We start from the raw sequence: 57,510 nt of genomic DNA, 5'->3' as shown, positions 1-57,510 counted from the left end.
ACCCACTTCGCGGTGCTCCCGTGATGGAGCCTCCGGCGTCAGTCACCATCGTGACACGTACCTGTGCCGAAGCGGATGCATGGGCAACAGCGCTAATGGTGCTTGGTTCGAAGACCGGCGCGGTACTGGCAAGGCGGTTAAGCTTCAATGTTCTGTTCTTATTGCGTGCTGCAGGAACGACAATTCGGTGCGAAGCTGTAGGTGACTTATTCACCAGTTCAAATTCTGGTGTACCACGACGCCCTTTAGCCGATCTTGGGGGAGATTCTCAACGCCCGAAGCGCATTGAGGATGACAGCGACGTCAATCAGCTCCTGGAGCAATGCACCCTGAACAGGTTTTAGATAACCGAACGCGGCTGCGATCATGGCGATTACAGAAAGACCAATCCCAACCACTACACTTTCGACAGCAATGCGCCTTGACCGCTTGGCAATTTCAATCCCGGCGCGGAGTCTATCTATTCTATCTACGAGGAGAACGACATCGGCCGCTTCTGCCGAGGCTGCCGCTCCCCTCGCACCCATGGCAACGCCAACATCAGCCGCTGCAAGTGCGGGCGCGTCGTTGACCCCGTCTCCGACCATCATCACGGGGCCGTTCTTACGCTCGCTGAGCACGGTCAGCACCTTTTGATCGGGTGAAAGCTCCGAGTAGACGGCATCGAGCCCCAAGCCCTTGGCGATGCGTTTGGCCACTGCAGCACGATCACCTGTCGCCAGCACTATTCGCTTTACGCCGTCCTTACGCAATCCCCGTAACGTATCGACAACTTCGCCGCGCAAGGGATCGGCCATGATGATATAGCCCGCAATCCTGGCGTCTATTGCGACTGCAACCAGGGCCGCTCCAGCTTCTCTATGGGGGATTTCACTCAGTTTTGCATTGACCTGTCTCTCAACGAAGCTATGTCCGCCGACAACGACGCTTTTGCGATCGACCCAGCCCGCCACGCCATCTCCGGCCAGTTCGCTTACATCGGTCGGCAATACAAGATCTATACCGCGCCGCTGAGCGGCCAGTACAAGAGCCTGCGCCATCGGATGTTTGGACACTTGGTCAAGGGAGGCGGCGAAACGCAGTAGATCATTTTCGCTCAATCCTGGCTGCGCATTGATTGAAGTAATTTGTGGGCGGCCATCTGTCAGTGTTCCAGTCTTGTCCAGCACTAACGTGTTGATACGAGCCATGTTCTCTAATGGACGAGCACCCTTTACCAGCACGCCGAAATGAGCGGCGCGCGATAGTCCCGCAACAAGAGCGACTGGCACCGCCAAGATGAGAGGACATGGTGTCGCCACGACGAGAACGGCGACCGACCTAATCGGGTCTCCCGTGAAAAACCACGCGCCGAAGGCGATTAAGACGGTCACTATCAGAAAGCCGATAGACCATTGGTCTGCTAGCCTAGACATCGGGGCTTTCGAATGCTGGGCCTCTTCCACGAGCCGAACAATGCCAGCGTAGGTGCTATCTTTTGCTTCGTGTCTGGCAACAATATCGAAGGCATCGCCAGCATTTACTGATCCGCTCAAAGCATCGGCTCCGGATGTAAGCGAAATCGGAAGTGACTCTCCCGTCAAAGCAGACATGTTTACGAAAGCTTTTACGGAAGTGATACTTCCGTCGACGGGGATGACGTCTCCCTGACGGATCAGAAGGCGGTCACCCGGACGAATAGTTTCGACGGCAATCTCTTCGAGATGGTCATCGATATAACGCATTGTCGTTCGCGGCGCACGGGACAGCAAAGCATGCATCTCACGGCGTGCTCGTCCCTCTGCAAAGCTCTCAAGAAAGGCTCCGCCAGTATACATGAGGGCGACAATCGAAGCCGCCAGCATTTCCCCAAATGCCAGTGCGGCCGACATAGACATCGCGGCGACGATATCTAGCCCAAACTCCTTTCGGCATAAACTCCGGAGAATCTCGACGAGCAAAGATCCCAGCACTGGCAAAGTGGCGATTGCCCAGATTATCCGTGCTCCCGAGAAGTAGCCGGAAAAGTGCAAGCCGAGCCCCATCACAAGTCCACACAAGGCAAAAATCAGCAGGATTGTTTTTAATCGATCTTCAACCGAGAACCGCATCTTCATAGTCTCCCCGACCTATAGAATGAGCAAATTATAGAGCCCTGCCTCTGACCGACTACAGTAATTCTTCTTTACATATGGATTCCCTATAAACTCAGATCGACGGTCAGACCGCTGTGCCGACTAGGGCCCCAATACCAGCCGTGATTGCCATGGCCAATGCGCCCCAAAAAGTGACGCGAACGGTTGCCTTAAGCATATTAGCTCCTCCCGCCTTGGCGCCGATTGCGCCTAGTAAAGCTAGAAACAGCAAGGAAGAGATAGCAACCGCATAAAGCAAGATCGAGGGAGGCGCGATGAACGCCATCAGCAAGGGTAGGGCGGCCCCAATCGAGAACGTGGCCGCTGAGGTCAGTGCTGCTTGCACAGGCCGTGCTTCCATGTGTTCGACAATTCCCAGTTCGTCACGGGCATGTGCCTCCAGAGCATCGCGTGAGGTCAGCTGTATTGCCACCTCCCGCGCCAATTCCGAAGTTAGGCCGCGATCAATATAGGCTTGCATCAATTCATCGAGCTCTGCTTCGGGCTGAGATTCGAGTTCCCTGCGTTCTCTGGCAAGATCTGCCAACTCCGTATCGGATTGAGAGCTGACGGAAACATACTCACCCGCCGCCATGGACATCGCGCCTGCGACAAGGCCCGCGATGCCAGCGACCATTATCTGTGTTGTTCCCGTTGAAGCAGATGCGACGCCCATAATGAGGCTCGCCGTTGAGACAATGCCATCATTGGCGCCGAGTACCGCTGCGCGAAGCCATCCGATCCGAGATACGAGGTGGTTTTCTGTATGCAATCGGCTCATTGAGCTACCTCCGGACGTTGGATTCATATCATCATACCTCTATCGAGACCCTTTGCCAGTGGACTGAACGTTTGAAGTTTTAGAATTCTTCTCCAGCGATTGGGCTTTTACCTTTTTCGTTAGAGTTTATGCGCAGGTTTTGAGGATCTGCCTGTTCGAGGGAGGCTTGAAAAGTTTAACATTATACATTATAGTATATTATATAATGTTAACGTCGGAGGCAAAGATGCCCATCACCAAAGTATCTGAGAAGCTGTCGGTATCTTCGCAGCCAAACGCGCAAGAACTCAGTGTACTCGATCGAAGCGGCTTCAAAACGCTGATCAACAACCGTCCCGATAATGAAAGCGCAGACCAGCCTGGAAACCAGGCTGAATGCGATGCAGCCCACCAATCCGATCTCTCTTATGCGTATATTCCGGTCACAATGAATACGATCACTGAAGCTGATGTGCGTGCGTTTCAGGCGGCGGTCAGAAACTCCGATGGCCCCGTGCTTGCGCATTGCAAAACAGGTACGCGTTCGCTCAGCCTTCATCTGATCGGTGAGGTGTTGGACGGACGCATGTCTGTTGAAGACGTCGTACCATTCGGACATCAGCTCGGCTTTGATACCAGTGTCGCAGCATCGTGGCTTCAACGGTTCGCTGACCGTCGCCCGCAGGTAAAAGGCTTTTTCGATAGGCGAACCTCCAGTGTTCAGTACGTGGTGTCCGATCCGACGACCGGTATTTGCGCCATTGTAGATCCCGTTCTCGACTTTGATGAAAAGTCGGGGGCCACAGCGACGATCAATGCAGACGCAATTCTCGATTACGTCCGCAATAGTGGCCTGACGGTCGAATGGATTCTCGACACTCATCCACACGCCGACCACTTTTCCGCAGCTCAGTATCTCAAGGAGAAAACGGGCGCAAAGACGGCGATAGGCGAGCATGTAATCGACGTCCAGAAGCTGTGGAAGGAAATCTACAACTGGCCCGAACTAGCTACAGATGGCTCGCAATGGGATCGGCTCTTTGCCGATGGTGAGGCGTTTAAGGTTGGTTCTATCGATGCCAGAGTTATGTTCTCGCCGGGACATACGCTCGCTTCAATCACTTACGTGATCGGCGATGCGGCATTTGTCCACGACACAATTTTTATGCCCGACAGCGGTACGGCACGGGCCGATTTTCCCGGTGGCGATGCGCGAGCCTTGTGGAAGTCAATCCAGGGCATTCTTGAACTTCCTGACGAGACGCGGATATTCACCGGGCATGATTATCAGCCGCGCGGCCGTGCGCCACGCTGGGAAAGCACTGTGGCGGACCAGAAAAAGCTCAACCCGCACCTTGCTGGCGTGACGGAAGAGGCCTTCGTTACCTTACGAACCAGGCGAGACAATACGCTGCCAATGCCAAAGCTCATCCTGCATGCGCTACAGGTAAACATACGCGGCGGGCGACTGCCTGAACCGGAAGCCAACGGCAAACGCTACCTGAAGTTTCCTCTGGATGCATTGGACGGAGCTGTATGGGGATGACAAGGGACATAACGGCAATGATGAAAGCTGGCCAATCTTCGGCAGAACTGTCCTTGCGGGCGGGCGAAGTGGCAGACTTACTAAAAACATTGTCCCATCCAGCCCGTCTGATGATCGTCTGCAGCTTGGTGGAAAGCGAATATTCCGTGGGAGAGCTTGAAGAAAAAGTCGATGTTCATCAACCGCATCTATCGCAGCATTTAACGGTGCTGCGCAGTTCCGCAGTGGTTGAGACGCGTCGGGAAGGAAAGCAGATATATTATCGGCTCACCGAAGACAAAGCGGCGCAACTGGTCGCTGCACTTTACGACATCTTCTGCGTGGAGAACGGAAAACCAGCGCTGACAGCGCGTGAAAATTAGGAACTTATGGTGCTGAGTAATTCCATCCTTGCGGCGGTTGGGTCAGGAGGTGTTGTTGGCTTTATGCTGGGGTTACTTGGCGGCGGCGGCTCCATCCTGGCTACACCGTTGCTCCTGTATGTCGTCGGTGTGAGCCAGCCCCATGTCGCCATCGGTACGGGTGCGCTTGCTGTTTCATTCAACGCGTTCGCGAACTTTACGAGCCATGCTTTGAAGGGGCACGTCTGGTGGCGTTGTGGTGTCGTCTTCTCCGCACTGGGCGTTATAGGGGCACTCATCGGTTCCAGTCTTGGAAAAGCTTTAGACGGTGATCGTCTCATCCATTTGTTCGGCCTTCTGATGATCGTCGTCGGGCTGTTCATGTTGAAGCCTAATAAGAGACTGGACGTCGAACGCCGCCCGATCGATTTAAGAATGTGCCTCGTAACAGCAGCTGTAGCTCTTGTTTCAGGTACGGCATCCGGATTCTTTGGTATCGGCGGCGGTTTCCTGATCGTGCCCGGTCTGATGTTGGCAACAGGTATGCCGATGATCAATGCAATCGGCACGTCCCTTCTCTCGGTGGGCGCATTCGGACTGGCCACGGCTTTGAACTATGCGAGTTCCGGGCTGGTGGATTGGTGGCTTGCTGCAGAATTTATCGGAGGTGGCGTATTAGGAGGGGTAATTGGAATGATGCTCGCCACGCAATTAAGCGCCTACAGGAACGTTCTGAATCGCATTTTCGCCGCGATAATCTTCATGGTTGCGTCATATATCCTGTATCGCAACTCTATTGGCGTCAGATAACTAACCAATTGGCAGCCTCCCACAGCAGTGACCAAGTGAAAACTGAATGGTCGCCCATCCGACAGCCTCCGCAATTCGGGCGTATTAAATGAACCGGCAGTCTCTAAACAGAACTTGATACAATTATCATAAAAGAAAAAAAGTTATAGTTGCCAGTGACATAAGCATTTGCTGCTTCGATTGTATCAATGCCGCTGGAGAAGCTATCCCAAGTGCATCATGCCGTTGATTAGGCTATCTGATTATGCTGCTTCCTGCAAAAGGGAGGCGAACACTTCAGCGGGTGTCTTGAATCCAAGACACTTGCGCGGGGTTGCGTTGAGATCATGGGCGAGGGCAGTCAACTGCGCCTGGTTGACCTGCGTCAGGTCAGTGTTGCTGGGTAAGTAACGTCGGATGCGCTTGTTGATGTTCTCAATAGCACCTTTTTGCCAAGGCGAGTTTGGATCACAAAACCAGCTTCTGGCCCCCATACCATCCTCCAAAGCCCTATACCCCATGAACTCGGAACCACGATCAAAGGTAAAACTGCGGCGTGCGTGATAAGGCAGTGCAGCAAAGGTCTGAATGATTTTGTTCATGATCGGCTTTGAGTGCCGGGTGTTGTTTTTGATGATGACGCAATAACGACTTTTGCGTTCGACAAGCGTCATGACATTGTCTTCTCCAAGGTCTCGTTCAAAGATAATCAAGTCGCCTTCCCAATTCCCGAATTGCAGACGACTGCCAATAAAATCAGGGCGTTGATGAATGCGAAACGCTTCTGGGATGCGGGAACTGCGCGATCGTCTGGTGCCGCGTGGGCAGCGTTTTGTTCGCATCTCGGCCAGATGTTCATACAGTTTCAGCGCGTATTCTTCCTTTGAATAGATGAAGCGATAGATGGTTTCTGCACACAGACGTATCGCGCTCAGGCCATGGCTAATCAGTCGGCCGCAAATCTGTTCCGGCGACCAATGGGCTTCCAATTGTTCAATGACAAACTTGCGCAGTTCTGGGTAACGTCTGAGCTTGCGCAACCGCGTTCTGCGTTCCTTACTGATGTTGTCGGCAACAACGCTATGATAGCCATTATAGTCTGGTATCTCCGTGTCCCGAAAGCTGTTGCGCTTAATCTCGCGATAGATCGTCGAGCGATGACGACCCATCAGCCGCGCTATATCGCCGAGCGGGACTTTGAGCTGTTTAAGTTCGAAAAGACGGCGACGTTCACGCAAAGTGATCTGTGAATAGCAATTCGACATCCAATTTCCTCCATGGCTAACCACATGAATTCATTGGCATGTTGCAGTTTAAAATAGAATGTACCCGGCTACATACTATGTTTTGGCAAGTTAGGGATGCGCCATCTCCAGCAAGATAGGGATGCGACAGGTGCTGACGTTCAGCCCCCATTCCGAGAGGCTGGTCAGAGTTGCAGGCGAGGAATGGGGGCGGGTCGATAGGTGCCCTTCGGCTTTAGCTTTGAGAGTGCTAAATGTCGTCGATCTCGCCATTTCACTCGGTCGCAGCCAACCGAGCCAACGCTTTTTCCCGGCGCGCAATAACGTCAGGATCGTTCATGTAAGCGGTGCGCGATTTGCGCTCACGCTTCTGATACCCGTTCCCGACACTGCCATCAGGCACGCCAAACAGATGGTTCTTCTGACCTGTGCGACGGGGACCGCTCTTGCTGCGTTGCAATTCCCGGCCCGCCTGCATCTCGGCCACAATCGAAAGCATGTCATCCAGTCGCTTGTTCTCGACAACAGGCGACCGGTGAACAGAACGAAGCTTGTCGAACGTTGTATAGGGCAGGGTGTCCGTACCATGCATGATCTCCAGACGACCATCGGGATAGTCGCAGACAATCAACTTTTGTCGAGCCAGCCGCGTTGCAAGCTCCGTCGGCTCCAGGATGAACAGCACCTTGTCGTAACGCAGCGTCAGTGTTTGCGACAGTGTCCGCACTTCCTTCCGGCACATCGCACCATCGATGTTCTCATGTGCGGCCAGCGGTCGGTGCATATCTTTGGGATTGCGCGGATCCTTGCCAAAACGGGCATTGAAGTCTGCAATATATTCCGGCGCATAAGCATTGCCTGCTTCGATCGTATCAATGCCGCGCAGTCGCAATTCCTTGACCAAACGATCCTGCAAAGTTCTGTTTGCCCGCTCGACACGGCCTTTGGCCTGCGGGGTATTGGCACAGATAATGTCGATGTTGAGTTCATAAAGCGCCCGGCCAAACTGGGTCAGACCGCTCGTGCGATCCTGCTGCGAACCATGGGTCGTGCGAAACACACCATGCTTGTCACTGTAAAAGGCCAGCGGCTTGCCCCATTGCTGCAGGTAGGCCTTCGTCGCATGAAAATAATCAAACGTGTTCTCTGATCCAGCGAAGCGCAAATGCAGGAGTTTGCCCGTGGCATCGTCAATATAAACGAGGAGGGCGCATTTGGGACCCCGCTCCTCAAACCACCAATGATGCGAACCATCGATCTGTACCAGTTCACCAAAGCAATCACGCCGACCGCGCGGCTGATGCAGTTGTCGCTTGCGTTCGCGCCGTGACGTCCACAAACCCGCCACCGTCATCCATTGCCGCAGCGTCTCCTTGCTGACCGAAAGCTGGTGGCGTTCGACAAGCTTCTCACAGGCCAGTGTCGGCCCAAAATCCCGATAATAAGCCCGGATCAAATCAAGCACCGCATTCCGGAAATCCTCGCTGTAACGACGATTGCTCGGGCGTCCGCGTCGTCCCGACATCAGACCCGAATGCCCAAGCTTGTCGTAAGCCTGTAAAAGACGATGAATCTGGCTGCGGCTGAGATCGAGCAATGCGGTGGCCTGTATAACGGTCAGGCGGCGATCCCGTATCTTCTGAATGACTTCCAATCGATTGAGTTCTCTCTGCGACATAGTAATCAAACAAGACATGGCAACTCTCTAAACTGATACACATCAATAGAGAGCCAGTCTTCCTTTCCTCGTTCGATCTGAACAGAGCACGCGACCTAAAAATGTCGCATCTCTATCTTGCCCATCTGTCGCATCTGTATATTGCTGTTATATACAAAAATCGCATAATACGCATTATGGAACTAAGTTATTGATATTGTTATATAATAATTGATCGGTTTGCTAAAGTCCATTCGTAAACCGCAAGTCTCATTTCGCATCCATCCACGCCAATCACCATGAACGATACGACTTTTCAGTTTGATAAACTTGATATCCGAGCCATAACGCCCCGCCAGTGGCGATGAGCAGGCCGAGGAAGAAACGCCCTACAATTGCGCCCACGACGAATTGCAACAGGAACATGAGGAAGCCGATAACTAAAGCCGTTTTCAGTGGAGAGCTCATTTTCCGCTCCTCTTCATTTGAACGATAACGGATGCCGTTTTTCCGCTCTGTGGCTTCGCCACAGCCAGGAAATTCGGTCCGGTTTGGGGGTAAGGATGGTACTTATCGTCGCTCATTTTCCAGTCTCCGGATAAGGAATCGACAAGAAGACGTCGTTGATGGAATCCTGGCAATCTGGATGCTGTTTCTTTAGAGCGATCAGGCATTGGCGGTAATAATCCTGATTGGATTTCAGAAGCCGAACCTCCTCTTCCAGATCGCCAATCCGCTCAAACATCGCTCGCGTCGCCGGCGACAGGTCTCGCGCATCACCAGTCCTGTAATCCCAAAGCGTCATCAAACGCCCGTTTTTGACGATAGCGACGACGAGCTGCACTGTCTCCGGATAATAGCGCGGCAAAGCCGCGGCCTTCAGAGCCGCTCCAGAAAGGCCACCTTCACAATATTCGCCACCTAACAGCCGCGGATTGTCGCCGCTATGCTCTGCCATGGCGGACATACACGCCATCCTCTGGATATCCGACCAGGCCTGTCGTCTCTTCATCAGTCAAAATGCGCACGATCCAGCTCCTATTGAATCATGTGCTTGAGGACTGTTCGATCAGGAGCCAGTTGTGCCAATTGCATGTGCTCAAGGCGCTCATTTCCGACAGCCAAAGGTAATCTCACTGTGACGACTTGCGCATCAGGCGCCAATGACCGCCGTCAATGCAGCAATAGCCATGCGCGAACGCTGGCGCATTCCAACTTCACTGCAGGTTCGACTGAGCATCTCGTCCGGCCCGCCGGACCAGAACACTCCCGCACAACATGCTTATGCCGATGGCGATGAACAAGGGACCGCCGAAGCTTGCGGGAAGGAGGCCTGAGGCCATCGAGACCGAAAGCAGCATGAGGCTGAATTCGCCTCCGTGAGCCAGGATGATACCGGTTCGCGCAGCCGCCGGAAGTGGTTCGCCAAACCCGCGAGCGACAGTGAGAAAGATCAGCACCTTGCCGAAGAAGAGGATCGCGAGCCAGGTCAACACAGCGGGCCATGATGACGCCAAGATCCCGAGCGGAAGTTGCGCCCCAATGCCGATGAAGAAGATGCCGACGAAGAGATCGCGAAAAGGCCGGATTTCATTTTCGACGGCATGACGCGCATCGCCTTCCCCTATCACCATCCCGGCGGCGAAGGCAGCGAGCGCCGGAGAGAGCCCGGCGGATGCTGCGGCGATAGCAGAGCCGAGTGCGATCGCGAGCGCGAGAAGCTGTGCAAGCTCTGGGTCGCCAGAGGCTGCAATCCACTTGGCGATCACCTGCAAAGGTCCCCGCGCGATGAAGAGAAGAGCGACCAGCGCCACGGCTCCAAGAATTACGGTAATCGCTCCGAATCCTTCGGCGGCGCCGTTCGATGCATCGTGCAACAACAGGAATGCCACTGCGGCAACATCCTGAAACAGAAGTACGGCGATCGCCATGCGCCCCTGCAGCGATCCAAGGGCGTTCACGCTCGCCAACACCTTGAGGCATAGCGCGGTGGATGACATCGCGACGGCTCCGCCGACGAGGATCGCGGGGATGATGTCAAGCCCGAACAGATAGATTGTCACCGCGGAAACGAGGATCGTCGTGACGGCAACCTGCCCCAGGCCGAGACCGAAAACGTGACGCTTGAGAGACGCGAGTTTCTCGAAGGAGAACTCCAAGCCGAGCGCAAACAACAACAGAATCACCCCAAGTTCCCCGATGGCGGTCAGGGCGGCGCTCTCTGAAATCAGACCGAAACTCGACGATCCGATCAATAGCCCCGTGAGAATGTAGCCCACAAGGCTTGGAATGCCAAAGCGTGCGCAGATCGTCACGAGCACAAATGCTGCGACAACAAGAAGAGCGCCACTTTCAAGAAAGCCGGTCGTGCCGTGCAAATCGATTACTTTCCACTTTTCTGCAAGCGATGGCCAAGGTCGACAATCAGCCTCGTGACTGAGAGCGCACCCAGGCCGCTATTTGCGAAGCCGTCGTTGCGCCGCTGGTTCTGCCAACCTCGCGGCCAGCCTTGAACAGGATCATGGTGGGAATGCTGCGGATTCCGTACCGACCCGCAATCTGTTGTTCCGCCTCCGTATCGAGCTTGCCGAGGCGGACATGCGGCTCCAGTGAACGTGCGGCGGCTTCGAACTGGGGCGCCATCATCTTGCATGGCCCGCACCATTCTGCCCAGAAATCAACGAGCAATGGCAGTTCGGCGCTGGCGTGACGGTCGAAATTGGATGTAGTGAGGATGACCGGCTTTCCCTGGAAGAGCTGAGCCCCACAGCGGCCGCACTTTGGATCGTCGGTCAGGCGCTCTTCGGGCACACGGTTGGTGGTGTTGCACTGCGGGCATGTAAGTGTCGGCATCGCTTTTCTCCAATTGAATTGCCGTCCTGAATGACGCGGCGCTTCTTTCTGCCCCGCAGTCATAGGAGCTATTGTCTGCGTGTTTCCCTCTGTCGTGGCTTTGGAAGGTATTCGACGCCGCCACCCTGGCGCCGCAGGGGCTGCGGATAGAGCGTCATGAGCTCCAGGATCTCGTTGGGCATGTCGGTGCTCACCGGCAGTCCCATGCTCTGCGCCTCTTCGGCGAAGATGGGGTAATCGTGGGTCCAGGTTCCGGTCGCAAGCTTTTCGGCCAGCGACCGGGCGCGGTCCTGGTCCGTGTTTTCCGCGAGCAGCTGCAAAGCCATGGTCTGAACCTGGGTGATCGCCTTGCGGCCGATGTCGGCCATGACCAGCGTCTGGTCATCGACCTCGGCGATCGGCTTCTCCTCGGCAACCTTGATGATTGAAGCCGCCGGCATGCCGCCGAGCTGGGGGTCGATCGGGCCGAGCACAGAATGGCGACACATCACGATCTCGTCGGCCGCAATGGCGATCAGGGTCCCGCCTGACATTGCATAATGCGGCACGAAGACCGTCACCTTGCCCTTGTGCCCCTGGATCGCTTGGGCGATCTGGGTCGCCGCCAGCACGAGGCCGCCAGGCGTATGGAGCACGATGTCGAGAGGAACCTCGTCGCCGGTCATCTGGATGGCGCGCAGGACCTCCTCCGAGTTGTTGACGTCGATGTAGCGCATGAGGGGAAAGCCCAAGAGGTTCATGGTCTCTTGGCGATGGATCAGCAGAATGACGCGGCTGCCGCGCTTCTTCTCGATCTGCGCGATCTTTCGCGTGCGCATCGCTTCGAGATACCGCCGCTGCAGCACGGGCTGTAGCGCCGACACGATGAAGAAAAGCCAGAAGACTTGCATCACGTCCATGGACCTTGTTCTCCTTTCCGGCGTCCATCCGGCAGGAAGCCGTAGACGCCTTCGTCCCGATAGTACTGGCGATAGGCTGCGCTCGGCCTGCGCAACAGTGGCGTGATGAGCCAGCCGGCGACGAAGCCGCCGATATGCGCCCACCAGGCGATCCCGCCCGATGCCTGGACACCCAATGAGAAGAAGCCCGGTACGAGCTGCATGAAGAACCAGATTAGGGCGAACGCGATTGCCCGCACTTCGAAGAACAACGGTATGAACACGATGGGCACCATCACGACCAGCCGGGCCGCCGGGAACATCCGCGCGTAACACCCGATCACGCCAGCGATTGCGCCGGATGCACCGAGCGCGGGCACGGCCGAGTCGGGATTGGCGAGCGCATGGGCCAGCCCGGCCGCCACGCCACAGAACAGGTAGAACAGGATGAACCGCCCGGGGCCGAGACGGTCCTCGACCGCGGGACCGAAAATCCAGAGTGTCCACATGTTGAGGATGAGGTGCAGCCACCCCCCGTGCAGGAACATATTCGTCAGGAAGGGAGTCCAATCAGAGGGGGCGACAAGACTGAGCTGCCCGAAGAAGCGCGATGGCACAAGCGCGAACTCGAACAGGAACCGATCCAGCAGGCGCTGGGGCAGGCTGATCTGGTAGAGGAACGCGAGGACGTTCACCCCTAAGAGTGCCCAGACGATGACGGGAGGATATCTCCGCGCGACGGTGTCGAGATAGGGAAACAAGTGCTCCGTGCCTGCTTCAGTTTAAAGTTCGAGTCACGGTTTCTTCGCCGCCACGGTAACACCTGTCCATGCCGGCGGATCGGATGCGGGGAAGGACTCGAGGCTCGCTTCGAGCACGGGATCGAGCTCTGTGTGCTCGGGTGCGGCGAGGTCCACTGCGCCGTCTCGTTCCACTGCGGGTTTCAGGCTGTGGCCCGACCTTCCCGGCCTCTGCCGAGCGTCGATACGAAACGCCCCCGGTGCGTCAGCGCCTTTATAGAGCTTATGTTTCTCGGCCCCCCGCCAGCGACTATTTTGCGCACGTCCCGGCGCCTCTTCGCGAACAATGTAGGTCCAATCGTTATGCTCTGCAAAGGCGATCGCGCTTTGCCGATCAGGAAATCGAAGCCGTATCGGGCGATAGGGATCGTCGCTGGACGTATAGCCCATCAGCGGTTCAATCCGAAGCGGCCGTGATGGTTCAAACTCGAGGATCCAGTGGTTCGGCCGGGGTGCGGAGGTCATCACAGAGCGCGCCGGCCGGTAGATAATGGCCGTGGGAACGTCCCACGACCACATGTTGGTCCCCGGCACCTTCGGTAGAAACGGAGGCCGATTATGTCCGCGCATTGGTGTTCTCCTTCTGATGTAGTTCCCTTTCGGAACCACCGGGTTCAATCCGGTCGAGATGTTGCATACGGTTCGAGTTTCGAAGAATGGCTTCGCGCGTTGTACGCACGTTCCCGGCAGCAATCTCTTCGAGAATATCTCTGCGCATAGCAGAGGTCATTTCTGCGACAGCTTTCATGATATTTGATCCGTCTTCTGAATTCAGTTTTCCGTCCCGCAGACCCGAAATGAGGGTGTCAAGGACATTCTCGAAAGAGGCGATGACGTCAGCACTACCCAATACTGCCAACTTGTGGCTGAGGACGCGCAATTCATTGATCAGGTCGTCGTTGTGCAGAGCGACTTCCACGATCTGGGCGACCGTCTCGATGCAGGCCATGTAAATATCATTTTTCTGCTGCAGGATGATGACCTGTCCTTCCTTGCGGAGCTCCAGCTCAGTTTGCCTGTTGAGCAAAACAGCTGTCAGATAGATTGTCGCAACTGCTCCGAGAAACACCAGCACTACTTCCCGGGCGAACGGTACAGGTTCGCTCTCGACGAACATCTCGCGAAAAGCGAGATATCCTGCTCCCACAAGGGCGATGGAGAAAAGCATATAAGCCAGGTCGTGAGCTCTATACATTGAACGCCTATGTACAAATTGTTTGCTGATGTTAGAGGGACTGCCATCATTCATCTCTGCAATCTCCCGTAGGTTGATTCGGGAGATTGTGCGCCGCCGTCACTTCTATTGGCATGTGCCGCAAGAAAACAGGCGTCGGCCCGGACCCGAAGGGATTGAAGCCGACGCGCAAACATCGCTCGAAGATCGTTTCATCCCAACGAGTGAGATCATCGTCTTCGTCGCCAACGGATCGGTCGTGTTCGGTCGCCACGCTCACGCTTCACTGGGTTTGTTCATCATGTCACCGGAGATGGGGCCATCGGATCTACGAGCCTTGCGAAGCCGGAGGCCGAGCAACACCATCGTCACGCCGAAGAAGGCAGCGTAGAAACCGAGAAGCCAACCAAGCGCAAGAAAGGTCTCGACCGGGCGGCTGAGCAACAGCCAGATTACCGCTACGCTCAGGGCAACGGAGAGAAGACCGCTGAGAATGAGCCAGATTTCGCCTTTGATTTCCTTGCGCAGTCGGATCGCAGCGACGATTTCGAAGATACCGGAGAACGCTGACCAGAAAGCGATGCTCGCCCAGAGGAAGGTGGCCAGTACCAGTGTGGCGACGAAGGGCGAGACCACCACAACGACACCGGTCGCAATTCCAAGGATGCCGCTGAACATCAGCCAGCCCCAACGTTCGCCCTTGCGGAGGTGCCGTACGGCGGCAATTAGTCCGAACACACCGTCGGCAAAAGAGAATGCGCCGAAGACGAGCGTCAAAGCAAGGAGCGACTCTGCCGGCATGATGAATGCCAGCACTGCAATCAAAAGCGCGAGAACGCCGCGCAGCACGAATGCCCACCAGTTCTCGGAGAGGCTGCAAAGAAAATCCGCGCGGCCATGCACACTTCGTTTCGCGTCAGTGTTCATTTCTTCTGTTCCTCCTTGAAATTTGAGAAGTTTTCTCGAGCCGAGTTGCGACGGCATTTTCTACACTCACTACCGAGCGCGCCGGCCGGTTGATGATAACCGTCGGCACGTCCCAGGACCTCATGTCGATCCCCGGCATCTTCGGTTGCAGGGGAGGACGATTATGTCCGCGCGTCATGACGCTTCTCCCTTCACGTCGCCCAGGAGACCCCTCTCGATCCGATCCCGGTGCTGGAGCGGCTGCGGAATGCGCGACGGCTCTCTGACCGTCCCGGCGATGTCAGCCGGGTATCCGGACGCATGCATCTTCTCACGAATTTGCGCGCGTGCAGATTCGGCAACACGTCGGACGTCTTCTTCCGGAATGCCGAGGATGTGGGAGATGTGTTCCGCCGTGTCTTTCTCCAGTTCGAGCCGCAGCAGCACCCTGCGCCAGAGCGACGGCAGCGCCGCGATGGCCCGGTGTAGCGCCAGTGCCTCTTCGCGCCGCGCCGCTTCGGCCTCAGGATCGGCGGCGGAGCTGTCGGCCACAAGGTCTTCCAGACGTGGGACATCATCGGGCTGATAAAACTCGAACATCTCCTGGTCGGCCTCAGTCGGATCTTGCGCCGGGGCCTCGGGCGCGGCGTCGAGAGAGGCGGCGCTGTCGGGCAGAGCATGGCTGGCCTCCCGTGCTGAAGCGTCGATGGTCTCGAAGGCCAGCCGCGTCAGCCAGTCGCCGGTCGAAAACTTTGCGGGCCGCTGCTCGAACCGCTCGAGGCCTTTCAGAATCGTCGTATCAACCAGATCGCCGACATTGAGAAGGCCTTCGCGAACCGACCCGTTGGCTTCCAAATAGATCAGCTCGCGCCTCACGGTGTCGTAGACCGCATCGAGATTATTTTCGATAAGGCCAAAATAGAGCGTGCGCCGTTCGGCCTCGGCTCTGTCCCGTGCGGGCGGCAGCAGCGCTTTGATCCGGGCGCGACGTGCGGGGCGCTTCCACTGCGGCTCGCCTTTCAGGAGCGCGACCTTGCGATCGACACGGCGGCGTAGATCGGCGAAAGCCTTGCGTAGAACAGGTTCGATCTCGAATCCATCTTCCTGCGCCGCGATCACCCCTGAGGGCAGTTGCAGGCGCAAGCTGACGTGGATGCGCTTCTTCCCGTTCGTCTGCGAGGCAACGATCTCAAGCCTGACCAGCCCGTCGCGGAAACGTACAAGATGCGGTTCAAGTTGTCGCACCTCTTCCTCGATAACTTCAGGCGCGCGCTGTTGCCCGTGCCGGTCAAGATTGCGAAATGCTCTGATGACTTTCATGCCGTGGATCCTTCCTGTAACCCTCCGACGAAATGGCCCGGCGCGACCGTCGTCGCGCCGGCCAGTCCTTCACGACGTCACCCGGTAGACTTATCGTCCTTAGACTGCTCCTTATCCTTGGCGTCGACCGGGACATCGGGCGTCGGAGCGTCCGCCTTGTTTTCGGCAACTTCGCTGGACTCGTCGATCCCGGCCTCGGCCTGATCGTCCGGGCTGTCGTCACCGGTTTGCTTTGCGATCTTTTCGAACACGACCTTCTGTTCGTCCGCTGACCAAGCGACGCGGACCTTGTCCCCATCCTCGATCCGCCCCGAGAGCATTTCGCGAGCCAACTCGGTCTCCAACTCCGACCGGATCAGCCGGCGCAGCTCGCGGGCGCCGAATTCGGGACGGAAGCCGACCGAGCCGAAGTGATCCACGACGCTCACATCGAATTCGAGTTCGACACCCTGAGTAAGGGCGGTCCGCTTCACCCGGTTGAGCTGCAACTCGACGATCTGGCGGATCTCCGACTGGTTCAGCGAATGAAAGACGATGATCTCGTCGATCCGATTGATGAACTCTGGCCGGAAATGACCGCGCAACACCTCCATCAGTTCGGATTTCTGCTTGGCCTCGTCGAACTCCCTGCTGCCGCGTTTCGTGAGGTTGCGCTGGATGATGTCCGAACCGAGGTTCGAGGTTGCGATGATGATGGTGTTGGTGAAGTCCACCACGCGGCCCTTGCCGTCGGTCAGGCGGCCGTCGTCGAATACCTGCAACAGGATGTTGTAGACATCCGGGTGTGCCTTCTCAATCTCGTCGAGCAGCACCACCGAATAGGGCCGGCGGCGGACCTTTTCGGTCAGCTGCCCCCCCTCGTCATAGCCGACGTAGCCCGGAGGCGCGCCGACGAGCCGTGCCACCGCGTGACGCTCTCCATATTCCGACATGTCGATACGGATCATCGCGTCCTGATCGCCGAAGATCACCTCGGCGAGCGTCTTGGCCAGTTCCGTCTTGCCAACCCCGGTCGGTCCGAGGAACAGGAAGGTCGCGGTCGGACCGGAACCTTCGCGCAGACCCGCACGCGCAAGGCGCACCGCATCGGCCACGGCGCGGATCGCTTCTTCCTGGCCGATGACGCGCTCGTGCAGCTTCTCCTCGAGCTTGAGGAGCTTGTCCTTCTCCTCGGCGGTCAGCTCCGTGACCGGAACACCGGTGATCTTGGAGACGATCTGCGCGACATGATCGGCGCGCACCTCGGCGGTCGCCGAAGCCTGGTCGCGCTTCCAGATCTCCAGAAGCTCGTCAAGCTCCTTCTGCTTCTGCTCGAGTTCCTTCTTCAGTTCCGCTGCCCGGTCGAATTGCTTGCGGGCTGCGGCATAGTCCTGCTCGCGCTTGATCTGCGCGGCTTCGGCCTCCAGCTCCTGGACGTCCACAGGGCGCGCCGTGGCGCTGATCTTCACCCGAGCGGCTGCCTGATCGATCAGGTCGATCGCCTTGTCGGGCATGAAGCGGCCAGTGATGTAGCGATCAGAAAGCTCGGCCGCCGCGACGATGGCCTCGTCGGTGATCGTCACCTTGTGGTGCGCCTCCAGCGTGTCGCGCAGGCCGCGCAGGATCATGATGACCTGAGCTACCGTGGGTTCCTCGACATAAACCGGCTGGAACCGTCGCTCGAGCGCCGCGTCCTTCTCGATGTATTTCTGGTACTCGTTGAGCGTCGTCGCACCGATCAGGTTCAGCTCGCCCCGCGCCAGCGCCGGCTTGAAGGTGTTGGCGATGTCGAGACCACCTTCGCCACCGCCCTGGCCGGCGCCGACGATGGTGTGGATCTCGTCGATGAACAGGATCAGGCTGTCCTTCTCCTCGGTGATCTCCTTGAGGATCTTCTGGACTCGCTCCTCGAACTCGCCGCGATACTTCGACCCGGCCACCATCGAGTTGATGTTGAGCTCGACCAGCCGCTTGTCGCGCAGCGCCTCGGGCACTTCGCCCGCGACGATCCGTTGTGCAAGTCCCTCGACGATGGCGGTCTTGCCCACGCCGGGCTCGCCGATCAGCACCGGGTTGTTCTTTTTCCGGCGGGCGAGCACTTCGATCGTCGTCTCGATCTCGCGGGCGCGGCCGATGACGGGGTCGAGCTTGCCCTCGCGGGCGAGCTTCGTCAGGTCACGGCTGAACTGGTCGAGATCGGGCGTGCTGGAAGGCGCCTCCACGCGGCCCTCCTCGGCACCCTTGCCCACGACCTTGGTCACCTGCTGGCGCAGCGCCTGCGGCGTCAATCCGTATTTGCGCAGGATCGACGCGGCCAGGCCTTCACCTTCCTCGGCAAGGCCGATCAGCAGGTGCTCGGGACCGACATAGGAATGGCCGAGTTCGTTCGAGGCGATGAAGGCCCGGTTCAGCGCGTCCTTCAGGCGAGGACTGACGCCGATTTCGCCCTCCGTCCTGGCCTCTCCACGCTTCGCTTCCTTCTCAACCTGGCGCCGCAGGTCGTCCACATCGACCTTGAACTGTTCCAGGATCGTTTTGACGACGTCGGACGAGGTCAGTGCCAGAAGCAGATGTTCGGTATCGACCTCGCTGCGCCCGAATTCTCCAGCCTTCTGTGCGGCATCCTGCAATAGTTTGTTGCCCTGTTCGCTCAGCCGATCGGCGATGGTGCGTCCGCCGCCGCGCCGCGATCCGCGGCGCGGCGCTTCCTCCCCGAAGGTGGCATCCACGACGTCGTCTTCACCCGCGCCCGTGGCGCCCAGTGCGCCACCCCGCAGCGGGCTGTCGCTGAACAGGCTGCCGAACCCGCTATCGCCGAAGAATTCGTCAAAAAGGGAATGTCGTCCGAACAGGGACTCCAGCGGCGATGCGCTGCGGCCCGACCGGCGCACCATTTCGCGGTAGTGCTGATCGCACAGCTCCATGTTCTGAACTTTGCCGTTCACCGAGGCGCGCACGCGCGCCGTCGCCGGGCGACCGCAAATATCGCAAGCTCCGTTTGCCATTTTTCCTCTCCGTTTCTTTATCCAGTCAGGGTTGTCCGCCGATCATCTGCGTCAGTGACGGTGTCACGCAGCGACCGCTTCCGTTCTTTTCACCTTGGCCCCAATTGCCACCAGATCGGGCTCGTCCAGTGTCTCCCGTTGCAGGAGATCCTGCGCCGATTGCTCGAGCAGCGCCCGGTTGGCTTCGAGAAGCGAGAGGGTGCGCTTGAACACGCCATCCACGATGTCGCGCACCTTCGCGTCCATCCGCTCGGCAGTGGCCTCGCCGTAGCGGCGGTTCAGCCACGACGACTGGTCACCGGTGCCGAGAAAGCCGGGCCGATCGGTGTCGTAGCTGACATGCCCGAGGTCTTCGTCCATCCCGTACCGCGCGACCATGGCGCGGGCGATATCGGTGGCCTTGACCAGATCGTCCGCCGCCCCGGTCGAGAGGTGGTCGTAGACGATCTTCTCGGCCGCGCGCCCGCCCAGCAGCACGGCGATCTTGTTCTCCAGCTCGTCGCGGGTCATCAGGAAGCGGTCCTCGGTCGGCCGCTGGATGGTGTAGCCGAGCGCGCCGATGCCGCGCGGTATGATCGAGACCTTGTGCACCGGATCCACCCCCGGCAGAGCCATCGCGACCAGCGCGTGCCCCATCTCGTGGTGCGCCACGATCTCGCGTTCGCGCGGATTGAGCACGCGGTTCTTCTTTTCCAACCCTGCGATGATGCGCTCGACGGCATTGTTGAAGTCGTCCATCGTCACCGCATCAGCCTTGCGGCGCGTGGCGAGCAATGCTGCCTCGTTGACGAGATTGGCGAGGTCCGCCCCGGAAAAGCCGGGAGTAAGCGCTGCGACCTTCTCGGCATCGACGTCCGGGGCGAGCTTCACCTTTTTCATGTGAACGCCGAGAATCTGCACACGTCCCTTCTTATCCGGCCGATCCACCAGCACCTGCCGGTCGAAGCGTCCCGCACGCAGCAGCGCGGGGTCGAGGATCTCTGGTCGGTTGGTGGCGGCCAGGAGCACGATGCCCACCGAAGGGTCGAAGCCGTCGAGCTCGGTCAGAAGCTGGTTCAGCGTCTGCTCACGCTCATCGTGGCCGCCAGCGATCTGGCCGGAGGAGCGCGCCCGCCCGAGAGCGTCGAGTTCGTCGATGAAGATGATCGCCGGCGCGGATTTCCGAGCCTGCTCGAAGAGGTCGCGCACCCGCGCGGCACCGACGCCCACGAACATCTCGACGAACTCGGAGCCCGAGATCGAAAAGAAGGTCACGCCGGCCTCGCCTGCCACTGCGCGCGCTAGAAGCGTCTTGCCGGTGCCCGGCGGCCCGACAAGCAATATGCCTTTGGGGATATGTGCGCCCAGCTTTCCGTATTCGGCGGGGTTCCTGAGGAACTCTACGACCTCCTCGAGCTCGGCCTTGGCCTCGTCCACACCGGCCACGTCGGCGAAGCTGACGCCGGTTTCTTTTTCCATGTAAACCTTGGCCTTGCTGCGGCCGACCTGCATGAACCCGCCGAAACCCTGTTTGGCGGCGAACTTACGGAACAGCAGCATCCAGATTCCGAAGAAGACAAGCGCTGGCGCCACCCAGGAAATCAGCGTGCCGAGAAAGGTGTTCTGAGGAACGCCCGTGATCTCGACGCCGGAGCGGTCGATCCGCTGCAGGATCGCGGGATCCACGACCGTGGTGACGAACTGGCTCTTGCCGTCGACGGGGTCGGTGAAGGTGCCGGTGATGGTGTCCGCGCCGACCGCGACGGACGCGACCCTGCCGTCCTCGAGATAAGTTTCGAATTGGCTGTAGCTGATGGGAGCCACGGATCGCCAGCCGGCGATCAGATCCTGGATGAAGATCACGGCTATGAAAGCCGCCACCCAGTACCAGATGTTGTATTCGGTCTTCTTTTCCATACCGCTTTCCCTAGCGCCCAAGCCGCGACTTGATCCGCTCGAGCAGCGCCAGCAGGATGCGCCTTTCGTCCGCCGACAGATCCTGCAGGATTTCATGTTGGAGCGCCGATTGCCGCGGTGCGAGTTCCTCCAGCATCGCGCTGGCCTTTGGCGTTGCCGTGACGATCTGCAGCCTTCGGTCGTCGGGTGATGCCCACCGCTCTACCCAACCGCCCGGTACCATGCGATCGACGAGCTGGCCCGGAGTGGCCCGGCCCACCTCCAGCCGGCCGGCCAGATCGCCGATGGTCAACCCGGACGATGCCGCCGCCATCCAAGACAACCGGGTCAGGCCGCTGTCGCCCATCTCGTTGTCGATCCGCTGCTGGATGAGCTGCGCGACCCGGTGGATCGTCGTCCCGAACAGGGTAAGATCAGAAGAAGACATGGGTATCTTTTCTCCGTCTCAATGAGAATCAGGATAGGCTCCGGTCCACCCAAAATGCAATACAAACAGCATACATGCTTGCATAATAATTGGAGCCGCCTATCTTGATGTCGGTTCGGGGTGTCGATCAGCAACAGGAGGCCAGCAATGCCCTATGTGACATATCTGCGCCGCAGCGATCCCTTTGCGCTGATGCGTTCCATGATGCGCGATCTCGACCGAGGTTTCTGGCCGTCGCCGTTTCGCGCGGCATTCCCGGCAGTGAATGTCTGGCAGGGTGCGGAAGTCGTCGCCGTTACTACCGAACTCCCTGGCATTGAGCCGGGCGATATCGAGATTGCGGTCAAGGACAACGTCCTGACGCTGTCGGGCGAAAGCAAGGCGCCCCAGGTTCTCGAAGGTGCGCGCTGGCACCGCAACGAACGCGGTTATGGCAAGTTTTCCCGCGCTATCCGCCTGCCATTCGCGGCCTCGGATGACAAGGTCGAGGCGAAGATGACGAACGGTGTATTGCGGATCGTCATCTCCCGGGCCGCGGCAGAAAAGCCAAAGAAAATCGAGATCAAGGCAGCCTGAGAGGAGCTGGAAAGATGAGCGCCGACATCACGCAAGCCACCGAAAAGACGCCGACCGACACGCCGAGACCATCGGTGGCGGGCGCATCTACCGCCGGCTGACCGATATCGTAGAGACCGATGAGGGTGTCTCCATGATGGCCGAAATGCCTGGGGTCGCCGCCGATGCGGTCGAAATCACACTCGAAAACCGCGTGCTGACGATCCGCGGCAAGGTTGAGCCGATGCGGCCAGAAAACCTGGAACTTGCCTATGCCGAATATGGCGAGGGCGATTTCGAGCGTACCTTCACGCTTTCCGAGGACTTCGACCCCGACAGGATCGAAGCCGAGATGCGTGGAGGTGTCCTCACCCTGACGCTCCCCCGAGCCCCTGAAGCGCAGCCGAAAAGGATCGCCGTCAAGGGCGCCTGAAAACCTAAGGAGACCATGTCATGCAGATTAAAGACCTCATTCCCTGGGCGCGCAAGGACGGCGCGCCAGACGCCAAAAGCAGCGAAGACAACCCGATCGCAACGCTTCAGCGCGAAATGAACCACGTGTTCGAGAATTTCTGGAATAGGGTCGGTCATTTCGAATGGCCCTGGGGCAGCGGCGAAGCCAAATCCGACATGGTCGAGACCGACGACGCGATCGAAGTGTCGATCGAGCTGCCGGGCATGGAGATGAAAGACATCGAGGTAACGGTCAACGATGACATGTTGACTGTGAAGGGGGAGAAGAAGATCGAGCGCCAGGAGAAGAAGACGGGATACTATCTCTCCGAGCGCAGCTACGGCGCGATCTACCGGACAATTCCGCTCCCCCCCGGTGTGGATGGCGAAAAGGCGCAAGCATCCTTCAAGAACGGGGTTCTGACGATCAAGCTGCCCCAGACTCCCGAGGCGCAGGCCAAGGTCAAGCGCATCGAGGTCAAGAACGGCTGATATGCCACATGGGGTGTCGCCGGTTTGCGGCGTCCCCTCCGCTCCGTGCGATATCGCACCGTCTGGCAAAGCCCCGGGGAGCTTGTCTCTCCAGGGCGGCTTTCGAGAGGCAATCATGAAAGACTTGCAACGATCTGGGCTGACCCGTGAACAATGGTCGGCGATGACGCTCTACGAGAAGTTCGAGCAAGTTGTCATCCTCGTCCTCAGCGTCATCATTGCGGCGATCGTCGTGGCGTCGGTCTGGGCGCTGATGCGCGAAGTCGTGAACCGCTTGGTTCTGGGGGCATTCGACCCTCTCGATTACGCCACCTTCCAGGTGGTGTTCGGCATGATCTTCACCGTGGTGATCGCGCTCGAGTTCAAGCGCTCCCTTCTTGTTGCGACCGAACGCAGCTTCGGGATCCTCCAGGTCCGCACGATCGTGCTGATCGCGCTCCTCGCCATCGCGCGCAAGTTCATCATCCTGGACCTCGGCGAGACGGAATCATCCAAGATTGCCGCACTCGCGGGCGCGGCGCTTGCGCTCGGCGCTGTCCACTGGCTGGTACGCGATCAGGACCGGCGCGAACTCGGAGGCTAAAAGACGCGATGACCGCGGCCTCCGCCAGCGACCGCCTGCTCAATTTCGTGCAATCGGCGCTGCTGCTCGGGCTCATGGCCGCGATCGCCTGGATCGCGGTGACAGCGATCGTCGGACCGGAGACCAATCTCCTCATGGCGCTCGCGATGGTCGGGGGGCTCCTGTTTGCGCCCGGGCACTGTTACTTTCACGAGAGTGCAGACGTAACGTATTCTTTGGCGCATCTGTCATGCGGATTTCAGGCACGTGATTTCGCGCCACATGTCAGTGGCGGCTTGTCGTAACTCACGATGATCGGCGGCATTGAATTGGTTTCGGGGGAAATAATTTAGGTTGTAGATCGGATTGTTGATTGCCACTGAGAACTGACCCAGCGTGGCCTGATATTTCCATTGAGAATTGACCCATGTTCCAACCTTCCCTTGCATGTTTTCAGCGAGGGCTATGGAGTGATCGACATGGCGTTATTGAGCGTGATCCGACGCTGGCATTTTCGAGACCATTTATCGATCCGGGAGATTTGCCGCAGGACCGGCTTATCCCGGAATACCATTCGCAAATACCTGCGCCTGGACGGTGTGGAGCCGAAGTTCAAGGTCCCGGAGCGGCCGAGCAAGCTCGATCCTTTTGCTGATCGGTTGTCTGCCTGGCTGAAGACGGAATCCAAGAAGAACCGCAAACAGAAGCGGACGATGAAGCAATTGCATGCTGACCTGATGAGCCTTGGCTACGAGGGCTCCTACAATCGGGTTGCGGCATTTGCCCGGGAATGGCGTGATGATCGCCAGAGAGAGTTGCAGACGACGGGCCGCGGGACATATGTACCTCTGGCGTTCGATCCCGGAGAAGCCTTCCAGTTCGACTGGTCGGAGGACTGGGCGATCATCGGCAATGAACGCACTAAGCTGCAGGTGGCGCACACGAAGCTGAGCTACAGCCGAGCCTTCATCGTTCGGGCCTATCTGCTACAGACGCATGAGATGCTGTTTGATGCCCACAATCATGCATTTCGCGTATTCGGCGGCATTCCGGGACGCGGCATTTACGACAACATGCGCACCGCGATCGACAAGGTTGGCCGCGGGAAAGAGCGTGACGTCAACGTGCGCTTCCAGGCGATGGCTAGCCACTACCTGTTCGAGCCTGAGTTTTGCAATCCGGCTTCAGGCTGGGAGAAGGGACAAGTCGAGAAGAATGTTCAGGATGCGCGTCATCGGTTCTTTCAGCCCGTTCCGCGCTTTCCATCGCTGGAAGCCCTGAACGACTGGCTCGAGCAACGCTGCAAGGAGTTCTGGGCACAGACCCCGCACGGTCAGATGCGTGGCACCATTGCTGACATTTGGGCGGAAGAAGCTCCCGCGCTCATGCCCATTACCCGGCCGTTCGATGGGTTTGTCGAATACACCAAGCGTGTCTCTCCGACCTGCCTCGTGCATCTGGAGCGCAATCGCTATAGCGTCCCGGCGTCCTTCGCCAATCGGCCGGTGAGCCTAAGGGTTTACCCAGACCGTGTTGTGGCCGCCGCAGAAGGACAGATCATTTGCGAGCATCGTCGCGTCATTGATCGCTCCCACGACAGGCCAGGACAGACGATCTACGACTGGCGGCACTACTTGGCGGTAGTGCAGCGCAAGCCAGGTGCGCTTCGCAACGGTGCACCATTCGTCGAACTTCCCGATGCATTCCGGGCCTTGCAGCAATACTTGCTCAAGAAGCCGGGCGGCGACCGGGAGATGGTCGATATCCTGGCGCTCGTCCTTCAACACGATGAACAGGCCGTCCTGTCGGCGGTCGACATGGCGTTGAAGTCCGGTGTTCCGACCAAGACGCATGTTCTGAACCTGCTGCATCGCCTTGTCGACGGCAAATCCTTCACGCCGCCGACCATCGATGCGCCACAAGCCCTGACGCTCGTCAACGAGCCCAAGGCCAATGTTGAACGATACGATGCCCTGAGAAAGACGGAGGCCCGCCATGCGTCATAATCCAGCAAGCGGTGCGATCGTCATCATGCTGCGGCAACTGAAGATGCACGGAATGGCACAAGCCGTCGGCGAACTAACCGAGCAAGGATCGCCGGCGTTCCAGGCTGCCATTCCGATCCTGTCGCAGCTTTTGAAAGCAGAGACCGCGGAACGTGAAGTTCGCTCGACTGCCTACCAGCTCAAGACGGCACGCTTCCCTGCCTATCGTGATCTGAATGGCTTCGACTTCGCCAGCAGCGAGATCAACGAGGCGCTCGTGCAGCAGCTTCATCGCTGCGACTTCCTGGACGACGCAAACAACATCGTTCTGGTCGGTGGCCCCGGCACGGGCAAGACACACATTGCTACCGCGATAGGTGTTCAGGCCATCGAGCATCACCACAAACGGGTCCGGTTCTTCTCAACGGTCGAGCTGGTCAACGCGCTGGAACAGGAAAAGGCGCAAGGACGGTCTGGGCAGATCGCCAATCGCCTTGTCCACTCTGATCTCGTGATCCTTGATGAGCTTGGATACCTGCCGTTCAGCGCGTCAGGCGGTGCGATGCTCTTCCACCTGCTCAGCAACGAGCGAACCAGCGTCATCATCACGACGAACCTCAGCTTCAGCGAATGGGCCAGCGTCTTCGGTGATGCCAAGATGACCACGGCATTGCTCGATCGGCTTACCCATCATTGCCACATCCTTGAAACCGGAAACGACAGCTTCCGCTTCAAGAACAGCTCTGCGCACGACACTAAAACGACAAAGGAGAAAACGAGGAACTTGACCACGACCGCAGACCCGAAACATACCTAACAGGCGGGTCAATTCTCGGTGGAAACGCTGGGTCAGTTCTCAGTGGCAATCAACACCATTCTGGCAGCGGCAAGCGCTGCGCGTCTGCCGCCTATGGTAACGCTAGTACTGTCGCTGACCTTTGGCATCATCCCAATGCTGCGCGAGGATTTCGAACGTATCGCGGATGCGCAGCGCGCCCGCGGCATGGAAATCGATGACGTCTCCTTCCCGATGCGCCTGCGTTTTGCGCTGGCGCGCGGTGTTCCGCTTCTGGTGCAGGCAATCCGCATGGCGCATGCCATTTCGCTTTCGCTCGCCATTTATGGCTTCGACACCAAGCGCAAGCGCACCACATGGCGCAACGTGGGCCTGCTGGTTGAATCACGGCTGAATACCAAGGACATAAAACGATGACTGAAGACAGCACGAAACTTTCCGGCAATGGACAGGTCTGGACCGTCGATGTGGCAGGCCGCAAGGTCGATCTGCCGATTGTGCCGATCAATCCGAACTTCGCCATTTCCCTGATGATGGTCATTGATCTCGGTGTTCGCTTCGGAGAACATGTGGGCAAAGCGCTGGCCGAAAAGCTGGCGCCGCTGAGGCCCGATGTGATCGTCGGTGCTGCAACGCTCGGCATTCCGGTAGCGATTGAAGTGTCGCGCGCGCTTGGTCTTGACGATTATGTCGTGTTGCAGAAGTCGCCGAAAATCCATCTCGGCGATGCACTGGTGCAGACGATTTCCTCCATCACCTCCAAGGGCGAGCAGCGTTTGCTTCTCGATCGTCAGGCAATCCCGCTTCTCGAGGGAAAACGCGTGGTCGTGGTGGACGACGTCGTGGCATCGGGTTCAAGTCTCAAGGGATCAGTCGAGTTGGTGCGCAAGGCAGGTGGCGAGGTCGTCGGCATCGGCGTCATCCTCACCGAAGCCAAGGACTGGCAGGCCACACTGGGCGAAGATGTGAAGCTACTTCATAACCTCGCGCATATTCCGCAGTTCGACAATCAGAATGGCGAGTGGACGCCGATTCTTGATAGCTTTCTGTGAAGACCAACGGAGCCCCGTAACCCTTCACTTTAGGACAGTCGCACCCGGCGACTGTCCTTTGCGGCCTTTGAACTTGGGGGTTCTAGAGCACGTCCGTTGTACGCGGAACCGCGATAAGGATTCCCTTGGGTTCTGTCGCGAATTTTTCACTTCTGCTGCGTTATTGTCGCTTCGGTGCGCATAATTGGGCGAGGTGACTGGGTATGGCGATCGATTTCAAAGGGTCTCATTTCCCCAAAAATGTCATCCTTTATGCGGTGTTCTTCTTTGTTCCTTATTCCGTTTCCTATCGTGACCTTCAAGAAATCATGGCCGAACGTGGCGTGAACGTTGACCATGCAACATTGAACCGCTGGGTTGTCCGTTACGCGCCACAGATTGCAGATCAGGCACAGAGACGTAAGCGTCGAACGCTTGGCTCATGGCGTGTTGACGAAACCTATCTAAAGGTCAAAGGCAAATGGACATATTTGTACCGGGCCGTTGATCGTGACGGACAAACGCTTGATTTCATGCTCTCCGAACGCCGAAATCTCGGTTCTGCACGACGTTTCTTCAAGAAAGCCATCGCAGCCAACGGTGTTCCAGACAAGATTGTCATTGATAAAAGCGGCGCCAATCTGGCGGGAGCACAAGCTGTAAATACAATCCTTAAAATCACAGGTTACAGCAAGATGATTGAAATCCGGCAGATCAAATATCTCAACAATATTCTTGAACAGGACCATCGTTTCATCAAGCGGATTACCAATCAGATGTTGGGGTTCAAGGCATTTCATTCAGCCGCAGCGACAATCGCGGGTATCGAAGTTGCGCATATGATCCGCAAGAGGCAATTCGCAAACGACAATTGTTCACCATTCATGGTCTTTGCGGAACTCGCAGCATAATTGCGCCCGGAGATACGCCTGCCTTTAACCCGCTGAAAATTTGCGACACAACCAGCTCGAGGAAGAACTGGCGCTTGCACAACTGCATCGTTTTGCACCGCGTAGCGAAAAGCATATGGATCGCGTCTTCAACGAAGCGGAGAGCGCTGCTCTTGAGGCCAACGCTGATGAGGGCCTGGCCGACTGTAACGAGACCGCCACCGCTGACCTTCCCGATACGGGATTACCGGAGATGGAAAAGCCCCATGGCCGGAAATGCGGACGCAAACCTCTTCCGGCAAATTTGCCACGTCAACGCGTTGAATATGACCTTGCCGACGATCAGAAGACCTGTCCATGCTGCCGGCACCCATTGCATCGCATGGTCGAACTCGTTACCGAGCAGTTGCATATCGAGGTGAAGGCCACGGTGCTGCAGAATGCCCGGGCCAAGTATGCCTGCCGCAATTGTGAACGCACCGATATCAGCACGCCCGTCATCATCGCGCCGATGCCCGCACAGCCCTTGCCGGGCAGTATTGCCACGGCCTCGACGCTGGCCTTTGCTCTTGTTCATAAATATGTCGACGGCACACCGCTCTATCGTCTGGCACAGGTCTTCGAGCGCGCTGGCGTTCCTGTCAGCCGGGGCGCTCTTGGCCATTGGGTGATCGGTTCGAGCGAAAAGCATCTCGTTCGCATCTACGATGCCCTGAAGCAGCGGCTCCTGTCGCAGAGCGTCATCCATGGTGATGAGACCACGGTGCAGGTGCTGAGGAAAAGGGCAGGAAAGCAACCGACGAATCCTACATCTGGGCCTATCGCAGCGGGCAGGACAGCCTTGAGCCAGTTGTACTGCTCGAATATCAGCCCGGTCGTGGGCAGGTGCATCCGCAGACTTTCCTTGGTGACTATCGCGGCATTCTGATGAGCGATGGCTATCAGGCCTGGCGCACCCTGAAGGGCGCAACACATGTCGGGTGTATGGCTCATGCCAGGCGACGCTTCGTCAACGCCTTCAAGGCCGGGAAGAAACAAAGCGGCCCGCCAGCGCAGGCATTGATGTTCTTCGACCAGCTCTACCGGATTGAAAGGCAGGTGCGCGACGAAAAGCCGGATGACGGCGAAACGCGGGCCGATTGCATCCGACGATCGCGCCAGAAACACAGCGTTCCGGTCCTCAATGCCCTGAAGGAGTGGCTCGACAGGACGGCCCCCAAGGTCGTGCCCGACACCAAGCTTGGCGATGCCATCTCCTATACCCGAAACCAGTGGGAGTATCTCTCCCGCTACACCGAGGACGGCAGGATGCCGATCGACAACAATTTATTGGAACGCGATATCAGAGTTTTTGCAACCGGAAGAAAATCCTGGCTCTTCTGTGACACCGTCGATGGGGCCAAGGCGAGCGCCGTCATCTACAGCCTTATGCTGACCTGTCGCGCCTGTGGCGTCGACCCATTCGCCTGGTTGCGGCACGTCTTCACCGAAATGCCGCAGCGTCCAGATCGTGCAGATATCAACGACCTCCTGCCATTCAACTTCGCAAAAGCCACACCTGCCTGATCAAGGCCCATAGGCAAAAGACGAGCACATCTCATAGCGGCGAAGTCAACGCGCAGGGAAATGCGCGCTTACCAATTATGCGCACCGAAGCGACAATAACGCAGCAGAAGTGAAAAACTCGCGACAGAACCATTCACTATTCATCAGAATACATACTCAAAGACCGGAGCGGTATGCACCACTCCGGTAAATGCCTGCAATCAGGCCTTGGATACGCGGCTATGCGGCCATTTCCAATCGTGTACTTCCGGCATGTCTTCGCCATGTTCACGGACATAGTCATGATGCTTTTGCAGCTTCTCATTGAGCGAAGTGATCAGAGGCTCGGCAATATCAGCGGCCAAAGGCAGGCGGTGGAGTGCTTCAATTGCCAGATGATAACGATCCAGTTCATTCATGACAGCCATATCAAACGGCGTTGTGGTTGTGCCTTTTTCGATAAAGCCACGCACATGGAAGTTCGGATGATTGGCGCGCTTATAAACCAGACGGTGAATGAGATATGGATAGCCGTGATAGGCGAAAATCACCGGACGGTCGGTGGTGAAAAGCGCATCAAATTCACTATCGGCAATACCATGCGGGTGATGCTGCGGTGATTGCAGCGCCATCAGGTCGACAATATTGACAACACGAATGCGCAAATGTGGCAATGCTTCACGCAGCATTGCGGTGGCGGCCAATGTTTCCATGGTCGGCACATCACCAGCACAAGCCATCACCAGATCTGGTTCCATGCCATCTTCGCTGCCTGCCCAGTCCCATTTGCCAAGACCGGCTTCACAATGTTTTTCTGCCTCATCCATGGTGAGCCATTGTGGTGATGGCTGCTTGCCAGCCACAATCACGTTCACGCGGTTCCATGTTTTGAGGCAGTGCTCACCCACCCAAAGCAGCGTATTGGCATCCGGCGGGAAATAAACACGGACAATATCAGCGCTCTTATTGGCAACCAGATCGACAAAGCCCGGATCCTGATGGGAGAAGCCGTTGTGATCTTGACGCCAGACATGAGACGTCAGCAGATAGTTAAGCGATGCAACCGGCTTGCGCCATGGCAGTTCGCGTGCCACTTGCAACCATTTAGCATGTTGGTTGAACATGGAATCCACAATATGGATAAAAGCTTCATAGCAGGAGAAGAAGCCATGGCGTCCGGTCAGCAAATAACCTTCCAGCCAACCTTGACACAGATGTTCACTCAGCACTTCCATCACGCGGCCATCAGCCGCCAGATGGTCGTCACTGCCTAAAGTTTCAGCCATCCAGACACGGTCGGTTGCTTCAAAAACACTGCCCAGACGATTGGAGGCGGTTTCATCAGGCCCGAAGACGCGGAAGTTTTTCTCTTCGTCATTGAGGCGGATGACATCGCGCAGATAGTCGCCGAGGATTTTGGTGGTCTGTTCTTCAACCGCGCCCGGTTCGGTGACATTGACCGCATATTTTCGGAAATCCGGTGTGTTCAGTTCCTTACGCAGCAAGCCACCATTGGAATGCGGAATGGCGCTCATGCGCTTTTCACCATCCGGTGCTATTGCGCGTAATTCCGGTTTGAGCTTACCGCTTTCGTCAAACAGGTCTTCCGGCTTATAGCTGCGCATCCAGTCTTCGAGGATTTTGCGGTGTGCATCATCAGCACGGCAATTGGCAACCGGCACCTGATGGGAACGCCAATGGTTCTCCACCATTTTACCATCAACCACTTTGGGTCCTGTCCAGCCTTTCGGGCTGCGCAGAATAATCATCGGCCAGCGCGGACGCTCCGGCGATTTAAGATCGGCCTGCTCTTTAATGGTTTTGATACGGTCAAAAGCCATGTCAAAAGTTGCTGCCATCAGCTGGTGCATTTTTTCCGGTTCATGGCCTTCAACGAAAAATGGCTCATAGCCATAGCCGGTGAAAAGACTGTGCAGGTCTTCATCCGACATACGGGCGAGCAGGGTCGGATTGGCGATTTTATAGCCGTTCAGATGAAGAATCGGCAGCACCGCGCCATCGCGCTTCGCGTTGAGGAATTTGTTGGAATGCCATGCTGCTGCCAACGGGCCGGTTTCGGCCTCACCATCACCTACGACACAGGCAACGACGAGATCGGGATTGTCAAAAGCTGCGCCGTAAGCATGCACAAGCGCATAGCCAAGCTCGCCGCCCTCATGGATGGAACCCGGAGTTTCGGGTGCCACATGGCTTGGAATACCGCCCGGAAACGAGAACTGGCGGAAGAGCTTTTGCATACCTTCAACATCTTCGGTAATGTCAGGATAGGTTTCAGTATAAGTGCCTTCCAGATAGGTGTTCGCTACCATGCCCGGGCCACCATGCCCGGGACCGCAAACATAGAGCACATCCTTGTTGCGTTCTTTAATAATGCGGTTGAGATGCACATAGATGAAGTTCAAGCCGGGTGTTGTCCCCCAATGGCCCAGCAAACGCGGTTTGACGTGGTCAGGCTTTAAAGGCTCGCGCAGCATCGGATTTTGCATCAGATAAATCTGGCCGACGGAGAGATAATTGGCTGCACGCCAATAGCGGTCGGTCAGTTTCAGCTGATCTGGAGTAAGCGGCTGGGCGCCAGTCTGATTATTCATTCCGGAATTCCTTAACCTATTAAGAGGATTAGTTTAAAACAGTGAGAGTTTCAGAAGCAATCACTTGCTCTTCATCAGTTGCGAGCATGAAGGCCGCGATTTTGCTTGATGGCGTGGTGATGCGGAAAGCATTGTTGTTGTTGGCCGTATCGTCCAGCTCAAGGCCGAGCCATTGTAATTTGCGAGCAATGCGGGCACGGATTTCCGGTTGGTGTTCACCAATGCCGGCGGTAAAAATAACGGCATCCACCCCGCCAAGGCTGGTCGCCTGTCGAGTGATTTCACCGGCAATACGGGTGGTGAAAAGATCAATCGCTTGCTTCGCCTCAGGTGCATCACTTGCCAGCAAGTCTCGGCAATCACCACTGATGCCTGAAACACCGAGCAGGCCGGAGCGATGATAAAGCATATCGGTCACCTCATCAGCGCTCATATTCTGCCGGCTCAACAGATGCAGCAGCACACCGGCATCAATATTGCCGCAGCGTGTTGCCATCGGAATACCGTCAAGCGTGGAGAAGCTCATGCTGGTATCAACACTTTTACCCTGATCGAGTGCACAAATGCTGGCACCGCTGCCAAGATGCGCAACAACAAGTTTCTTACGGCCCAAATCGGGCTGAAGCTCGTTAAACTGTTGCGCGATGGATTGGTAAGAAAGGCCATGAAAACCATAACGCTTGATGCCCTGATCGTGCATCGCCCGTGGAATGGCAAGGCGGCGGATCACATCCGGCATAGTGCGATGGAACGCTGTGTCAAAAGAAGCTGTTTGCAGAATATCAGGGAAAAGCTGACGGATTGCTTTAATCAGCGCCAGACTTTTAGGCTGGTGGAGCGGCGCATAGGCCGACAAATCGTCAATGGCCTGAATTGAGCGATCATCAATTAATGCAGGACCTGCAAAAATATCGCCGCCATGCACGACACGATGGCCAATTGCTTTGACACGGGAAAGTTCGATATAGGCTGAAAGCTTGTCAAAAACTTCGCTGAGAACAGCAACAATATCGGCTGACTCTTGCGTCTGCAGTTCAATATCCAGCCGTTCCTTGCCGCGTTCCATATGAAAATTCAACGGAGTCGCGGCAAAATCGATGTCTGCTTTTGCCGATTTTTGCAAAGACGAACCATCATATTCAAAACTGCCGATTTTGACGGTCGATGATCCTGTATTGAACGTCAGCAAGACGCTGTCCATAAAACCTCCATTATGAAATATAACCTCTTTGACTGATCGGCAAATGCGATGCATTGAGCGTAATCAACATTAGTGGCTTTATCCCTGGTTCAAGCTAAGGGCTCACTGTTTCAAAACACCACATTCTAGGGTCAGGACTTCGGTAACGGGGCCGTTCCAGTCAAGCAAAAAGTGACGACCGCAGCCGCGCCGTCATGGTGCCATTGCGGTAAATAATCCCGACAGATCCCCTTTCGCCGCTGCCTGACTTGCTTTGCCCTTCGTTTGAGGTCCGCCCGGGCTCATGCTTCGGTCCGTGGTCAGCGCGATAGCTGCCAACATGATGCTGGTCCAGTGCGGTAATTCCGATGTGCCCATCTCATTGGCGTGCTCGGCAGAGGCCGGCGACAGTCCTGACCACGGCATCATCGGAACCGCGTCCCGGTTGGGACCTCGAAGGTCTGCGGTCAGGCAGACGTCAACGATATGGTTCTGATGTGAAGGCTCAGGCCGACTTGGTGAGCAATCGGTCTGAAGAGAATTCGGTGCCATCCGTCCACATCCGGTGAAGGATGGTACCGATGCGCCTTGCCAAAGCCACCATCGCACGCTTTGCACCTCGGCGTTTGGCGACTTGTGCGGCCCAGCTTCTCAGCCATGTCGAGCGACCCCGATGTATCATAACGGTAGCCGCCTGACACAAGGCTCTTCGCAGATTGGCGTCGCCAGCTCGCGTAATACCGCCGATCACGTCGCGCTCACCGGACTGGTTGCGCGAAGGTGTAAGGCCGACCCATGGACCCACCTTCTTGGACGATGAGAACCGCGCGGGATCATCGACCGCGGATCGGAAAGTTAAGGCGACGACCGCCCCGATGCCAGGCATCGTCATCAATAGCCGGCACACCGCGTCGTCCTTCGCAAGCAGACGGACCTGACGTTCGAGTCCCGCCAGTTCATGGCGAAGGCTGGTGCGCGCGCGTAACATCGGTCCGGACGCTGCTTGCAACATGGAATTGCCTTCCACCAACTGTTTGATCCTGGCGTCGAACTGGCCGCGCGAGATGGCGCCGACCTTCAGGCCGAAGTTTCTCAGCAATCCGCGCAATGACAGTTCCAGCGCGATCATGCCTTGTTGGATCGCCTTGCGGGCAGACAGAAGTGCACGAACTTCCTGTGCCGACACGGATTTACAATGTACGGGCCTGAACCAGCCCAGATGAAGCAGTCGGGCAATCCCTTCCGCGTCGCGCCGATCCGTTTTGATCGGCATTGCCTTCAGAGCACCCTTCACCTGTCGGGTTTCCATCAGAACAACTTCCAGCCGGGCATCGGCCAAACCGCGATGCAGCCACTGGGACAGCGGCCCGGCTTCAAGCCCTATGATAGCGACCGATCCCTCCAGGGTGTTTGCAAAATCCACGATCGATTGGGGATCACTGAGAACCTGCGCTTCTTTTACGATCTTGCCGTGCTCATTGATTACACAGACCGCAGTCTTCGCCAGTGATACATCCAGTCCTATGAACAGCTTCATCCCATATTCCTCCGATTGAGACCGATACGGGAACAACGACAGCTTGCTGCGGGCAATTTCAAGATGCGTCAGCCGGTGGCGTGGCGCAGGCCCCGTTACAGCATCTCATTGATCACAGCCAGAAGATTACGGTAGCGGCGAGTGCGATGGCTGAGAGGAAGACTATAGGGCACCTGTCATAGCGTGTAGCGACGCGCCTCCAGTCCTTGATGCGGCCGAACATGATCTCGATGCGGTTGCGGCGTTTATAGCGGCGTTTGTCGTATTTAATGGTCTTGTTTCGGGATTTCCTGCCCGGGATGCAGGGAGTGATACCCTTTTCCTGTAGGGCGTCGCGAAACCAGTCGGCATCATAGCCACGGTTGGCCGGCAGCCATTGGGCCTCGGGAAGCTCGTCAAGCAAGGCGGCTGCACCGGTATAATCGCTGACCGGACCTGCTGTGATGAAGAAGCTGATCGGGCGACCGTTGGCATCCGTTACAGCATGAAGCTTGGTGTTCATGCCGCCTTTGGTGCGTCCATTCAGGCGTTCCGCGCCCCCTTTTTTACCCGCAGGCTGGAAGCCGTGCGGTGGGCCTTGAGATAGGTCGCATCGATCATGATCGTCTTGCGCTCTGGAGCTTGAGGCACTGCCAGACCTTCCATCATCCGCAGGAAGATGCCCTTGTCGCCCCAACGTTTCCAGCGATTATAAAGTGTCTTGGAGGGGCCATATTCCTTCGGCGCATCGCGCCATCTGAGCCCATTGCGATTGACGAAGATGATGCCGCTCAGAACGCGCCGATCATCAACGCGAGGACGGCCGTGGCTATTAGGGAAATACGGCTGAAGACGTGCCATTTGCTCGTCTGTCAGCCAAAAGAGATCACTCATCATTCAGGCTCCTTCGAGCCCGTCTGAATCACAATCAGCGTGACAAATCAATGGGTCCTGACCCTAGCGTCAGTCTCGCTTCATAATTTTTGGCACATACCAAACAAGCAACGCCGCAATAACTAGCATGAGGAGTGAGACGGCCATCTGATAGACGGGATAATTTGCTTCATCTCTTGACACAAAGAATGCAACAATAACCCCTGCCGCCGAAAGAATGACTTGAGCGATGATCCGAACCATGAAGTTTATTGCCCCTTTTATTTTAATGTAGAACTTCTATCACTATCTCAGGAAATCGCGGAAGCGACGCAGCGCAAAGAAGAAAAGAACGCTTCCGATTACAATCATGGCCAGCAATTGCGGCCACACGACGCTGAGTCCTGCCCCCCGGAACAACACCGATTGCGCGAGCATCACGAAATGTGTGTTGGGTGCTGCCAGCATGATGTTCTGGATAATATCAGGCATACTCTCACGCGGCGTTATACCGCCTGAGAGAACCTGAAGCGGCAGCAAAACCAGCATTAGCAGAAGGCCAAACTGCGGCATCGAACCGGCAATCGTTGCGAGAAAAATGCCAAGGCTGGTGGTTGCAAAGAGCTGCAATGCAGCTCCTGCCAGAAACAGTGTCAGTGAACCGTTGATCGGCACCGCCAGAACGCCCTGCACCACCACGATCAGCGAAAAGGCCGTAGCGACCAGAACCACCATACCCATAGACCAGACCTTGGAAATCATGATCTCAAGCGGCGTTACCGGCATCACCAAAAGGTGCTCGATGGTGCCATGCTCGCGCTCACGGATAAGGGCTGCACCCGTCAGAATAATTGAGAGCATCGTCACCGACGAGATGACATTGGTGATCGCGCCGAACCACCCCTTGTTCAGATCCTGATTGAACCTTGCACGCAAATTGAGGCCAACCGGCGTTTGCGTGTCCCCGCGATAGCGATTGAGAAACTCAGAAACTTCGCTCGAGACAATCGACTGCACATAACCACCACCCGTAAAGGCCTGGCTCATGCGTGTTGCATCAACATTCAGCTGGATTGTTGGCGAACGCCCGGCGAGAAGATCACGCTGGAAATTCGGCGGAATATCGAGTGAGAATGTATCAAGACCTGCATCCATGCGCTTGTCCATCTCATGAGACGAGATGAGTTTGGGCGGCACGAAATATGGCGGATAAAACGCGGTCGTAATCCGACCCGAAACCGGCGACTGATCCTCATCGACAATGGCGATAGCCGCATTGTTGAGGTTTTCAGGCATAGCCTTCGCCGCCGTATAGATCGCGAGCGTGAAGGCATAGACAATGAGCAGCAGAAGCATCGGATCGCGCGCCAGTCCGCGCAGTTCCTTGATACCAAGCTGGAGTATATTGGAAATCCGCATCTCAGCCCGCCTGTTTCTTGAGGAGAACAATGCCGAGAACGGCAAGCACCGGGATTGCAATCAGCAGAGGCAGAAACGACCCCGCCAGATCGGTAAAATCGAGCGCCTTAGAGAAAGTCCCGCGCGAGATCGTCACGAAATAGGTTGTCGGATAAATTTTCCCGATAAAGGCACCCGCTCCCTGCAAGGATGAGACAGGATCAATAATGCCGGAATATTGCACAGCAGGAATGAGCGTCAGCAATGCTGTGCCGAAAATCGCTGCAATCTGGCTGTTGATAAAGGTCGATATCACTAAGCCCATGCCAGTCGTGATGATGACATAGAGAAGCGCTGCTGTGGCATAGGTCAGGAAGCTTCCGGTAAATGGCACGCGGAATATGAAAACCGCAAAGGCTGTCAGCATCAAAAAATTGAGGAAGGCCAGCGCAATATAGGGCAACTGCTTACCAAGCAGAAACTCGAATTTCGTAACCGGCGTCACGTAGAAATTGATGATCGAGCCAAGTTCCTTCTCGCGCACCACGCTCAGCACAGCGAGCATGGCCGGGATCATCAAAAGCAAAAGCGGGATGACTGCTGGAACCATAGCCACAAGGCTCTGCACGTCCGGATTATACCGATAGCGGATTTCGAGATTGAAAATGCCGACGGTAGCAGCATCTCCATAAAGCTCACGCGCCTTCTGCGTCAACCAATTGGCATGCATCCCCTGCACATAACCACGCACGGTTTCCGCTCGCGTCGGCATGGCGCCGTCGATCCAGGCAGCCACCTCAACAGGGCGACCATGCGCGACATTGCTGCCAAAATTCGGTGGAATTTCAATCGCAAGACTTATCTCACCCTCACGCATCCGTCGGTCGAGATCGTCATAGTCGGTAATTGGGGGCTTTTCAGTGAAATAGCGCGAACCGGCAAGCTGCTGTGTATAATCCCGGCTGATCGTAGTGTCATCGCGATCAAGAACCGCAAATGTCAGGTCTTCGACGTCAAGATTAATACCATAGCCGATGACGAACATAAGAATGACAGTACCAAGAATAGCTAGTGTCGCACGGATCGGATCGCGCTTGAGCTCCAGCGCTTCGCGACGTGAAAAAGCCAGCATCCGTCGTGGGTTTGGCAACCAGCTCGATGAAGGCGTTATTCTCTTCTCCGGCTTCTTTTCCGGTATCGGATCGACCTTTTCCTGATTGCTTTTCTGTGGCGTGGTCTCACCTATCGCTTCTTCGAGATAGGCAATAAACGCATCTTCAAGCGTTGCTGCATTGCGGCTTGCAGTAATGGCTTTTGGCGTGTCGCTGATCAGCACCTTACCCGCATGCATAAGGGAAATGCGATCACAAAGCTCGGCCTCATTCATGAAATGGGTCGAGACAAAGATCGTCACATTATCCTTGCGCGAAAGATCGGCAAGTATCTGCCAGAATGCATCGCGCGCAACCGGATCGACGCCCGATGTCGGCTCATCGAGAATGAGAATGTCCGGTGAATGGATCAATGCCACAGCCAGCGACAAACGCTGGCGAATGCCAAGCGGCATCGAGTCCGGCAAATCATCCATAACACCAGCCAAATCAAACCTTTGGGCCAGTTCCTTGATTCTGCGTTTGGTATCGTCCTCTGCCATACCAAACAGCTTGGCATGAAGCTCAAGATTCTGATGAACTGTGAGCTCGGAATAGAGCGAGAAAGCCTGTGACATGTAGCCGACATGACGACGTATATCGATATCCTTTGGATCGACCTCACGTCCGAACAGCCGCGCCGTGCCTTCGCTCGCTGGCAAAAGCCCGGTCAGCACTTTCATGGTCGTGGACTTGCCGCAGCCATTCGATCCGAGAAAGCCGAAAATCTCGCCGCGCGGAATACGGAAACTCACATTATCGACGGCAGTAAAATTGCCAAACCGCACCGTGACATGCTCTGCCTCGATAGCGATGCCGCTATCTGCCTGCGCATTGCGCGGCGGCATGACAACTTCACTATGCCCCCGACGAAGTTCTTCCGGCAAAAGTGCAATGAAGGCCGCGTCAAGATTGGGCGTTTTGGTTTTCTCAAGCAGTTCCTGTGGCGTGCCGGTCGCAAGAATCTGGCCATCATTCATTGCAACCAGCCAGTCGAAGCGCTCCGCTTCTTCCATATAGGCCGTCGCAACAATGACGCTCATCCCCGGACGATCCTTGCGGATATCGTCGATCAGCTCCCAGAACTGACGACGCGACAAGGGATCAACACCCGTTGTCGGCTCATCGAGGATCAACAAATCGGGATCATGGATCAGCGAACAGCAGAGACTCGTCTTCTGCTTCATGCCGCCCGAAAGCTTACCTGCCGGGCGATCCGCAAAGGGCGACATCCCCGTTCGAGCCAGAAGATCGGCGATGCGGCGCTCACGTTCGTGCTTGTCATGACCAAACAGCCGTCCAAAGAACTCAATGTTCTCGAAGACAGAGAGCGTTGGATAGAGATTCTTTCCCAGCCCTTGCGGCATATAGGCAATTCGCGGAAAAGCCGACTGGCGATGGCGCTTATCGGCAATATCGCCGCCCAGCACTTCGATCCTGCCCTTCTGCATAACGCGTGCGCCAGCAATCAGCGACAGAAGGCTCGACTTGCCAACACCGTCAGGACCGATCAGCCCCACCATGCAACCGGCAGGCACGTTGAGCGAAATATCGCGCAACGCTTCCGTCAATCCATAAGACAGCTTCACGCTCTCAGCGCGAACGACAAAGCTGCCGTCGCCCACGCCAGCCTTTATCGAAGCCGCACTCATTTTACGGTGTCCGCGAGGTTCTTCGGCCATTCAGCATTGGGATCGAGTTTCACATAAGCCATTCCCGGAAGTCCGGTTTTGACTTGCTGAATATATTTCTGAAGCAAATCCTGCGGGATCTTTGCCTTGACGCGGAACATGAGCTTCTGGCGCTCTTCTTCCGTTTCAACCGACTTTGGCGTGAACTGCGCCACATCGGCCACGAAGCTGATCGTCGCCGGGATCACATATTGAGGTGCCGCATCGAGCACGATGCGCGCATCTGCCCCAATAGCTACGCGGCCAGCCTGCGCAGTCGGCAGGAAGAAGGTCATATAGACATCGCTGACATCGACCAGATTAAGCACGCGACCACCGGCTGACAGCACCTCGCCCGGTTGCGCAACGCGATATTGCACGCGGCCAGGCTTTGGCGAACGCAAGGTGGCATCGTTGATATCCGTGTCGATGGTGGCAATTGCGGCCTTTGCCGCTTCAACGGCAGCTTCTGCATCGACAACCTGTGCCTTGGCCGCACTGATCGCAGCGGCGGTCGCCGCCAGCTGCGCCTTCGCCGCCCCTACGGCTGCTTCAGCGCCTTGCGCGGTTGCCCGGTCATCATCGAGGACCTGCTGAGAAACCGTGCGTGACTCTGACAGCTGCTGCGAACGAGCCAGACGACGATTGGCGGCATCCAGCTGTGCCTCGCGCTGCGCAACGGTCGCTTCAGCAGCAGTTTGTTCGGCTTCACGCTGTGCGACGAGGCTTTTCGCTGTATCGATGCTTATTTCGGCCCGCCGCAATTGTGCTTCTGCCTGTTTGCGCTGGCTTTCGAGCTGAGCCGTATCCATGCGTGCCAGAACGGCATTCGCTTCAACGAATTGCCCCTCATCGGCCAGAATTTCGCGGATACGTCCGGGGCTCTTGGTAGAAACATCGATCTCGACGGCTTCGATGCGGCCATTTCCGCCAGCAATGCCTTCCGGTAATCCGGGCGCGCTCAGTGCTTTCCAGGCATAGTAGCCTGCCGCAGCAAGCACTACTATGATAAGGGCCGGGAGCCAGCGGCCGAAAGAATTCTTCATGTTTTCGTTCTCCACATTCTTACAGGCTCGATCGTAATGTCGTTCACCAACGAGCTACTATTGTCCAACTGCCGCACCAAGCGTGTTCCCTGCCGCACGACCAAATCTGCTAATCTGCTGATCATAGTTGCGTCGCGTGCTCTGGTCGAACACTGCGACGGGGGTGCTGACAACAATACTTGCCGCGCCTCCCACTGTCTGCGCCGTTCCCATCGCTACAGCACCAATACGATCTCCAATTCCAACCGTTGAATCGGTGATTGTCTGCCCGGCAACAAGCCGCTGTCCAATCAATTGCACGACCTCGGGACTTTCGGCAAACTTTCCATGGTTGAGCGAATCTCCCGCCTTAACGGCGCTGAGATCAATTACGGTAATACCAGCAGTTTCCAATCCGCTTCGATAAGGCTCACTTGCTGGGTCGATCTGTCCAAGCCGGTCAATGTTCCCGGAAATTCGGCGCGACAGTTTGAGTGCGCGATCATCTTTCGATGTAAAGATTGTCGTATTCGGTCGCTCTTTACCCATAGCCATCCATTGCTGGCGGAAGACGTCTACATCGAGATCGGGGGAAGCCAGTATAAGGTTTTTTATTTTAGGCGCGATACGACCGTCGCGAATTGCCATCTGCCGCAAAGCCTCGACAGTCAACCAGGACCCCATCGAATGCGCCATGACTGTAATTTCACTAACATTAGGATCAGATGCGCCCTGCTTTAATATCTGTTCGAGAGCATCACGCGAATAATTAGTACTCTCCTTGTCGTAATTGTAGTCAAAAACACTGGCACGCGACGGCCAGGTGAAAATGATGGGCGCTACATCGGTTTTGGAATCATGAATGATCTGAGCAAAGCGATAAACGGAATCTTCGTAACGATTATTGAAACCATGTACGAAAACCATGACACGTCGGCTGGGCGGTAGATGTCCCTTCAGCCAATCAAGAGCAGCGGCTCTGTTCTCAACTGACTTAACGCTCATAGTCGTGAATTCTTTTTGAGGGTCGGCTGGCAACCGTCGAGGCCATTGGATCTGCCCCGCCTTACGGTTGCTATCTGGTGGAATTGAAACGGTGATTTCTGTCAGAGACAATTGATCTCCTCGTTCACCTGAAAAAAGTTCGCCGGGAGTGGTTGTCGGTTTTCGAGTCGTAGCGACCAGCATAGCGACCTTGCTGGTTCCTTCCACGACACGCGCATCTGGTACCAGAACGCCTTCGGGCCGCCGGCGCAACCCGTTAACAGGAGACAGCAATAAACCAGACCGAGACATCCAGACTTGTTTAAAGGAAGCCTCATTTCTGGTCCATCACACCCTTGACGAAAATATCAACTGTTCGCTCAAGGAATACCTTGTCTACTCCCTTGATCCCCGGGGAGGTCCGTTCAAGAACCGCCCTACGCAACTGTGGCAGAATCGTTATGGAAAGAAAGATATCGGCCAGGAGAACAACCTCTCCTTCGCGCACGCCATTACCGCGCAATACGCGCACGACCAAGTCGATCAGCGTAGGAAGGCTATATTGATCAATATATTCCGCCAGTTGAGGGAATTGATGCAATTCCCCGACGACGGCCCGTTCGAGATGAATGATCATGGGATCGGTCGCGACTGCGAGAATCCGGAGAGACAAGGACAACAGGTCATCCCTAAGCGAGCCGACTGGAGCACTATCAAGCACAATTTCCGATACGCAGGTGTTCACAATATCAATGATGACCGCTTCGAAAAGAGCCGCCTTGCTCGGATGACGGACGTAAAGTGTCCGCTTCGAGATGCCGATCTCTCCCGCAATCGCGTCCATGCTGGTGGTCGCATAACCATTACGCAAAAAAAGCGCTTTAGCGCTGTTCATGATCCGGTGAGAAATCTCCTCCGACTCGGCAACAGTCGGTCGCCCTCCGTGATTCATCGCATTTTGTTGCGCCCACACCTTCGATTACCTTCCCGGTATAATTCTCAGATTCCGACCCACGACCTGCGAAACCCAAGAGCCTGAGCGGCATGTTGCAGCCGTTATATCAACGAACACGCGTCCGTCGTTGTAAAACAATAAACGCCACCGGACCGTTTATTTAAATTCAGGCCTTTGTCAATCCTTGACATAGCGTTGTTGCATGGAACGGATTACACGAGGATCCCAGTCTTTGATGCTAGGTGTCTGGTTGTGAGATCTCATTTGCATATAAGATGACGTTATCGACTTTTTCCATGATGTCATCCTGCTTTGTCGGCCTATAGTTCGGATTGGCCAGTTTCGATGAATGCGTCGATGTCAGCTTCCAGTTCTGCGGTGGAGCGAGCGGTGTACGCCGCGTTGCAATTGCTTACGTGTCAGCTCGCTGCCGCGCCCAGCGCACAGCCAGCCGAGCCGATCGCTGACCGGACCCCAGAGCAACTGACCGAGGCTGAAGCCGATCAGATACCCGGCATAATGTAAGCCGTCTTGGCACCGACAAGCGTAATCCATTCCCTCAAAGCCTTGGCGATAAATTCCGGGCCATAACACTTTCGTAATAACGCCAGTTTTTAGGCTGTGGCCAAGCTGCGACGCCTTTCAAATTGCGTAAGCAGGTTGGTCATAGCCGGTCTCAGGTCTCAAAGTGGTTTTGCGAAGCCACACTGCAAAGAAGACTGGCTATGATCGAGTGCAATATTACAGCGTCTACCCCTGTACTGGTAACGATTGATATATCGAAAGAGCGCCATGAGGTGCTTTTCGAAGTGCCCGATAAGAAACGCCTTTGTCGGGTCAGCATCCTCAACATTCTTGATGAGTTTGAGCGCCTGATCAATCTGCTGCGTAGTTTTCAACGTCCCGTCCGTGTCGCATTTGAAGCAACAGGCAACTATCATCGCGCATTGGTGTTTCAGCTCGGCGCAGTAGGCTTCGACATCAAGCTGACTTCATCAGTCGCACTGGCGCGGACCAGAGAGGCATTGCATAATTCCTGGAATAAGAATGATCCGAAGGATGCTCAGGCTATCTTGCATACGATGAGCTTGGCGCGGAACAATTCTATCACGATCCATTGTTGCATGGCACGAATGACATTCAGGAACTGTCGAAGACACACGACATGATATCAAGGGCGAAGACCGAACTATGGCATCTTATCCTGACACATTATCAGCTCCCTCAAGCCGATCGCTTTCATCGAAGTGGCGTGGGATGTGATTGGCTGGAAAATTGGTAAAGAGCGTTTGTTGTCAGACATTTATGCAACTTCTATACATTCGATTACTCTTCCTGTCACACCTGACCCCGGCGCCATCGCGATGTTTCGAATGGTTCTGGCTGAGGGCAGAAGCCTTATATCCCAACGCAATCTGATCGAAACGCGTGCAGTGGAGATGCTCAAAGACAACGCTGGTACAAGCTGCTGACAACTATCCCCGGTATTGGTCCGATCAATGCTTTGACGATCCTGGCAGAAGCCGGCGACTTGCGGCGTTTCAATCATCATCGTCAGTTCCTGAAGTTCGGTGGTATGGATCTGGCAACCATCCAATCAGGCATGTTTCGCGTTCAGACTGTGAATAAGCACGGAAGCTAAACCTCGCTAAAAATGGGTTCAGTACATTGAAATAACTGGAGATCTCGAATTACCCCTGCATTCGAGATCGGTTGTGCGTCCTGATACGTATCGGCGACTTTTGCCTTCGATTTCATGCTGGATTTCGTGGTGTTCCTGCCGCCTTGGCGGCGGCCTTCTGCCGCGCGAACACATGCTCGACCGCGGACCTGACCTTGGATCGTCGCCCATTGGCCTTGGACATCGCCTCTGGCATAGACCGCTCCTTCGGCTTGCGCTGGTGGATGTCCGACTTCAGGCCGTTCTTGGCCAGCCATTCCTCGTTCGACTTTGACCGATAGGCACTGTCAGCCCAGACGGTAGAGGCGGTGTTGTCCTTGGTGACGACATTGCGGAGCTGGGCGCCATCATGGGCGGCGGCGCTTGTGACCGTCCACCCCCGGATGAAGCCGCGCGCCCGGTCGATGCCGGCATGGTTCTTGTAGCCGAACATCGGAATGGCGATGTCATGCTGCCTGGTCGCGGCTGAAGATAGTGTTTCCGTCGGCTGCTTCGCCTTGGAATACTTCACCGTCCAACGCGCATCACGATCCTTCTGCGCCAGCATGGCGGGCTTGTCCTTCCATTCCGCGGGGATCTCTCCGGCCTTGATCGCGTCCTTCTCATCCTGACTGTTATGCTGACGGGGAGCCTGGATGATCGTCGCGTCGATGATCTGACCGCCCTTGGCAAGATAGCCCGATCGCGAGAGATGCTTGTCGAACCGGGCGAACAGGTTGTCGATGGCGCCGGCCCGCACCAGGCATTCCCGGAACAGCCAGATCGTCTTGGCATCCGGAACCTTGTCGGAGAGGCCAAGCCCCAGAAACCGCATGAATGAAAGGCGATCCTGGATGACGAACTCCGCCTGATCATCGGAGAGATTATACAGCGCCTGCAGAACTCCGAACGCTTCAGGGCCTTCGCAAGCGGCTTCTCGAACACCAGCCACGGAATGATGCTGTTGAGCTTTTCCAGAGGGTCGCCAACGGCGCTCAGCCGCTCGTAACGCTCATCCAAATCCCAAAAACCCGGTTGTCCCCGCATCGTCAAACCCATTGAATCACGATAATCCCAAAAGGGGGAGGTTTTTCGAGGTGTCCAACTGTAAAATCTTAATATAGACTCGGTCCCGTTTCGGCGCTTATTCACAACCACGAACTCTGAGCCGCTCACGTCAATCGTAAAGCTGCTGGCGACTGTCGTCGGCTTCATCTGCCAACCTGCTGACACTCTCGGCCGCTTCCATGCGTCGAACGAAATCCAGCTTTCGTTCTTCATGGATAATTCGTTGCCTTGTCGCCATGCTCAGTTCCCTTTCCTTATGGGAAAACTGTCCGCGACCCTTCTGTCTAAGTCCAGGGTGTACTCCAAGCGCCGGGACGCTAGCCGACCTTATATTTTTATCACTGTGCCAGCCCGACCGAAAAGGAGCGCTGCCGCATCTTCGAGCCGTCCTATCCCCGCGATGCGGCCGGGATGGGAAGCAAAAGCGCAGGCCGCTTCGACTTTGGGGCCCATTGAACCGGAAGCAAACTTATGCGTTGAGAGTTCTGCTGGCGTCGCCCTGCTGATCGGATGCTGGGCCGGCGTTCCCCAGTTACTATAGACAGCGTCCACGTCTGTGAGCATCAGGAAAGCGTCGGCATTGAGTTCTTCTGCGAGAAGCCCTGCTGCCCGGTCCTTATCAATCACCGCTTCTACGCCCTCGATTTCCTCCTGCTCGTTACGTATAATCGGAATACCGCCACCGCCCGCGCAGATGACGACAACGCCAGATTCAACCAGCAGTCGGATGACTTCGATCTGAGTGATCCGTTGCGGACGCGGCGACGGCACGACGCGCCGCCATTTTCCCTCACTCTCTTCGATGAGCGCCCAGTCATGTTCCGCCCGTACATGATCGGCATCTGCTTTGTCGTAGACGGGACCAATGGGTTTTTCCGGATGGGAAAAGGCCGGGTCGTCACTATTCACCTCAATCTGGGTCAAGAGCGTGGCGAGCCGCGTTTGCGTGGGCAAGGCATTGGTCAGTTCTTGCTCTACCAGATAGCCGATCATACCGACGCTTTCTGCCCCCAGAATATCGAGCGGATAAGCGGGGACATCCGCATAAGCGGAAGCCTGGAGTGCCAGAAGCCCGACTTGCGGACCGTTGCCATGCGCAACCACGATGTTGTGGTTACGTGCAAGCTCGGCCAGCGCTTTTGCGGCTTTCCGTACATTGGCGCGCTGGACCTCGGCGGTCATTGGCTCTCCACGTTTTAAAAGCGCATTACCTCCCAGAGCCACAACGATCCGCATGTCAACTTCCCAACGTTGCTACGAGTATTGCCTTGATAGTGTGCATGCGGTTTTCCGCCTGATCGAAAACGATAGAAGCGTTTGATTCAAAGACCGCCTCGCTCACCTCCATGCAGTCGATGCCGAATTTCTCGAATATCTTCTCTCCGATCTCCGTCTCGCGATTATGGAAGGCTGGAAGACAATGCATGAACTTCGCATGCGGATTGCCAGCCGCCGCCATGATCTCCGGCGTCACACGGTAGGGCGTGAGCAGTTCAATACGTTCTGCCCACACCGAATCCGGCTCGCCCATCGATACCCAGACATCCGTATAGATAAAATCACATCCCTTGACGGCCGCTACGGGGTCTTCGGTGAGTGTAATGCGCGCACCGGTCTGAAGCGCGATTTCCCGACAGCGATCGATCAGTTCCTGTTCTGGCCAACAGGCTTTCGGTGCGGCAAGGCGCACATCCATGCCGATCTGTGCCGCCCCTGTCAGGAGTGAATTGCCCATATTGTTGCCGGCATCGCCGAGGAAGGCGAAGGTGACTTGCGACAGGTGTTTGCGGGTATATTCGCGCATGGTAAGAAAGTCGGCGAGAATCTGGGTCGGATGAAATTCATCTGTCAGACCATTATAAACCGGCACACCCGACCATTTCGCCAGAATCTCCGCCTGTTCCTGCCCGAAGCCGCGATATTCGATAGCGTCGTAGACACGACCAAGCACGCGGGCTGTGTCTTTCATGGATTCCTTCTTACCTATCTGGGTACCGGTGGGCCCCAGATAGGTAACATGTGCACCCTGGTCATAGGCGGCGACCTCGAACCCGGTACGCGTGCGAGTGGAGTCTTTTTCAAAGATCAGCGCAATGTTCTTGCCTTTCAGCCTTTGATCTTCATAACCGCCATATTTGGCCTGTTTCAATGAGGCCGAGAGCTTTAGCAGGAACCGGATGTCATCCGGCGTGAAATCGAGCAACTTCAGGACGCTACGGCCCTTGATATTGACTGGCATTTTCGTCTCCTCAAACTGGATCGCGTATTAATGGACAGGTCATGCAGTGGCCGCCGCCTCGCCCGCGCCCGAGTTCTGCACCGGGCACGGTGATGACCTCGACGCCTGCCTTGCGCAATTGTGTATTGGTGTAGGTATTGCGGTCATAGGCAATGACCACACCCGGCTCCAGTGCAACGACATTGTTACCGTCATCCCACTGCTCGCGCTCGGCGACGTAAGCATCACCACCCGTTTCAACAACGCGCAACTTCTTCAGTCCCAGCGCTTCAGCAACGACCTCGGTAAGCTTGCGTCCTTCCGCCCTGACGTCTATTTCATCTTTTGTCTTGCCCGGACGGATCGAATAGGGCTCGATCTTTTCTGCAACATCGGCAAAGAGCGTCACGAGATCACGATCGCAAAAGCTGAACACAGTATCCAGGTGCATGGATGAACGCTCTACAGGCAGCTTGCAGGCGATCACATGCTCAGCCCCCCCCTTCTGAAACAATGCGCGCGCCAGTTGCCCCACCGCCTGCGGTGTGCTCCTCTCGCCCATGCCAACAAGAACAATACCGTTTCCAAGTGGCATGACATCCCCACCCTCCAATGTGGCAAGCCCATAATCCGTATCGGGATCACCCCACCAGACCGGGAAGCCCGCGTCGCGAAAATCCGGATGGAAACGATAGATGGCCGTGATATTGACGGTTTCCAGCTTGCGTGCATTCCAACGCATCGGGTTGAGCGTGACACCACCACCGATCCAGCAGGTTGTATCGCGAGTAAACAAATGATTAGGCAGAGGTGGCAGGACGAAATCCTCCGGTCGCAATGTTGGCGCGAAAAGCCCACGTCCCTTGATTGGCAATTCGGCTTTACTCAAGCCGCCCATCAGGATCAGCGACAAGGCATCGGCGTCAATCTCCATGAGGTGGGCTCGCAAATCGTCAGCCAGACCAACGCCTACGGTATTCTCGTTGACACGACGCTCCAGAAGCCAGCGGCGGGCCTCGGCATCCTGCATCGTCTCTGCCAGCATCTCTCGCAGAAAGACGACATCCACGCCACGATGTCGCATGGCGTCGACAAAGGTGAGATGTTCGACACGGGCCTGCTTGACCCAGATGACATCATCGAAAAGCAACTCATGACAGTTCGACGGCGTTAAGCGGGCAAGTGCCGAGCCCGGACGATGGACGAGGACACGGCGCAGTTTGCCAACTTCGGAATGAACACCATAGGTCAAGCTCATATCGTAATCTCCTTCAAGCAAGCAGAACAGCGGCGCTCAGGCACGCCATGATGATAATGGTCAGGATCAAAAGCAGCGGCCACATGAAGCGCAACCAGCGTTCATAGGGGACGCGACCAATTGCCAGTGCACCCATTACGACCGCAAAAGTCGGATTGATCAGGTTCACGAGCCCGTTTGCAGACTGATAGGCGGTGACCACAAACTGGCGGCCAACGCCGGCGAAATCTGCCACAGGTGCCATGATCGGCATGGAAAGGACCGCCAGACCGGACGAAGACGGCACGAAGAAGGACATAAGTACCTGAAGCCAGTACATCACGTTGATGAAGGCCACCTTACCCAACCCGGAGACGGAAAGCTCCGCCCAGTGCAGGATGGTATCTGTGATCTTGCCAGCGTCCATGACCACGACGATGCCGCGCGCCAGGCCAATGATCAGCGCCACGCCAAGCAGGTCGCGTGCACCGTTGACGAAACTGTCGACAAAACTTGCCTCACCAGGGCGTGTGATAAAGCCGATCAGGATGGCTGAAGCGAGGAACAACCCGCTCATTTCCCCCATCCACCAGCCGCCTTTCAACACGCCCCAGATCATGACGACAAAGGTGACACCAAAAACCGTGAGTACGATCTTGTGCAAAAGTGTAAAGTTAGCCTTTTCACCTTCATGCGCACTCAGAAAGTGCTTTTCGTTAGCCGCCTTCATGTCATAGACAAGCGATTTTGTAGGATCTTGCCGCACCCGTTCGGCATAGCGCATCACGTAGATTACGCAGGCCAGCCAGCAAAGTCCCAATATGATGCAGCGCAACACGAGGCCGTTAGTGAAAGGTACGCCCGCAGCATCCGAGGCAATGACCGTAGCGAATGCATTGACTGTCGAACCAAGAACGCCGACGCCTGCACCAAGCAAAATGACAGCGACCGCAGTTACTGCATCGAAACGCGCCGCTATCATGATTGGAAGCAAAAGCATATAGAAGGCAAGCGTTTCCTCTGCCATGCCATAGGTTGTACCGCCGAAGGCGAACAGTGCCATAAGCACAGGGATTAGCCATTTCTCTCGCCCCTTGAGCGCAACCATGGCGCTGCCAATGCCAGCATCAATCGCGCCAGTGGAGGTGACGACACCAATAAAACCACCAATAATGAGAACGAACACCGCCACATCAATGGCGTTGGCCTGATTGGTCGAAGGATTATAAAGCCCTCCGATCGGTGCCATGAATATATCTGTAATACCTTGCGGATTGGATTCAGCGACCTTGTAAGTCCCAGCAATAGGAACTTCCTTGTTCAAAGCCGCATTCATGGTTCGCTCGTACTGGCCAGCTGGAATGATCCAGGTCAGCGCCGCGACAATGACAATGAGGCCAAAAAGAATGGTGAATGCGGTAGGAAAACGAAATCGTTTTCCATCGCCGTCTTGTGCGATGTCACTCATGCATTAATCCCGCTCTCTTTCAATGCAACCGACCTGAGTTTATGGGTTGCAAGATAAGCCGCATTGATTTCAATCAAGAAGCATCAAGTATAGAAAAATAGTAAGCGGGTAGGCTATCCCACGTATCTTTCGTCGGTGAGATGGGCGATTTTCTGCATGAATCATGCGGAGAATCCTATGAGCGACGGTGTGAATCAGACCCGGACATTCGAGGTTTTGACGGCGGAGCCTGTGCGAAGCCGACGGCGGCCGCGAGACTGGTCGGATGACGAGAAGGCGCGGATTGTGGCTGCGTCGTTGCAGCCCGGGGCCAACGTCTCGGCGGTTGCACGGTCTGAAGGTCTGGATCCCTCGCAGCTTTATGGATGGCGTCGTAAGGCGCTTGCGTCTGGTGTTGTTTCACCAGTAACAGCGGGACCGGCCAGTCCGGCCAGATTTGCACGTGTTGAAACGACGTGTAGCGCTTCGATCGATATTGTTGTCGCCGACATGGTAGTTCGCGTCGGTTCAGCCTTCGATCCGGATCACCTGGTGAAGGTTCTGAGGGCGGCTCGCAAGGCATGATTTCCAGCGGTGTGGTGGTTTATGTGTCCTGTCAGCCCGTCGACTTCCGCAAGGGAGCCGCTTCCCTGATGGCAGTTGTCCGTGATGGCGGTCTCGACCCGTTCAATGGTGCGCTTTATGTCTTCCGGTCAAAACGTGCCGACCGGGTCCGGATTGTGTGGTGGGATGGCAGTGGCGTTTGCCTTTATTCGAAAACGCTTGAGGACCGTGGCTTTTGCTGGCCGGGCCTGTCAGTTGCGAGGATACGTCTGGATCATTCCCAGCTCATGGCTTTGTTGGCTGGAATGGACTGGAAAAAGATCCGCCCGAACAGGACAAGACGCCCTTTGCTGACAGGATGACAACGCCTGCGGCAAGATGATTCATGATGCTGTAATGGTTGGGAAAACGGCCGCTTTTATGCTCTACTCAGCCTCATGGATTTACCGCTTCACGATCTGCCGGATGACGTTGACGCACTGAAAGCTATGGTGCTCGCAATGGCACGTGAGCAGGCTGAAAAGGAAGCCCGGTTGAAGGCTGCTGAAGCTGAGATTGCCCGGCTGGAGGCAGTGGAGAAGAGCGCCAACGAACGGATTGCCAACCTGACATCCATCATGAAGGTTTTGCAGCGCGCCCAGCACGGCCGGCGCTCCGAACGATTACACCTTGGTGTTAGCGATGAACAGGTATCGTTTGCTTTCGAGGAAGTGGAAACCGGTCTCTCGGCGATCCAGAGCGAACTTGACGATGCGGCCAGGGGCAAGCCGAAACGGGCATCACGTCCGCGCAAGGGCTTTGCCGCTCATCTCGAACGCATTGAGGAAGTCATCGAACCGGAGATTCCGGCTCGTTGCGAGGGTCTGGAAAAGGTCCTGATCGGCGAGGATCGCTCGGAACGCCTGGACGTCGTGCCCCCGAAGTTCCGGGTTGTCGTGACACGCCGCCCCAAATATGCATTCCGGAACCATGATGGTGTGGTTCAGGCGCTCGCGCCTGCACATATTATCGAGAGCGGTTTGCCGACAGAGCGCCTGCTCGCCTATATAGCCGTTTCCAAGTATGCCGATGGCCTTCCACTTTACCGTCAGGAGGCAATCTATTTGCGCGATGGCGTCGAGATCAGCCGGAGTTTGATGGCGCAATGGATGGGGCATCTGGGCTTCGAGCTTCAGATATGCGCCGATTATATCCTGGAGCGGGTCAAGGAAGGTGAAAGGGTCTTCGCCGATGAGACGACCTTGCCCACTCTGGCTCCCGGTTCGGGAAAAGCCACCAAGGCATGGCTTTGGGCCTATGCACGCGATGATCGTCCCTATGGTGGGAGCAGTCCACCAATGGTGGCCTATCGTTTTGAAGACAGTCGGGGCGCAGAATGCGTGGCGCGGCATCTTGCCGGGTTCAACGGAATCCTGCAGGTGGACGGATATGGCGCCTATACGAGCATGATCAAGGCGCAAGCCAAGGCTGGGCGCAATGAACAGATACAGCTCGCAGGCTGCTGGGCACATCTGCGCCGCAAATTTTACGATCTGCACGTCAGCGGGATCTCGCAGGCTGCAACAGATACGGTCACCGCCATGACCAAATTGTGGAAGATCGAGGATGAGGTTCGCGGCAAGAATGCCGACATCCGCGCCGCGTTCCGTCAGGAACAGTCTGAAACCATTGTCGCCCGCCTCTTCGACCGGTGGGAAAAGGAACTGGGTAAAGTCTCGGGCAAGTCCAAAACCGCCGAGGCGATCCGCTACGCGTTCACCCGGCGCGAGGCCCTGGAGCGCTTCCTCACCGATGGCCGGGTCGAAATCGATAGCAACATTGTCGAGCGTGCGATCAGACCACAGACAATCACGAGGAAAAACAGCCTGTTTGCCGGAAGCGAAGGCGGCGGACGGACCTGGGCTACACTGGCCACGCTTCTCCAGACATGCAAAATGAACAGCGTCGATCCGCTTGACTGGCTATCCCAAACACTAAGCCGCATTGCTCAAGGCTGGCCTGTAACTGAAATCGAAGCCCTTATGCCTTGGAACGTCAAGTCTAACGCCATCGGCTGACCGCTTACGAAAAATATCACTCGGTGGAGTGCTCCCCGTTTCGCCGGACAAGTCGGCTAGTTTGATTTAGCCCTGATGAACTGCCGAGGGGAAGCCATCTTGAGCGCGGAATGTGGATGGATTTCATTATAGTCCTCGATCCATCCGTCGATGAACTGGAGCGCTGTTTCTGCGTCCGGTAGTGCTGCGATGCGAATATAATCCCGCTTCAGGGTTTTGACGAAGGCCTCCGACATGCCGTTCGACTGCGGGCTGGCGACCGGCGTGAAGCAGGGTGTCAGATTGAGTGCTTGCGCAAACAGCCTCGTGTCCCTCGCGGTGTAAGCAGAGCCGTTGTCCGAGAGATGCTCGATTGCATGTGGGGCTCGGGTTGCTGCGAACCGCTTCTCGACTGCCTCCAGCATCATGTCGCGCACGTCCGAGCCGGAGATGCCCGCGTTGACGACTGCCGTCCAGGCGATGATCTCCCGGTCGAAAGCGTCGATGATGAAGGCGAGACGGATGACCTCGCCGTTCCAGCAAGTGAACTCCAGCCCATCCGAGCACCAGCGCAAGTTCGAGCGCATGACCATGACCTTGCCGTCATGGATGCGGCCCTTGCGAACGGCCGTATGCTTCTCCAGCAACATGGCGTGGTTGCCCATGATGCGGTGAACCCGTTTTGCGTTGACGACAGGCTTATCGGCGGCTCGCCTTTCGCGATTGAGGAGCGCGGCGATCCGCCGATAGCCATAGGTTGGCCTTTGATCTACCAGCCTGCGAATGATGGGCAAAAGCTCTGCATCCTCGGCCTTGTGATAGGAGCCGCGCGGCTTCGATCTGCCTTTCAGCCGCTCGATGAGGTTGGAACGGGATACGCCCAGCGTATCTGCGACGGCCTTCATCGCGAACCGTCCTTCGGCAACAAGATCGGCCGCGATATCCGTTTATGGAATGGCCCCCCCCCTATCCCCAGCGTCTGTTATGATGCTGTGGTGCGAAAAAAGAAAGGAACGGGCCTATGAGCATCATGATCCTTGGAATTGATCTGGGCAAGAACTCTTGCAGCGTCGTTGGTGTCGACGCTACCGGTGCAATAGTTACACGTCGAACGATGCGTCGCCAGACACTGATTGATTACGTAACGAAACTCCCCGCCTGCATAGTTGCTATGGAAGCTTGCTGCGGAGCTCATCATCTGGGCCGCTTGTTTAAGGGACGAGGTCACGAGGTCCGGCTGATGTCGCCGGAATATGTTCGCCCGTATATCAAAGTCCAGAAGAATGATGATCGGGATGCTGAGGGTATTGCCGAAGCTGCATCTCGACCGACGATGCGTTTCGTCGATCTGAAGAGCCAGGAGCAACTGGACATCCAGACACTGCATCGGGTGCGTTCTCGCCTTGTGGCAGAGCGAACAAACCTCATCAATCAGCTTCGCGCAATTCTGCTGGAACGCGGGGTGATCTTTCCTGCCGGACGGCGGAAACTGGAACTCGGCGTGGACAGCATGCTAGCCGAAGATGTGAAGTTATTATCGTTGCGAGTACAACAACTGGTTCGTGAATTACGCGCCGAGTGGCAAGAGCTCGACACAAAGATCGGAGCATTGAATACTGAGCTTATCCAGTTGGCACGCAATGATGCGGCCACGCGTAGACTGACGACTATCCCCGGTATAGGCGTACTCAATGCCACGGCTTTGGTCGCCGCTGTAGGTAATGCAAGCAGCTTTGCCAAAGCGCGCGATCTGGGTGCCTGGCTCGGACTGGTACCTCGACAGTACAGCACCGGCGGTAAACCCCGACTGCTTGGGATATCGAAACGTGGCAATACCTATTTACGCACTTTGCTCATCCATGGCGCTCGAGCGTCACTGCCATCGCTCTCAAAGAGTGATACGCCAACGGGCCGTTGGCTCAAGGCAATGATGGAGCGTGGTGTTCACCGCAACGTCATGGTTGTAGCGCTAGCAAACAAATTGGCGCGGATAGCATGGGCCGTTTTGCGTAAGGAAACAGGCTTTGATCGCAGTTGCCCTGCGGTAGCGTAATCAGACCGGCTAGGCAATGAGAACGCGTAGCCTATGAGGTTTGCAGGAAGGATCGTGAAGATGGCCTGACAGTCGAACGGCGTTTGGAAAGCCCGGTCAAAAAAATGGCATTAACTGCCGATCCGTTTATGGGGCTCTGAACGTGCGGATGTCCATCTTGGCCATGGGGGTGCTCATGAGACCGTATACGTTGACGCAGACTGATCAGAACATCGTAAAAATCCTATTGCAAACGGGGCGGGCCATACGTTTTTTGAGTCTGCTTTGGACAAGGCTTCCCGAAGGATTTCGACCTCCATCGTCTTGCGGCCGAGCATGCGCTCCAGCTCGCGGACGCGATCTTCCAGCTTCTTCACTTCCGAAGTGCCGACCACCGGCTCGTCAGAATCCACAGCTGCAGCACCTCCCTCGCTCAAGAGCCTGCGCCACCGATAAAGTAAATTGGGCGCGACGCCATGGCGGCGAGCGGTGGACGATACCGTCTCGCCTGGTTCGAAGCTCTGCTCAATGATCGTCAGCTTTTGCTCGGTTGTCCACCGCCTGCGGCGAACATCACCCGTCAGCAATTCAACGTGTCGATACTCGTTAGACATAAGCCTATACCCAAGCCTGTGCTTGAGCCTTTCTGCTTATGCCGACTGTCCGGTCGAAATGGGGGGCAGTTCACTCGGATAGTTCTGGTTCCAGATGCTGTCGAAGTCTTGTGTGAGGTGTTCGCCGAAGCGAAAAACCGGAGCCTGCCTCGAAAGTTATACCCCATCACATCAAAACCCGATATACTTCACCAGTCTGATCTTCTCATCTCTACCCCAAATGGATAGTGGGGTTTCGCACGATGTTAGTGATTAGATTTATGGAGCCATCCACTTTGAGAATAAGACACAATATTAACTCTTCAGGTCATCGAAATGAGTTCTGAAAAAACGAATGTTATAAGCCTTGACGCGTCGACTGTGGTCAGGAAAACACTATTCAATGAACTCTTTGGAGCGATCGCATTCTCGCAATGCAATCGTGTTGATAAAACCATTCCCCAGAACGTTACCATAGCTCGAGAGGGTGACAAAATCGGTCGGATTTACATGGTGAATGAGGGCTTATTAAGAGCTTTCAGAGTCTTGCCCGACGGTCGACGGCAGATAACACACTTCATATTCCCAAGAGAACTAATAGGGATTATCGACGATGAACACTATTCATCGACAATTGAAACCATCGTAACAAGCAATATTACCTCCCTATCTAAAATTAAATTCCAGGAGTGTATCGTTAGAGATGAAAGAATTAAGCAATATTCTCACGCCGAGACAAAGGATTCGTTAAGGAAGGCGAACTTTATTCAACTCATACTGGGTCGGCTGGCACCAGTCGAAAAATTATCATGCTTTATCATTCTTCTCGCTCAACGGTCCCCCAACAGAGGCTTCGTTCATATTCCTATGCCAAGACAGGATATCGCCGACTTCTTAGGTTTGACTGTTGAAACCGTGAGTAGAAGTTTCACGAGACTGCGCAATCTTGGCCTCATCACCTCGCGGGATCATAGCTGCATAGAGATACCCTCGCTATCTGCGCTACATCAGGTGGCAGGTGTGAATTTGTCTTGATCAGATAGTTTGGTTTGAAAACTTGGAAAAAGCTATTGCCTTTCAGGATTCCCAATGGGTTTGAAGTATAAACAGAATGTATCTTTTAATGAGATGTCAAGGCAGATAAATTGTTGGCCTGACCCCATAGGGTGGTCCGGTTTCAATCTTAGTTCATGTTCGGCCTTGGGGCTATTGCCTGGGCAGATGACGGTGCTGCTCCGCTTGCTGGCGCAGGCCAGATGATGGCCTCGGGTGCCGGTGGCTTGTATCCAAGCG

The 57,510-nt window shown here is 56.1% G+C and carries 50 protein-coding genes and 6 pseudogenes (1 of these 56 only partly in view); 21 read left to right on the top strand and 35 right to left on the bottom strand.

Annotated features, from left to right (window positions below; genetic code table 11):
* Nucleotides 1–212 (top strand): annotated as a pseudogene (locus FJQ48_RS09530) (FAD:protein FMN transferase) (its annotated part extends 733 nt beyond the left edge of the window); the annotation flags it as partial.
* A gap of 33 nt (nt 213–245) precedes the next feature.
* On the opposite strand, the gene FJQ48_RS09525 reads toward FJQ48_RS09530, so the two are convergent.
* Nucleotides 246–2,090 carry a heavy metal translocating P-type ATPase gene (locus FJQ48_RS09525; RefSeq protein ID WP_180350166.1) on the bottom strand — a complete coding sequence of 615 codons (1,845 nt, stop codon included), beginning with the start codon at nt 2,088–2,090 and terminating at the stop codon, nt 246–248.
* A 109-nt stretch (nt 2,091–2,199) separates the two neighbouring features.
* Complete coding sequence (locus FJQ48_RS09520; protein ID WP_011983041.1) at nt 2,200–2,895, bottom strand: VIT family protein; 696 nt, start codon at nt 2,893–2,895, stop codon at nt 2,200–2,202.
* 226 nt (nt 2,896–3,121) lie between these two features.
* Between FJQ48_RS09520 and blh the strand changes: the two genes are divergently transcribed.
* From blh to FJQ48_RS09505, 3 genes are read left to right on the top strand one after another with little or no spacing between them, the layout of a single operon-like run.
* Nucleotides 3,122–4,420 (top strand): bifunctional sulfur transferase/dioxygenase Blh, encoded by a 1,299-nt coding sequence (gene blh, locus FJQ48_RS09515; protein WP_100651610.1) that lies wholly within the window; start codon nt 3,122–3,124, stop codon nt 4,418–4,420.
* Nucleotides 4,411–4,782, top strand: a complete 372-nt coding sequence (gene bigR, locus FJQ48_RS09510; RefSeq protein WP_100651559.1) for a sulfite-sensing transcriptional repressor BigR — start codon at nt 4,411–4,413, stop codon at nt 4,780–4,782. Before blh ends, bigR begins: the two co-directional genes overlap by 10 nt.
* Nucleotides 4,783–4,788: 6 nt before the next feature.
* Complete coding sequence (locus FJQ48_RS09505; protein ID WP_100651557.1) at nt 4,789–5,571, top strand: sulfite exporter TauE/SafE family protein; 783 nt, start codon at nt 4,789–4,791, stop codon at nt 5,569–5,571.
* A gap of 242 nt (nt 5,572–5,813) precedes the next feature.
* On the opposite strand, the gene FJQ48_RS09500 is transcribed toward FJQ48_RS09505, so the two are convergent.
* From FJQ48_RS09500 to FJQ48_RS09430, 15 genes are all read right to left on the bottom strand, one after another.
* Nucleotides 5,814–6,815, bottom strand: coding sequence for an IS30 family transposase (locus tag FJQ48_RS09500; RefSeq protein WP_100651555.1), 1,002 nt, complete (start codon nt 6,813–6,815; stop codon nt 5,814–5,816).
* 253 nt (nt 6,816–7,068) lie between these two features.
* Complete coding sequence (locus FJQ48_RS09495; RefSeq protein WP_100651553.1) at nt 7,069–8,490, bottom strand: ISNCY family transposase; 1,422 nt, start codon at nt 8,488–8,490, stop codon at nt 7,069–7,071.
* 255 nt (nt 8,491–8,745) lie between these two features.
* The gene (locus FJQ48_RS22345; RefSeq protein WP_157808408.1) at nt 8,746–8,919 is read right to left on the bottom strand and encodes a hypothetical protein; all 174 of its coding nucleotides are present in this window, start codon (nt 8,917–8,919) and stop codon (nt 8,746–8,748) included.
* 112 nt (nt 8,920–9,031) lie between these two features.
* Nucleotides 9,032–9,418 carry a hypothetical protein gene (locus tag FJQ48_RS09490; RefSeq protein ID WP_100651551.1) on the bottom strand — a complete coding sequence of 129 codons (387 nt, stop codon included), beginning with the start codon at nt 9,416–9,418 and terminating at the stop codon, nt 9,032–9,034.
* Between the two features lie 250 nt (nt 9,419–9,668).
* Nucleotides 9,669–10,829, bottom strand: a complete 1,161-nt coding sequence (locus FJQ48_RS09485; RefSeq protein WP_100651549.1) for a cation:proton antiporter — start codon at nt 10,827–10,829, stop codon at nt 9,669–9,671.
* A gap of 46 nt (nt 10,830–10,875) precedes the next feature.
* Nucleotides 10,876–11,304, bottom strand: a complete 429-nt coding sequence (gene trxC, locus FJQ48_RS09480; protein ID WP_100651547.1) for a thioredoxin TrxC — start codon at nt 11,302–11,304, stop codon at nt 10,876–10,878.
* A 68-nt stretch (nt 11,305–11,372) separates the two neighbouring features.
* On the bottom strand, nt 11,373–12,203 hold the full coding sequence (locus FJQ48_RS09475) for an ATP-dependent Clp protease proteolytic subunit (RefSeq protein WP_139974902.1): 831 nt from the start codon (nt 12,201–12,203) through the stop codon (nt 11,373–11,375).
* A complete protein-coding gene (locus tag FJQ48_RS09470) occupies nt 12,194–12,943 on the bottom strand; it encodes a rhomboid family intramembrane serine protease (protein ID WP_100649072.1) in 750 nt (249 codons plus the stop codon). Before FJQ48_RS09470 ends, FJQ48_RS09475 begins: the two co-directional genes overlap by 10 nt.
* A 33-nt stretch (nt 12,944–12,976) precedes the next feature.
* Nucleotides 12,977–13,552: an NADH dehydrogenase ubiquinone Fe-S protein 4 gene (locus FJQ48_RS09465; RefSeq protein WP_100649071.1), complete on the bottom strand. Its 576-nt coding sequence runs from the start codon at nt 13,550–13,552 to the stop codon at nt 12,977–12,979.
* A complete protein-coding gene (locus FJQ48_RS09460; RefSeq protein WP_247870340.1) occupies nt 13,539–14,231 on the bottom strand; it encodes a hypothetical protein in 693 nt (230 codons plus the stop codon). Before FJQ48_RS09460 ends, FJQ48_RS09465 begins: the two co-directional genes overlap by 14 nt.
* A gap of 201 nt (nt 14,232–14,432) precedes the next feature.
* Nucleotides 14,433–15,083 carry an HdeD family acid-resistance protein gene (locus tag FJQ48_RS09450; protein WP_100649068.1) on the bottom strand — a complete coding sequence of 217 codons (651 nt, stop codon included), beginning with the start codon at nt 15,081–15,083 and terminating at the stop codon, nt 14,433–14,435.
* 174 nt (nt 15,084–15,257) lie between these two features.
* Nucleotides 15,258–16,382, bottom strand: coding sequence for a sigma-70 family RNA polymerase sigma factor (locus FJQ48_RS09445; RefSeq protein WP_100649067.1), 1,125 nt, complete (start codon nt 16,380–16,382; stop codon nt 15,258–15,260).
* A gap of 77 nt (nt 16,383–16,459) precedes the next feature.
* Nucleotides 16,460–19,366 carry an AAA family ATPase gene (locus tag FJQ48_RS09440; protein WP_100649066.1) on the bottom strand — a complete coding sequence of 969 codons (2,907 nt, stop codon included), beginning with the start codon at nt 19,364–19,366 and terminating at the stop codon, nt 16,460–16,462.
* A gap of 63 nt (nt 19,367–19,429) precedes the next feature.
* Entirely contained in the window at nt 19,430–21,262 is a 1,833-nt protein-coding gene (gene ftsH, locus FJQ48_RS09435) for an ATP-dependent zinc metalloprotease FtsH (protein WP_100649065.1), read from the bottom strand.
* Between the two features lie 10 nt (nt 21,263–21,272).
* Complete coding sequence (locus tag FJQ48_RS09430; protein WP_100649064.1) at nt 21,273–21,689, bottom strand: MarR family transcriptional regulator; 417 nt, start codon at nt 21,687–21,689, stop codon at nt 21,273–21,275.
* Between the two features lie 147 nt (nt 21,690–21,836).
* On the opposite strand from FJQ48_RS09430, the gene FJQ48_RS09425 reads away from it, so the two are divergent.
* From FJQ48_RS09425 to FJQ48_RS09375, 11 genes and pseudogenes are all read left to right on the top strand, one after another.
* On the top strand, nt 21,837–22,265 hold the full coding sequence (locus FJQ48_RS09425; protein WP_100649063.1) for an Hsp20/alpha crystallin family protein: 429 nt from the start codon (nt 21,837–21,839) through the stop codon (nt 22,263–22,265).
* A gap of 145 nt (nt 22,266–22,410) precedes the next feature.
* A complete protein-coding gene (locus FJQ48_RS09420; protein ID WP_247870339.1) occupies nt 22,411–22,677 on the top strand; it encodes an Hsp20/alpha crystallin family protein in 267 nt (88 codons plus the stop codon).
* 20 nt (nt 22,678–22,697) lie between these two features.
* On the top strand, nt 22,698–23,189 hold the full coding sequence (locus FJQ48_RS09415) for an Hsp20/alpha crystallin family protein (RefSeq protein ID WP_100649062.1): 492 nt from the start codon (nt 22,698–22,700) through the stop codon (nt 23,187–23,189).
* Nucleotides 23,190–23,304: 115 nt separating this feature from the next.
* A complete protein-coding gene (locus FJQ48_RS09410) occupies nt 23,305–23,772 on the top strand; it encodes a phosphate-starvation-inducible PsiE family protein (protein WP_121986533.1) in 468 nt (155 codons plus the stop codon).
* Between the two features lie 8 nt (nt 23,773–23,780).
* Complete coding sequence (locus tag FJQ48_RS22340; RefSeq protein ID WP_157808497.1) at nt 23,781–24,056, top strand: hypothetical protein; 276 nt, start codon at nt 23,781–23,783, stop codon at nt 24,054–24,056.
* A 174-nt stretch (nt 24,057–24,230) separates the two neighbouring features.
* A complete protein-coding gene (gene istA, locus FJQ48_RS09400) occupies nt 24,231–25,757 on the top strand; it encodes an IS21 family transposase (RefSeq protein WP_100649079.1) in 1,527 nt (508 codons plus the stop codon).
* A complete protein-coding gene (gene istB, locus FJQ48_RS09395; RefSeq protein ID WP_100649059.1) occupies nt 25,747–26,553 on the top strand; it encodes an IS21-like element helper ATPase IstB in 807 nt (268 codons plus the stop codon). Before istA ends, istB begins: the two co-directional genes overlap by 11 nt.
* 18 nt (nt 26,554–26,571) lie before the next feature.
* Nucleotides 26,572–26,949, top strand: a complete 378-nt coding sequence (locus FJQ48_RS09390; protein WP_247870338.1) for an energy-coupling factor transporter transmembrane component T — start codon at nt 26,572–26,574, stop codon at nt 26,947–26,949.
* Nucleotides 26,946–27,584, top strand: coding sequence for a phosphoribosyltransferase family protein (locus tag FJQ48_RS09385; protein ID WP_100649058.1), 639 nt, complete (start codon nt 26,946–26,948; stop codon nt 27,582–27,584). Before FJQ48_RS09390 ends, FJQ48_RS09385 begins: the two co-directional genes overlap by 4 nt.
* A 203-nt stretch (nt 27,585–27,787) precedes the next feature.
* The gene (locus FJQ48_RS09380) at nt 27,788–28,474 is read left to right on the top strand and encodes an IS6 family transposase (RefSeq protein ID WP_100649057.1); all 687 of its coding nucleotides are present in this window, start codon (nt 27,788–27,790) and stop codon (nt 28,472–28,474) included.
* A gap of 52 nt (nt 28,475–28,526) precedes the next feature.
* Nucleotides 28,527–30,019 (top strand): annotated as a pseudogene (locus FJQ48_RS09375) (IS66 family transposase); the annotation flags it as partial.
* Between the two features lie 200 nt (nt 30,020–30,219).
* Here the strand turns inward: FJQ48_RS09375 and FJQ48_RS09370 are convergent.
* From FJQ48_RS09370 to FJQ48_RS09330, 10 genes are all read right to left on the bottom strand, one after another.
* The gene (locus tag FJQ48_RS09370) at nt 30,220–32,610 is read right to left on the bottom strand and encodes a phosphoketolase family protein (RefSeq protein ID WP_100649056.1); all 2,391 of its coding nucleotides are present in this window, start codon (nt 32,608–32,610) and stop codon (nt 30,220–30,222) included.
* Nucleotides 32,611–32,638: 28 nt separating this feature from the next.
* The gene (locus FJQ48_RS09365; RefSeq protein ID WP_040128197.1) at nt 32,639–33,811 is read right to left on the bottom strand and encodes an acetate/propionate family kinase; all 1,173 of its coding nucleotides are present in this window, start codon (nt 33,809–33,811) and stop codon (nt 32,639–32,641) included.
* A 484-nt stretch (nt 33,812–34,295) separates the two neighbouring features.
* Nucleotides 34,296–35,327 carry an IS110 family transposase gene (locus tag FJQ48_RS09360; RefSeq protein ID WP_100649055.1) on the bottom strand — a complete coding sequence of 344 codons (1,032 nt, stop codon included), beginning with the start codon at nt 35,325–35,327 and terminating at the stop codon, nt 34,296–34,298.
* A gap of 112 nt (nt 35,328–35,439) precedes the next feature.
* A protein-coding gene (locus FJQ48_RS09355) for an IS5 family transposase (protein ID WP_139974910.1) occupies nt 35,440–36,200 on the bottom strand; the annotation gives its coding sequence in 2 pieces (ribosomal slippage) (nt 35,440–35,876 and nt 35,876–36,200; 762 coding nt in all).
* Nucleotides 36,201–36,269: 69 nt separating this feature from the next.
* Nucleotides 36,270–36,443 (bottom strand): hypothetical protein, encoded by a 174-nt coding sequence (locus FJQ48_RS22335; RefSeq protein ID WP_167387096.1) that lies wholly within the window; start codon nt 36,441–36,443, stop codon nt 36,270–36,272.
* Nucleotides 36,444–36,485: 42 nt separating this feature from the next.
* Nucleotides 36,486–37,598 carry an ABC transporter permease gene (locus tag FJQ48_RS09350; protein ID WP_100649054.1) on the bottom strand — a complete coding sequence of 371 codons (1,113 nt, stop codon included), beginning with the start codon at nt 37,596–37,598 and terminating at the stop codon, nt 36,486–36,488.
* A gap of 1 nt (nt 37,599) precedes the next feature.
* Nucleotides 37,600–40,380 (bottom strand): ribosome-associated ATPase/putative transporter RbbA, encoded by a 2,781-nt coding sequence (rbbA, locus tag FJQ48_RS09345; protein WP_100649053.1) that lies wholly within the window; start codon nt 40,378–40,380, stop codon nt 37,600–37,602.
* The gene (locus FJQ48_RS09340) at nt 40,377–41,444 is read right to left on the bottom strand and encodes an HlyD family efflux transporter periplasmic adaptor subunit (protein WP_100649052.1); all 1,068 of its coding nucleotides are present in this window, start codon (nt 41,442–41,444) and stop codon (nt 40,377–40,379) included. The genes rbbA and FJQ48_RS09340 overlap by 4 nt, the downstream gene beginning before the upstream one ends.
* 57 nt (nt 41,445–41,501) lie before the next feature.
* Nucleotides 41,502–42,719, bottom strand: a complete 1,218-nt coding sequence (locus FJQ48_RS09335; protein ID WP_100649051.1) for an alpha/beta hydrolase — start codon at nt 42,717–42,719, stop codon at nt 41,502–41,504.
* 22 nt (nt 42,720–42,741) lie between these two features.
* A complete protein-coding gene (locus FJQ48_RS09330; protein ID WP_139974901.1) occupies nt 42,742–43,380 on the bottom strand; it encodes a TetR/AcrR family transcriptional regulator in 639 nt (212 codons plus the stop codon).
* A gap of 707 nt (nt 43,381–44,087) precedes the next feature.
* Here FJQ48_RS09330 and FJQ48_RS09325 point away from each other — a divergent pair.
* A pseudogene (locus FJQ48_RS09325) lies at nt 44,088–44,998 on the top strand (transposase); the annotation flags it as partial.
* Nucleotides 44,999–45,158: 160 nt separating this feature from the next.
* On the opposite strand, the pseudogene FJQ48_RS09320 reads toward FJQ48_RS09325, so the two are convergent.
* The 6 genes and pseudogenes from FJQ48_RS09320 to FJQ48_RS09300 all read right to left on the bottom strand — a co-directional run.
* A pseudogene (locus FJQ48_RS09320) lies at nt 45,159–46,069 on the bottom strand (IS5 family transposase); the annotation flags it as partial.
* Nucleotides 46,070–46,199: 130 nt separating this feature from the next.
* Complete coding sequence (locus FJQ48_RS22845; protein ID WP_282183541.1) at nt 46,200–46,328, bottom strand: hypothetical protein; 129 nt, start codon at nt 46,326–46,328, stop codon at nt 46,200–46,202.
* 89 nt (nt 46,329–46,417) lie between these two features.
* Nucleotides 46,418–47,326: a carbamate kinase gene (gene arcC / locus FJQ48_RS09315; RefSeq protein ID WP_011983034.1), complete on the bottom strand. Its 909-nt coding sequence runs from the start codon at nt 47,324–47,326 to the stop codon at nt 46,418–46,420.
* Between the two features lies 1 nt (nt 47,327).
* Nucleotides 47,328–48,329 (bottom strand): ornithine carbamoyltransferase, encoded by a 1,002-nt coding sequence (gene argF / locus FJQ48_RS09310; protein WP_011983033.1) that lies wholly within the window; start codon nt 48,327–48,329, stop codon nt 47,328–47,330.
* A gap of 10 nt (nt 48,330–48,339) precedes the next feature.
* Complete coding sequence (gene arcA, locus FJQ48_RS09305) at nt 48,340–49,566, bottom strand: arginine deiminase (protein ID WP_094513852.1); 1,227 nt, start codon at nt 49,564–49,566, stop codon at nt 48,340–48,342.
* A gap of 13 nt (nt 49,567–49,579) precedes the next feature.
* A complete protein-coding gene (locus tag FJQ48_RS09300; protein WP_011983031.1) occupies nt 49,580–51,013 on the bottom strand; it encodes a YfcC family protein in 1,434 nt (477 codons plus the stop codon).
* Nucleotides 51,014–51,190: 177 nt separating this feature from the next.
* Between FJQ48_RS09300 and FJQ48_RS09295 the strand changes: the two genes are divergently transcribed.
* The 3 genes from FJQ48_RS09295 (at nt 51,191) to FJQ48_RS09285 (ending at nt 53,613) form a co-directional block, all read left to right on the top strand.
* Nucleotides 51,191–51,577: a transposase gene (locus tag FJQ48_RS09295; RefSeq protein ID WP_100649049.1), complete on the top strand. Its 387-nt coding sequence runs from the start codon at nt 51,191–51,193 to the stop codon at nt 51,575–51,577.
* Entirely contained in the window at nt 51,574–51,918 is a 345-nt protein-coding gene (tnpB, locus tag FJQ48_RS09290) for an IS66 family insertion sequence element accessory protein TnpB (RefSeq protein WP_100649048.1), read from the top strand. The genes FJQ48_RS09295 and tnpB overlap by 4 nt, the downstream gene beginning before the upstream one ends.
* Nucleotides 51,919–51,993: 75 nt before the next feature.
* Nucleotides 51,994–53,613 (top strand): IS66 family transposase, encoded by a 1,620-nt coding sequence (locus tag FJQ48_RS09285; protein WP_100649047.1) that lies wholly within the window; start codon nt 51,994–51,996, stop codon nt 53,611–53,613.
* Between the two features lie 56 nt (nt 53,614–53,669).
* On the opposite strand, the pseudogene FJQ48_RS09280 reads toward FJQ48_RS09285, so the two are convergent.
* Nucleotides 53,670–54,539 (bottom strand): annotated as a pseudogene (locus tag FJQ48_RS09280) (IS3 family transposase); the annotation flags it as partial.
* Between the two features lie 74 nt (nt 54,540–54,613).
* Between FJQ48_RS09280 and FJQ48_RS09275 the strand changes: the two are divergent.
* On the top strand, nt 54,614–55,645 hold the full coding sequence (locus tag FJQ48_RS09275; protein ID WP_100649046.1) for an IS110 family transposase: 1,032 nt from the start codon (nt 54,614–54,616) through the stop codon (nt 55,643–55,645).
* 251 nt (nt 55,646–55,896) lie between these two features.
* On the opposite strand, the pseudogene FJQ48_RS09270 reads toward FJQ48_RS09275, so the two are convergent.
* Nucleotides 55,897–56,238: pseudogene (locus FJQ48_RS09270) on the bottom strand (transposase); the annotation flags it as partial.
* A gap of 315 nt (nt 56,239–56,553) precedes the next feature.
* Between FJQ48_RS09270 and FJQ48_RS09265 the strand changes: the two are divergent.
* Nucleotides 56,554–57,252, top strand: coding sequence for a helix-turn-helix domain-containing protein (locus FJQ48_RS09265; protein ID WP_100650330.1), 699 nt, complete (start codon nt 56,554–56,556; stop codon nt 57,250–57,252).
* The last annotated feature ends 258 nt before the right edge of the window (nt 57,253–57,510 follow it).

It is taken from the genome of Ochrobactrum sp. CGA5 (assembly GCF_006345815.1).
GTDB lineage: Bacteria > Pseudomonadota > Alphaproteobacteria > Rhizobiales > Rhizobiaceae > Brucella.
The sequence above is the reverse complement of the archived record's forward strand: the minus strand, read 5'-3'. Positions and strand labels throughout refer to the sequence as shown.

Excerpts from the sequence above, each read along its gene's own strand:
- FJQ48_RS09265 (WP_100650330.1), top strand. The coding sequence starts at position 56,554 with ATGAGTTCTGAAAAAACGAATGTTATAAGCCTTGACGCGTCGACTGTG.
- tnpB (WP_100649048.1), top strand. The coding sequence starts at position 51,574 with ATGATTTCCAGCGGTGTGGTGGTTTATGTGTCCTGTCAGCCCGTCGAC.
- FJQ48_RS09350 (WP_100649054.1), bottom strand. The coding sequence starts at position 37,598 with ATGCGGATTTCCAATATACTCCAGCTTGGTATCAAGGAACTGCGCGGA.
- FJQ48_RS09460 (WP_247870340.1), bottom strand. The coding sequence starts at position 14,231 with ATGAATGATGGCAGTCCCTCTAACATCAGCAAACAATTTGTACATAGG.
- FJQ48_RS09295 (WP_100649049.1), top strand. The coding sequence starts at position 51,191 with ATGAGCGACGGTGTGAATCAGACCCGGACATTCGAGGTTTTGACGGCG.
- FJQ48_RS09505 (WP_100651557.1), top strand. The coding sequence starts at position 4,789 with ATGGTGCTGAGTAATTCCATCCTTGCGGCGGTTGGGTCAGGAGGTGTT.
- FJQ48_RS09495 (WP_100651553.1), bottom strand. The coding sequence starts at position 8,490 with ATGTCTTGTTTGATTACTATGTCGCAGAGAGAACTCAATCGATTGGAA.
- FJQ48_RS09275 (WP_100649046.1), top strand. The coding sequence starts at position 54,614 with ATGAGCATCATGATCCTTGGAATTGATCTGGGCAAGAACTCTTGCAGC.
- ftsH (WP_100649065.1), bottom strand. The coding sequence starts at position 21,262 with ATGGAAAAGAAGACCGAATACAACATCTGGTACTGGGTGGCGGCTTTC.
- FJQ48_RS09525 (WP_180350166.1), bottom strand. The coding sequence starts at position 2,090 with ATGCGGTTCTCGGTTGAAGATCGATTAAAAACAATCCTGCTGATTTTT.
- istB (WP_100649059.1), top strand. The coding sequence starts at position 25,747 with ATGCGTCATAATCCAGCAAGCGGTGCGATCGTCATCATGCTGCGGCAA.
- FJQ48_RS22845 (WP_282183541.1), bottom strand. The coding sequence starts at position 46,328 with ATGGCGACAAGGCAACGAATTATCCATGAAGAACGAAAGCTGGATTTC.
- FJQ48_RS09360 (WP_100649055.1), bottom strand. The coding sequence starts at position 35,327 with ATGAAGCTGTTCATAGGACTGGATGTATCACTGGCGAAGACTGCGGTC.
- FJQ48_RS09420 (WP_247870339.1), top strand. The coding sequence starts at position 22,411 with ATGCCTGGGGTCGCCGCCGATGCGGTCGAAATCACACTCGAAAACCGC.
- FJQ48_RS09475 (WP_139974902.1), bottom strand. The coding sequence starts at position 12,203 with ATGGACGTGATGCAAGTCTTCTGGCTTTTCTTCATCGTGTCGGCGCTA.
- blh (WP_100651610.1), top strand. The coding sequence starts at position 3,122 with ATGCCCATCACCAAAGTATCTGAGAAGCTGTCGGTATCTTCGCAGCCA.
- FJQ48_RS09445 (WP_100649067.1), bottom strand. The coding sequence starts at position 16,382 with ATGAAAGTCATCAGAGCATTTCGCAATCTTGACCGGCACGGGCAACAG.
- arcA (WP_094513852.1), bottom strand. The coding sequence starts at position 49,566 with ATGAGCTTGACCTATGGTGTTCATTCCGAAGTTGGCAAACTGCGCCGT.
- FJQ48_RS09490 (WP_100651551.1), bottom strand. The coding sequence starts at position 9,418 with ATGTCCGCCATGGCAGAGCATAGCGGCGACAATCCGCGGCTGTTAGGT.
- arcC (WP_011983034.1), bottom strand. The coding sequence starts at position 47,326 with ATGCGGATCGTTGTGGCTCTGGGAGGTAATGCGCTTTTAAAACGTGGA.
- FJQ48_RS09380 (WP_100649057.1), top strand. The coding sequence starts at position 27,788 with ATGGCGATCGATTTCAAAGGGTCTCATTTCCCCAAAAATGTCATCCTT.
- FJQ48_RS09440 (WP_100649066.1), bottom strand. The coding sequence starts at position 19,366 with ATGGCAAACGGAGCTTGCGATATTTGCGGTCGCCCGGCGACGGCGCGC.
- FJQ48_RS09415 (WP_100649062.1), top strand. The coding sequence starts at position 22,698 with ATGCAGATTAAAGACCTCATTCCCTGGGCGCGCAAGGACGGCGCGCCA.
- FJQ48_RS09365 (WP_040128197.1), bottom strand. The coding sequence starts at position 33,811 with ATGGACAGCGTCTTGCTGACGTTCAATACAGGATCATCGACCGTCAAA.
- FJQ48_RS22340 (WP_157808497.1), top strand. The coding sequence starts at position 23,781 with ATGACCGCGGCCTCCGCCAGCGACCGCCTGCTCAATTTCGTGCAATCG.
- FJQ48_RS09335 (WP_100649051.1), bottom strand. The coding sequence starts at position 42,719 with ATGTCTCGGTCTGGTTTATTGCTGTCTCCTGTTAACGGGTTGCGCCGG.
- FJQ48_RS09520 (WP_011983041.1), bottom strand. The coding sequence starts at position 2,895 with ATGAGCCGATTGCATACAGAAAACCACCTCGTATCTCGGATCGGATGG.
- FJQ48_RS09500 (WP_100651555.1), bottom strand. The coding sequence starts at position 6,815 with ATGTCGAATTGCTATTCACAGATCACTTTGCGTGAACGTCGCCGTCTT.
- bigR (WP_100651559.1), top strand. The coding sequence starts at position 4,411 with ATGGGGATGACAAGGGACATAACGGCAATGATGAAAGCTGGCCAATCT.
- FJQ48_RS09340 (WP_100649052.1), bottom strand. The coding sequence starts at position 41,444 with ATGAAGAATTCTTTCGGCCGCTGGCTCCCGGCCCTTATCATAGTAGTG.
- FJQ48_RS09430 (WP_100649064.1), bottom strand. The coding sequence starts at position 21,689 with ATGTCTTCTTCTGATCTTACCCTGTTCGGGACGACGATCCACCGGGTC.
- FJQ48_RS09370 (WP_100649056.1), bottom strand. The coding sequence starts at position 32,610 with ATGAATAATCAGACTGGCGCCCAGCCGCTTACTCCAGATCAGCTGAAA.
- FJQ48_RS09450 (WP_100649068.1), bottom strand. The coding sequence starts at position 15,083 with ATGAACACTGACGCGAAACGAAGTGTGCATGGCCGCGCGGATTTTCTT.
- FJQ48_RS09285 (WP_100649047.1), top strand. The coding sequence starts at position 51,994 with ATGGATTTACCGCTTCACGATCTGCCGGATGACGTTGACGCACTGAAA.
- FJQ48_RS22345 (WP_157808408.1), bottom strand. The coding sequence starts at position 8,919 with ATGAGCTCTCCACTGAAAACGGCTTTAGTTATCGGCTTCCTCATGTTC.
- FJQ48_RS22335 (WP_167387096.1), bottom strand. The coding sequence starts at position 36,443 with ATGGTTCGGATCATCGCTCAAGTCATTCTTTCGGCGGCAGGGGTTATT.
- FJQ48_RS09300 (WP_011983031.1), bottom strand. The coding sequence starts at position 51,013 with ATGAGTGACATCGCACAAGACGGCGATGGAAAACGATTTCGTTTTCCT.
- FJQ48_RS09465 (WP_100649071.1), bottom strand. The coding sequence starts at position 13,552 with ATGCGCGGACATAATCGGCCTCCGTTTCTACCGAAGGTGCCGGGGACC.
- FJQ48_RS09385 (WP_100649058.1), top strand. The coding sequence starts at position 26,946 with ATGACTGAAGACAGCACGAAACTTTCCGGCAATGGACAGGTCTGGACC.
- istA (WP_100649079.1), top strand. The coding sequence starts at position 24,231 with ATGGCGTTATTGAGCGTGATCCGACGCTGGCATTTTCGAGACCATTTA.
- FJQ48_RS09425 (WP_100649063.1), top strand. The coding sequence starts at position 21,837 with ATGCCCTATGTGACATATCTGCGCCGCAGCGATCCCTTTGCGCTGATG.
- argF (WP_011983033.1), bottom strand. The coding sequence starts at position 48,329 with ATGCCAGTCAATATCAAGGGCCGTAGCGTCCTGAAGTTGCTCGATTTC.
- trxC (WP_100651547.1), bottom strand. The coding sequence starts at position 11,304 with ATGCCGACACTTACATGCCCGCAGTGCAACACCACCAACCGTGTGCCC.
- rbbA (WP_100649053.1), bottom strand. The coding sequence starts at position 40,380 with ATGAGTGCGGCTTCGATAAAGGCTGGCGTGGGCGACGGCAGCTTTGTC.
- FJQ48_RS09410 (WP_121986533.1), top strand. The coding sequence starts at position 23,305 with ATGAAAGACTTGCAACGATCTGGGCTGACCCGTGAACAATGGTCGGCG.